This window comes from Streptomyces sp. NPDC003035, assembly GCF_042888285.1.
Classification (GTDB): Bacteria; Actinomycetota; Actinomycetes; order Streptomycetales; family Streptomycetaceae; genus Streptomyces.
Genome location: NZ_JBIAPJ010000010.1, coordinates 220,576 through 274,607, shown reverse-complemented (window position 1 = coordinate 274,607; position 54,032 = coordinate 220,576). Strand labels below are relative to the sequence as shown.

50 protein-coding genes and 1 pseudogene (1 of these 51 running past the window's edge) are annotated in these 54,032 nt (G+C 69.9%); 18 read left to right on the top strand and 33 right to left on the bottom strand.

Annotated features, from left to right (window positions below; translation table 11 throughout):
* Positions 1-100: pseudogene (locus tag ACFYV5_RS30205) on the top strand (IS481 family transposase); the annotation flags it as partial.
* Between the two features lie 200 nt (positions 101-300).
* Here ACFYV5_RS30205 and ACFYV5_RS30200 read toward each other — a convergent pair.
* The 13 genes from ACFYV5_RS30200 to ACFYV5_RS30140 all read right to left on the bottom strand — a co-directional run bounded on the left by ACFYV5_RS30200 (position 301) and on the right by ACFYV5_RS30140 (position 18,297).
* Entirely contained in the window at positions 301-1,233 is a 933-nt protein-coding gene (locus tag ACFYV5_RS30200) for a hypothetical protein (RefSeq protein ID WP_389173565.1), read from the bottom strand.
* Positions 1,234-1,473: 240 nt separating this feature from the next.
* Positions 1,474-2,544 carry a dipeptide ABC transporter ATP-binding protein gene (locus ACFYV5_RS30195; RefSeq protein ID WP_355105811.1) on the bottom strand — a complete coding sequence of 357 codons (1,071 nt, stop codon included), beginning with the start codon at positions 2,542-2,544 and terminating at the stop codon, positions 1,474-1,476.
* Complete coding sequence (locus ACFYV5_RS30190; RefSeq protein ID WP_355105809.1) at positions 2,537-3,520, bottom strand: ABC transporter ATP-binding protein; 984 nt, start codon at positions 3,518-3,520, stop codon at positions 2,537-2,539. Before ACFYV5_RS30190 ends, ACFYV5_RS30195 begins: the two co-directional genes overlap by 8 nt.
* A gap of 6 nt (positions 3,521-3,526) precedes the next feature.
* Positions 3,527-4,507 carry an ABC transporter permease gene (locus ACFYV5_RS30185; protein ID WP_389173562.1) on the bottom strand — a complete coding sequence of 327 codons (981 nt, stop codon included), beginning with the start codon at positions 4,505-4,507 and terminating at the stop codon, positions 3,527-3,529.
* Entirely contained in the window at positions 4,500-5,423 is a 924-nt protein-coding gene (locus ACFYV5_RS30180) for an ABC transporter permease (RefSeq protein ID WP_355105805.1), read from the bottom strand. The genes ACFYV5_RS30185 and ACFYV5_RS30180 overlap by 8 nt, the downstream gene beginning before the upstream one ends.
* A gap of 82 nt (positions 5,424-5,505) precedes the next feature.
* A complete protein-coding gene (locus ACFYV5_RS30175) occupies positions 5,506-7,134 on the bottom strand; it encodes an ABC transporter substrate-binding protein (protein WP_389173560.1) in 1,629 nt (542 codons plus the stop codon).
* Between the two features lie 151 nt (positions 7,135-7,285).
* Complete coding sequence (locus tag ACFYV5_RS30170) at positions 7,286-8,434, bottom strand: ABC transporter ATP-binding protein (RefSeq protein ID WP_389173558.1); 1,149 nt, start codon at positions 8,432-8,434, stop codon at positions 7,286-7,288.
* On the bottom strand, positions 8,427-9,485 hold the full coding sequence (locus ACFYV5_RS30165) for an ABC transporter ATP-binding protein (RefSeq protein ID WP_389173587.1): 1,059 nt from the start codon (positions 9,483-9,485) through the stop codon (positions 8,427-8,429). Before ACFYV5_RS30165 ends, ACFYV5_RS30170 begins: the two co-directional genes overlap by 8 nt.
* 23 nt (positions 9,486-9,508) lie before the next feature.
* On the bottom strand, positions 9,509-10,468 hold the full coding sequence (locus ACFYV5_RS30160) for an ABC transporter permease (RefSeq protein ID WP_389173556.1): 960 nt from the start codon (positions 10,466-10,468) through the stop codon (positions 9,509-9,511).
* The gene (locus tag ACFYV5_RS30155) at positions 10,461-11,393 is read right to left on the bottom strand and encodes an ABC transporter permease (protein WP_389173585.1); all 933 of its coding nucleotides are present in this window, start codon (positions 11,391-11,393) and stop codon (positions 10,461-10,463) included. Before ACFYV5_RS30155 ends, ACFYV5_RS30160 begins: the two co-directional genes overlap by 8 nt.
* Positions 11,394-11,579: 186 nt before the next feature.
* Positions 11,580-13,223 carry an ABC transporter substrate-binding protein gene (locus tag ACFYV5_RS30150; protein ID WP_355105795.1) on the bottom strand — a complete coding sequence of 548 codons (1,644 nt, stop codon included), beginning with the start codon at positions 13,221-13,223 and terminating at the stop codon, positions 11,580-11,582.
* Between the two features lie 398 nt (positions 13,224-13,621).
* The gene (gene typA / locus ACFYV5_RS30145; RefSeq protein ID WP_355105793.1) at positions 13,622-15,523 is read right to left on the bottom strand and encodes a translational GTPase TypA; all 1,902 of its coding nucleotides are present in this window, start codon (positions 15,521-15,523) and stop codon (positions 13,622-13,624) included.
* A 302-nt stretch (positions 15,524-15,825) separates the two neighbouring features.
* Positions 15,826-18,297 (bottom strand): ABC transporter family substrate-binding protein, encoded by a 2,472-nt coding sequence (locus ACFYV5_RS30140; protein WP_389173553.1) that lies wholly within the window; start codon positions 18,295-18,297, stop codon positions 15,826-15,828.
* Positions 18,298-18,557: 260 nt separating this feature from the next.
* Between ACFYV5_RS30140 and ACFYV5_RS30135 the strand changes: the two genes are divergently transcribed.
* From ACFYV5_RS30135 to ACFYV5_RS30120, 4 genes are read left to right on the top strand one after another with little or no spacing between them, the layout of a single operon-like run.
* Complete coding sequence (locus ACFYV5_RS30135; protein WP_389173551.1) at positions 18,558-18,806, top strand: hypothetical protein; 249 nt, start codon at positions 18,558-18,560, stop codon at positions 18,804-18,806.
* A 9-nt stretch (positions 18,807-18,815) separates the two neighbouring features.
* The gene (locus tag ACFYV5_RS30130) at positions 18,816-19,658 is read left to right on the top strand and encodes a hypothetical protein (RefSeq protein WP_389173549.1); all 843 of its coding nucleotides are present in this window, start codon (positions 18,816-18,818) and stop codon (positions 19,656-19,658) included.
* 1 nt (position 19,659) lies between these two features.
* The gene (locus tag ACFYV5_RS30125; RefSeq protein WP_355105785.1) at positions 19,660-21,558 is read left to right on the top strand and encodes a fumarate reductase/succinate dehydrogenase flavoprotein subunit; all 1,899 of its coding nucleotides are present in this window, start codon (positions 19,660-19,662) and stop codon (positions 21,556-21,558) included.
* The gene (locus ACFYV5_RS30120; protein WP_389173546.1) at positions 21,555-22,328 is read left to right on the top strand and encodes a succinate dehydrogenase/fumarate reductase iron-sulfur subunit; all 774 of its coding nucleotides are present in this window, start codon (positions 21,555-21,557) and stop codon (positions 22,326-22,328) included. The genes ACFYV5_RS30125 and ACFYV5_RS30120 overlap by 4 nt, the downstream gene beginning before the upstream one ends.
* Positions 22,329-22,383: 55 nt before the next feature.
* Here the strand turns inward: ACFYV5_RS30120 and ACFYV5_RS30115 are convergent, their stop codons facing one another.
* The gene (locus ACFYV5_RS30115) at positions 22,384-23,403 is read right to left on the bottom strand and encodes a hypothetical protein (protein ID WP_389173544.1); all 1,020 of its coding nucleotides are present in this window, start codon (positions 23,401-23,403) and stop codon (positions 22,384-22,386) included.
* A gap of 129 nt (positions 23,404-23,532) precedes the next feature.
* On the opposite strand from ACFYV5_RS30115, the gene ACFYV5_RS30110 reads away from it, so the two are divergent.
* Positions 23,533-25,659 (top strand): TPM domain-containing protein, encoded by a 2,127-nt coding sequence (locus tag ACFYV5_RS30110; RefSeq protein WP_389173542.1) that lies wholly within the window; start codon positions 23,533-23,535, stop codon positions 25,657-25,659.
* A 44-nt stretch (positions 25,660-25,703) separates the two neighbouring features.
* Positions 25,704-26,411, top strand: coding sequence for a PspA/IM30 family protein (locus ACFYV5_RS30105; RefSeq protein WP_389173540.1), 708 nt, complete (start codon positions 25,704-25,706; stop codon positions 26,409-26,411).
* 71 nt (positions 26,412-26,482) lie between these two features.
* On the opposite strand, the gene ACFYV5_RS30100 is transcribed toward ACFYV5_RS30105, so the two are convergent.
* From ACFYV5_RS30100 to ACFYV5_RS30080, 5 genes are all read right to left on the bottom strand, one after another.
* Positions 26,483-29,086, bottom strand: a complete 2,604-nt coding sequence (locus ACFYV5_RS30100) for a SpoIIE family protein phosphatase (protein ID WP_355105775.1) — start codon at positions 29,084-29,086, stop codon at positions 26,483-26,485.
* A 147-nt stretch (positions 29,087-29,233) separates the two neighbouring features.
* Positions 29,234-29,653, bottom strand: coding sequence for an ATP-binding protein (locus tag ACFYV5_RS30095; protein ID WP_389173538.1), 420 nt, complete (start codon positions 29,651-29,653; stop codon positions 29,234-29,236).
* A gap of 143 nt (positions 29,654-29,796) precedes the next feature.
* A complete protein-coding gene (locus ACFYV5_RS30090) occupies positions 29,797-30,240 on the bottom strand; it encodes a (deoxy)nucleoside triphosphate pyrophosphohydrolase (protein WP_355105771.1) in 444 nt (147 codons plus the stop codon).
* A gap of 32 nt (positions 30,241-30,272) precedes the next feature.
* Positions 30,273-30,452 carry an SPOR domain-containing protein gene (locus tag ACFYV5_RS30085; protein ID WP_355105769.1) on the bottom strand — a complete coding sequence of 60 codons (180 nt, stop codon included), beginning with the start codon at positions 30,450-30,452 and terminating at the stop codon, positions 30,273-30,275.
* 270 nt (positions 30,453-30,722) lie between these two features.
* Positions 30,723-31,475 (bottom strand): GntR family transcriptional regulator, encoded by a 753-nt coding sequence (locus tag ACFYV5_RS30080; RefSeq protein WP_389173535.1) that lies wholly within the window; start codon positions 31,473-31,475, stop codon positions 30,723-30,725.
* Between the two features lie 223 nt (positions 31,476-31,698).
* Here ACFYV5_RS30080 and ACFYV5_RS30075 point away from each other — a divergent pair, with 223 nt between their 5' ends.
* Positions 31,699-33,027, top strand: a complete 1,329-nt coding sequence (locus ACFYV5_RS30075) for a glycoside hydrolase family 18 protein (RefSeq protein ID WP_389173533.1) — start codon at positions 31,699-31,701, stop codon at positions 33,025-33,027.
* 53 nt (positions 33,028-33,080) lie between these two features.
* Here ACFYV5_RS30075 and ACFYV5_RS30070 read toward each other — a convergent pair whose 3' ends face one another.
* Together ACFYV5_RS30070 and ACFYV5_RS30065 are read right to left on the bottom strand one after the other, a co-directional pair.
* A complete protein-coding gene (locus tag ACFYV5_RS30070) occupies positions 33,081-34,190 on the bottom strand; it encodes a DUF4190 domain-containing protein (RefSeq protein WP_389173531.1) in 1,110 nt (369 codons plus the stop codon).
* Between the two features lie 262 nt (positions 34,191-34,452).
* Entirely contained in the window at positions 34,453-36,027 is a 1,575-nt protein-coding gene (locus ACFYV5_RS30065) for a S8 family peptidase (protein ID WP_355105761.1), read from the bottom strand.
* Between the two features lie 178 nt (positions 36,028-36,205).
* Here ACFYV5_RS30065 and ACFYV5_RS30060 point away from each other — a divergent pair, with 178 nt between their 5' ends.
* Positions 36,206-37,348 (top strand): threonine synthase, encoded by a 1,143-nt coding sequence (locus ACFYV5_RS30060; RefSeq protein WP_389173529.1) that lies wholly within the window; start codon positions 36,206-36,208, stop codon positions 37,346-37,348.
* On the opposite strand, the gene ACFYV5_RS30055 is transcribed toward ACFYV5_RS30060, so the two are convergent.
* Positions 37,320-37,802, bottom strand: a complete 483-nt coding sequence (locus ACFYV5_RS30055) for a cupin domain-containing protein (protein WP_389173527.1) — start codon at positions 37,800-37,802, stop codon at positions 37,320-37,322. The two genes, ACFYV5_RS30060 and ACFYV5_RS30055, sit on opposite strands and share 29 nt — an antisense overlap.
* 126 nt (positions 37,803-37,928) lie before the next feature.
* On the opposite strand from ACFYV5_RS30055, the gene ACFYV5_RS30050 reads away from it, so the two are divergent.
* Positions 37,929-38,357, top strand: a complete 429-nt coding sequence (locus ACFYV5_RS30050) for an ester cyclase (protein WP_389173525.1) — start codon at positions 37,929-37,931, stop codon at positions 38,355-38,357.
* A 255-nt stretch (positions 38,358-38,612) separates the two neighbouring features.
* On the opposite strand, the gene ACFYV5_RS30045 is transcribed toward ACFYV5_RS30050, so the two are convergent.
* From ACFYV5_RS30045 to ychF, 4 genes are all read right to left on the bottom strand, one after another.
* Positions 38,613-39,080, bottom strand: coding sequence for a DIP1984 family protein (locus tag ACFYV5_RS30045; RefSeq protein ID WP_355105755.1), 468 nt, complete (start codon positions 39,078-39,080; stop codon positions 38,613-38,615).
* A gap of 147 nt (positions 39,081-39,227) precedes the next feature.
* On the bottom strand, positions 39,228-39,482 hold the full coding sequence (locus tag ACFYV5_RS30040) for a Txe/YoeB family addiction module toxin (protein ID WP_389173522.1): 255 nt from the start codon (positions 39,480-39,482) through the stop codon (positions 39,228-39,230).
* A complete protein-coding gene (locus ACFYV5_RS30035; protein WP_389173520.1) occupies positions 39,479-39,760 on the bottom strand; it encodes a type II toxin-antitoxin system Phd/YefM family antitoxin in 282 nt (93 codons plus the stop codon). The genes ACFYV5_RS30040 and ACFYV5_RS30035 overlap by 4 nt, the downstream gene beginning before the upstream one ends.
* Before the next feature lie 196 nt (positions 39,761-39,956).
* Positions 39,957-41,045: a redox-regulated ATPase YchF gene (gene ychF / locus ACFYV5_RS30030; RefSeq protein WP_389173518.1), complete on the bottom strand. Its 1,089-nt coding sequence runs from the start codon at positions 41,043-41,045 to the stop codon at positions 39,957-39,959.
* A 174-nt stretch (positions 41,046-41,219) separates the two neighbouring features.
* On the opposite strand from ychF, the gene ACFYV5_RS30025 reads away from it, so the two are divergent.
* Positions 41,220-41,825 carry a DUF6542 domain-containing protein gene (locus tag ACFYV5_RS30025; RefSeq protein ID WP_389173516.1) on the top strand — a complete coding sequence of 202 codons (606 nt, stop codon included), beginning with the start codon at positions 41,220-41,222 and terminating at the stop codon, positions 41,823-41,825.
* Between the two features lie 72 nt (positions 41,826-41,897).
* Here ACFYV5_RS30025 and ppgK read toward each other — a convergent pair whose 3' ends face one another.
* Positions 41,898-42,641, bottom strand: a complete 744-nt coding sequence (gene ppgK / locus ACFYV5_RS30020; RefSeq protein WP_389173514.1) for a polyphosphate--glucose phosphotransferase — start codon at positions 42,639-42,641, stop codon at positions 41,898-41,900.
* Positions 42,642-42,685: 44 nt separating this feature from the next.
* Positions 42,686-43,711, bottom strand: coding sequence for a 4-hydroxy-3-methylbut-2-enyl diphosphate reductase (locus tag ACFYV5_RS30015; RefSeq protein WP_389173512.1), 1,026 nt, complete (start codon positions 43,709-43,711; stop codon positions 42,686-42,688).
* A 93-nt stretch (positions 43,712-43,804) separates the two neighbouring features.
* Between ACFYV5_RS30015 and ACFYV5_RS30010 the strand changes: the two genes are divergently transcribed.
* The 4 genes from ACFYV5_RS30010 (at position 43,805) to ACFYV5_RS29995 (ending at position 47,393) form a co-directional block, all read left to right on the top strand.
* Positions 43,805-45,148, top strand: coding sequence for an APC family permease (locus tag ACFYV5_RS30010; protein WP_389173510.1), 1,344 nt, complete (start codon positions 43,805-43,807; stop codon positions 45,146-45,148).
* Positions 45,149-45,211: 63 nt separating this feature from the next.
* The gene (xseA, locus tag ACFYV5_RS30005) at positions 45,212-46,432 is read left to right on the top strand and encodes an exodeoxyribonuclease VII large subunit (protein WP_389173508.1); all 1,221 of its coding nucleotides are present in this window, start codon (positions 45,212-45,214) and stop codon (positions 46,430-46,432) included.
* A gap of 10 nt (positions 46,433-46,442) precedes the next feature.
* A complete protein-coding gene (locus tag ACFYV5_RS30000; RefSeq protein WP_355105741.1) occupies positions 46,443-46,679 on the top strand; it encodes an exodeoxyribonuclease VII small subunit in 237 nt (78 codons plus the stop codon).
* A gap of 123 nt (positions 46,680-46,802) precedes the next feature.
* On the top strand, positions 46,803-47,393 hold the full coding sequence (locus ACFYV5_RS29995; protein ID WP_389173506.1) for a malonic semialdehyde reductase: 591 nt from the start codon (positions 46,803-46,805) through the stop codon (positions 47,391-47,393).
* Positions 47,394-47,464: 71 nt separating this feature from the next.
* Here ACFYV5_RS29995 and ACFYV5_RS29990 read toward each other — a convergent pair whose 3' ends face one another.
* Positions 47,465-47,980 (bottom strand): DUF4245 domain-containing protein, encoded by a 516-nt coding sequence (locus ACFYV5_RS29990; RefSeq protein WP_389173583.1) that lies wholly within the window; start codon positions 47,978-47,980, stop codon positions 47,465-47,467.
* 135 nt (positions 47,981-48,115) lie between these two features.
* On the opposite strand from ACFYV5_RS29990, the gene glpX reads away from it, so the two are divergent.
* Positions 48,116-49,147, top strand: coding sequence for a class II fructose-bisphosphatase (gene glpX, locus ACFYV5_RS29985; protein WP_158989935.1), 1,032 nt, complete (start codon positions 48,116-48,118; stop codon positions 49,145-49,147).
* A gap of 118 nt (positions 49,148-49,265) precedes the next feature.
* On the opposite strand, the gene ACFYV5_RS29980 is transcribed toward glpX, so the two are convergent.
* Together ACFYV5_RS29980 and ACFYV5_RS29975 are read right to left on the bottom strand one after the other, a co-directional pair.
* Positions 49,266-49,634, bottom strand: coding sequence for a WhiB family transcriptional regulator (locus tag ACFYV5_RS29980; RefSeq protein ID WP_355105734.1), 369 nt, complete (start codon positions 49,632-49,634; stop codon positions 49,266-49,268).
* 146 nt (positions 49,635-49,780) lie between these two features.
* Positions 49,781-50,479 (bottom strand): DUF1707 domain-containing protein, encoded by a 699-nt coding sequence (locus tag ACFYV5_RS29975; RefSeq protein ID WP_389173503.1) that lies wholly within the window; start codon positions 50,477-50,479, stop codon positions 49,781-49,783.
* A 244-nt stretch (positions 50,480-50,723) separates the two neighbouring features.
* On the opposite strand from ACFYV5_RS29975, the gene ACFYV5_RS29970 reads away from it, so the two are divergent.
* Positions 50,724-52,415 carry a fumarate hydratase gene (locus tag ACFYV5_RS29970; protein ID WP_389173501.1) on the top strand — a complete coding sequence of 564 codons (1,692 nt, stop codon included), beginning with the start codon at positions 50,724-50,726 and terminating at the stop codon, positions 52,413-52,415.
* 55 nt (positions 52,416-52,470) lie between these two features.
* On the opposite strand, the gene ACFYV5_RS29965 is transcribed toward ACFYV5_RS29970, so the two are convergent.
* On the bottom strand, positions 52,471-52,989 hold the full coding sequence (locus tag ACFYV5_RS29965) for a hypothetical protein (RefSeq protein ID WP_389173499.1): 519 nt from the start codon (positions 52,987-52,989) through the stop codon (positions 52,471-52,473).
* A gap of 163 nt (positions 52,990-53,152) precedes the next feature.
* Here ACFYV5_RS29965 and ACFYV5_RS29960 point away from each other — a divergent pair, with 163 nt between their 5' ends.
* Entirely contained in the window at positions 53,153-53,788 is a 636-nt protein-coding gene (locus ACFYV5_RS29960) for a lipoprotein (RefSeq protein ID WP_389173497.1), read from the top strand.
* A gap of 53 nt (positions 53,789-53,841) precedes the next feature.
* On the opposite strand, the gene ACFYV5_RS29955 is transcribed toward ACFYV5_RS29960, so the two are convergent.
* A protein-coding gene (locus tag ACFYV5_RS29955; protein ID WP_389173495.1) for a ricin-type beta-trefoil lectin domain protein crosses the window boundary here: on the bottom strand, positions 53,842-54,032 show its 3' portion. Its footprint extends 1,336 nt past the window's final position; 191 of the gene's 1,527 nt are visible here — the last part of the coding sequence; its start codon lies off the right edge, out of view; its stop codon occupies positions 53,842-53,844.

The following is a 54,032-nucleotide window of genomic DNA, read 5'->3' as shown; positions in this document are numbered from 1 at the left end:
AGACTTCCTCCACACCTACAACCACCACCGCTGCCACACCGCACTCGACGGACACCCGCCGATCAGCCGTGTCAACAACGTTGCAGGTCAATACAGCTAGGGGGTGTCTTGTCGATCAGGCCGGATCAGGGAGCGGGGTCTGGTGCCGTGTATCGCAAGGCGGAGGAGGGAGACAACGCGGTGGGGGTACCTCCCGTGCCCGGAGGGCTACGGGGGAGTTGGCGACCGACGACAACGCGGCGAGGCGCGGTGCCAGGGCACGCGAGCCCGGCAAGATCGGCAAGACACCCCCTAGGGCGTTCACCAGCCGGGCGGGCGCGGGTGGGGTGGTGGTGGGGGCAGGGCGGCCACCGGGTGGTGGCGGAGGGGCCGCGCGGGGGCGCCGGGGACGGCGAGCAGGACGAGCACGGTGGCCCCGGCGAGCAGGTCGTACACCGAGGTGGCGAGGGTCAGCCGGCCGACGGGCTCCAGCGCGCCGAAGTGCTCGACCTGGCCGAGTCGCGTCGCGAGGGCCACTCCGGCGACGCCCCAACCGGTCAGGAGGAGGCCGGCGAGCAGGCCGAGAGGCCGCGCGAGCGGGACGCGGGCGAAGGCGCTCGTGGCGGCCAGCAGGAGCAGTCCGGCGAGGACCACGTTGAGCCAGCCCGGTGGCACCGCCAGTGCGGGCAGAAGGAGCGAGCGCCCGCCGGTGAAGCGGTCGACCGTGAACTCGACGGGCAGCGTGGTGGCCCAGTGCACCTCCCAGGCGGCCCCGGCGAGACCGCCCACCGCGCACAGCACCCCGGCCGCCACGGCCGGCCCCGTGCGGGGGCGGGTCGGTAACTCCTCCGGGAACTCGGCGGGGCGGCGTCCGGCGGCCGCGGTGAGGACGAGCCCGGCGGCGAGGGCGAGGGTGACGAGGGTCGTGACCAGGGCGTCGACACCGGTGGCCCACAGACCGGGCAGCCGCAGCGCGAGCGTGATGGCCCCGGTGACGGCGAGCGCCGGGGCGACGCGGGGGGAGCGGAGCGCGGCGACGGCGGTGGCGACGCAGGCGAGGAGCAGGAGGGGGTCGACCAGCGAGGTGGCGGCCCTGCGGCGCAGCAGGAAGACGTGCTCCCCCGCCCAGTACCAGGCGAGTTCGGCCGGGGAGCCGAAGGCCGCGAGGTCCCGCAGGAGCCAGACGACGATGACGAGTGCGAGTGCGCCACAGAGCGCGGCGCCGGTGAGACGTGCCGGTCGAGTCGCTGTCACGGAGCCGATACTCACCGCTACCACGCGCCGAAACAAGCGGTTCCGCATATTCGGCGGGCACGGCGGGCACGGCGGCGCACGGCGGCCGGCCGGGACGACATGGCGCGTCCCGGCCGGCCTACGGCACCCGCACGGCCGTACGCTGTCGAGCTTGGCGCGTTCGTATATCGGACCGGGGTCGGTGAAGTTGCCTGCGCGTTAAGGAATATGACGGTGGTTCGCCCCCATGTGGGCCGGCTTCTATCCCAGCTCGTCCTCCGTCGGCACCACGTGCTTCTCCTCGGCGAAATGGCAGGCGGAGTCGTGCTTCGCCGGAGAGTCGGTGAGCCGGAACTCCGCGGGGACGGCCAGCGCGGGCACCTCCAGGGCGCAGCGCTCCTGCGCCTTCCAGCAGCGGGTGCGGAAGCGGCAGCCGGAGGGGATGTTGGCCGGGGAGGGCACGTCGCCGGTGAGGATGATGCGCTCGCGGTGGGCGCGGGCCTCGGGGTCGGGCACGGGGACCGCGGAGAGCAGCGCCTGGGTGTAGGGGTGGGTGGGGTGGTCGTAGATCTCGGCGTCGGTGCCGATCTCGACGATCCGGCCGAGGTACATGACGCCGACCCGGTCGGAGATGTGCCGCACGATCGACAGGTCGTGGGCGATGAAGACGTAACTGAGCGAGAACTCGCGCTGGAGGTTCTCCAGGAGGTTCACGACCTGGGCCTGGACGGAGACGTCGAGCGCCGAGACCGGCTCGTCGGCGACGATGATCTCCGGCTGGAGCGCCAGGCCGCGGGCGATGCCGATGCGCTGCCGCTGGCCGCCGGAGAACTGGTGCGGATAGCGGTTGATGTACTCGGGGTTGAGGCCCACGACGTCGAGCAGGTCCTGGACCTTCTTGCGGCGCGAGCCCTTGGGGGCGACCTCGGGGTGGATCTCGTACGGCTCTCCGATGATGTCGCCGACGGTCATCCGGGGATTGAGCGAGGTGTACGGGTCCTGGAACACCATCTGGATGTTGCGCCGGACCGCGCGCAGCGCCTTCGGGGACATCGTCGTGATGTCCTCGCCCTTGTACGAGATGGTGCCGGCCGTCGGGCGTTCCAGGTTGACCAGCATCTTCGCCACGGTCGACTTGCCGCAGCCGGACTCGCCCACGATGCCGAGGGTCTCGCCCGGTGCGAGGTCGAAGGAGACGCCGTCGACCGCCTTGACCGCACCGACCTGCTTCTTGAAGAGGACGCCCTGGGTCAGGGGGTAGTGCTTGTACAGGTCCCGGACCTGGAGGATCGCCTCCCGCTGGAGACTGGCCTCGCCGCGGGCCTCAACCATGGAGGCACTCCTTCCAGTAGTGGCAGGCGCTGCTGCGCGGGACCGGGGACTCGGTCACCTCGTAGAGCGGCGGTACGTCGGTGCGGCACCGGTCCTGGGCGAGGGGGCAGCGGGGGTTGAAGGCGCAGCCGGGCGGGATGGCGAGGAGGTTCGGGGGCAGCCCCTTGATCGCGTACAGCTGCGAGCCCTTCTGGTCCAGGCGCGGAATCGATTCGAGCAGGCCCTTGGTGTAGGGGTGGGCGGGTGCCTTGTAGATCTCGTGGACGGGCGCGTGCTCCACGATCCGGCCGGCGTACATCACGGCGATCTTGTCGGCGACGTCGGCGACGACGCCGAGGTCGTGGGTGATGAGGATGAGGCCCATGTCGAGTTCGCGCTGGAGCTCGGCGAGGAGGTCCATGACCTGGGCCTGGACCGTCACGTCGAGCGCGGTCGTCGGCTCGTCCGCGATGATCAGCTCGGGTTCGAGCGCGAGCGCCATCGCGATCATGATGCGCTGCCGCATGCCCCCGGAGAACTGGTGCGGATACTGCCCCACCCGTTCCCTGGCGGCCGGGATGCGGACCCGGTCCATCAGCTCGATCGCCTTGGTCCGCGCGTCCTTGCGGGACATCCCCTGGTGGACCTCGAACATCTCCCCGAGCTGTGCCCCGACGCTGAGCACCGGGTTCAGCGAGGAGAGCGCGTCCTGGAAGATCATCGCCATCTTCGCGCCGCGGACCTTGCGCCGCTCCTCCTCCTTGAGCTTGAGAAGGTCCTGCCCCTGGAAGAGGATCTCCCCGCCGGTGATCTTTCCGGGCGGCATGTCGAGGATGCCCATGACGGCCTGGGCGGTGACGGACTTGCCGGAGCCGGACTCGCCGAGCACGGCCAGCGTCTCGCCGGCGTCGACCGAGTAGCTGACCCCGTTGACGGCCTTGGCCACCCCGTCCCGGGTGTGGAACTCCACGTGCAGATCGCTCACTTCGAGCAGCATGGGCGCCTACCTCAGCTTCGGGTCGAGGGCGTCGCGCACCGCGTCGCCGAGCATGATGAACGCGAGCACGGTGACGGCGAGCGCGCCCGCCGGCCAGAGCAGCATGTGCGGGGCGTTGCGGATGTACGCCGAGGCCGAGGAGATGTCGATGCCCCAGGAGACGGTGGGCGGCTTGAGTCCGACGCCGAGGAAGGAGAGCGTCGCCTCCAGGGAGATGTATGTGCCGAGGGCGATGGTCGCGACGACGATGACCGGCGCCAGGGCGTTGGGCGCGATGTGGCGGAGCAGCATCCGGGAGTTGGAGGCACCGAGCGCGCGGGCCGCCTGCACGTAGTCGTTCTGCTTGGCGGTGATGACCGAGCCGCGGGCGATACGGGCGATCTGGGGCCAGCCGAGCAGCACCATGAAGCCGATCACCGGCCAGACGGTGTTGCTGGTGACGACCGACAGCAGGACCAGGCCGCCGAGGACGACCGGGATGGCGAAGAAGACGTCGGTGACCCGGGAGAGGATCGCGTCCCAGCCGCCGCCGAAGAAGCCGGCCAGGCCGCCGAGGACGCTGCCGAGGACGGAGACGCCGAGGGTGGCGAGGACGCCGACGGTCACGGAGGTCCGGGCGCCGTACACCGTACGCGTGTACACGTCGCAGCCCTGGCCGTTGAAGCCGAAGGGGTGACCGGGCTGCGAGCCCTCCTGGGCCTTGGAGAGGTCGCACTGGAGCGGGTCCCCGCTCGCGATCAGCGAGGGCCAGAGGGAGATGACCACCAGGAAGACGATGATCAGGCCCGAGACGATGAAGACCGGGTTGCGGCGCAGATCGTGCCAGGCGTCGGACCACAGCGAGCGGGGCTTGCCCGCGGGCCCGGTTCCCAGGGGGCCGCCAGGAGTCTTCTCCAGGGTCTCGCCCTCGCTCATCGCGAGGTCGGTCGCGCCGCCGGCGCCGGTCGGGGCGATCGCCGCCCCTTCGTCGTAGTTCGGCTCAGGCATAGCGGATCCTCGGGTCAAGGACGGCGTACAGGAGGTCGACGAGCAGGTTGGCGACCAGGAAGACCAGCACGAGGACGGTCACGAAGCCGACGACGGTCTGCGTGTTCTGCCGCACGATGCCCTGGTAGAGCTGGTAGCCGACGCCATGGATGTTGAAGATCCGCTCGGTGACGATCGCGCCGCCCATGAGCGCGCCGACGTCGGCGCCGATGAAGGTGACCACCGGGATGAGCGAGTTCCGCAGGAGGTGGCGGGTGATGACCCGGCGGCGCGGCAGGCCCTTGGCGACGGCGGTGCGGACGTAGTCGGCGCGCTTGTTCTCCGCGATGGAGGTGCGGGTGAGCCGGGTGACGTAGGCGAGGGAGACGGAGGCGAGCACGAGGCCGGGGACGATCAGCTCGCCGAAGGGGGCCTCGGGCGATACGGCCGGCTTGATCCAGCCCCACTTCACGCCGAGCAGCAGCTGGAGCAGCAGACCGGTGACGAAGGTCGGGACCGAGATGACGACCAGCGTGAGCAGCAGCACGGAGGTGTCGATGGGCCGGCCGCGGCGCAGGCCGGTCACGACGCCGAGGCTGATGCCGATGACGATCTCGAAGAGGATCGCGATGATGGTGAGCCGGATGGTGACCGGGAAGGCGCTTCCCATCAGCTCGGTGACCGGCTGGCCGTTGAAGGCCGTACCGAAGTCGCCGGTGAAGAGATTGCCCATGTAGATCAGGTATTGCTGCCAGACCGGCTTGTCGAGACCGAACTCCTTCTCCAGCTGGGCGGCGGTCGCCGGGTCGCAGGCGCGGTCGCCGCAGAGGCCGGCGATGGGGTCGCCCATCACGTTCACCATGAGGAAGATCAGCAGGGTGGCGCCGATGAAGACCGGGATCATCTGCAGCAGACGCCGGATCACATAACGTCCCATGAGGGGCTCCGGGGGTGTGGGGAAGTCGTACGGCCCGGCACGCGGGGGAACGCGGGGCCGGGCCGTACGCCGACGAGCTGCGTCAGCCGACCTTGATCTCGTTGTAGACCGGGACGCTGAACGGGTTGAGCGCCACGTTCGAGACGCGCTCGGAATAGCCCGCGCTGCCGTTCTGGTACCAGAGCGGGATCGCGCCCATGTCGTCGCGGAGGACTTCCTCGGCCCTCTGGAAGGTCTCGACGGCCTTCGTGATGTCGGACTCCGCGTTGGCCTGGTCGACGAGCTTGTCGAACTCCGGGTCGGTCCACTTGCCGTCGTTGGACGAGGCGTTGGTGTAGTAGAGCGGCTGGAGGAAGTTCTGGATGAGCGGGTAGTCCATCTGCCAGCCGGCGCGGAACGGGCCCGTCATCTTCTGGGTGGTGATCTGGTTGCGGAAGTCGGCGAAGGTGCCGATGGGGTTGCCGACGCAGGCGTTGTTGTCGCCGAGGGCGTTGTTGATGGAGTTGCAGACTGCGTCCACCCACTCCTTGTGGGAACCGGTGTCGGCGTTGTACGAGATCTTCATCGTGCCGCCGGGGATGCCGCCGCCCTCGGCGATCAGCTTCTTCGCCTCGGCGGCGTCGTACACGCAGAACTCTCCGCAGACGTCCTTGTAGCCGCCCTCCGCGCCGAGGACCGGGGAGGTCCAGTCCTTGGCCGGGGTGCGGGTCTTCTGGAAGATCGTCTCGGTGATCTGCTCACGGTTGATCGCTCGGGAGATGCCCTGCCGGAGCTTCTCCTGGCCCGGCTTGTTCCACGCGGGGTCGTAGAACGGGAAGGAGAGGGTCTGGATGATGCCGGCGGGCACGTTGATGTACCGGTCGCCGAGGTCCGCCGAGACGTTCTTGAGCTGGGAGGCGGGAACGTCGTCGACGAGGTCGAGGTTTCCGGCCGTCAGGTCGGTGTAGGCGGTGTTGTTGTCGGTGTAGACCTTGAGGGTCACACCGCCGTTCTGCGCCTTGTCGGTCCCGGGGTAGCCGTCCCAGCGCCTCAGCTCCATCTGCGAGCCCTTGGCGTACGAGCCGACGGTGTACGGGCCGTTGCCGACGGGCTTCGACAGCCAGCCGGCGTGGTCGTCGAAGAACGCCCGGGGCAGCGGGGCGAAGGCCGAGTAGCCGAGGGTGTCCGGCCACGTCGAGAACTTCTGGCTGAGCTTGACCGTGAAGGTCCTGTCGTCGACGACCTTGAGACCGGACATCGTCTCGGCGGTCGGCTCACCCTTCTCGGGGTGGACCTGCTCGTATCCCTCGATCTGGCCGAAGAAGAAGGCGTTCTTCTGGTTGTTCTTCAGATGGGCGCCGTAGTTCCAGGCGTCCACGAAGGACTTCGCGGTGACCTTCTCGCCGTTGGAGAAGGTCCAGCCGTTCCTGAGGGTGATGGTGAAGTTGGTCGAGTCCGTCGTCTCGATCTTCTCGGCGAGCATGTCCGTGGCCTCGCCGGTCTTCGGGTCGTACTGCTTGAGTCCCCGGAAGATCATGGACAGGACCTTGCCGCCCTGGACCTCGTTGGTGTTCGCGGGCTCCAGCGGGTTCTGCGGATCACCCCACGAGGAGCTCACGATCCCGTCGGCGCCACTACCACCGCCACCGTCGCCGCCACCGCCGCAGGCGGTCGCCATGAGGGCGACGGCGGCGGCCGAAGCGGCCCACTTGGCGTGCGTGGCTCCGCGCATCAGGTGCCTCCCGAGTGTCCTGAGGATGACTGAGAGACCCAATATCACCCGATTACGGGCGGTATGCACCTTCTCCACGCCCATACGGAGAACACGACGAGGGCGCCCGGACCGAACCGGTCCGGGCGCCCTCGTGCGGACAGCGGGGAGGCTACGCCGCGTGGATGACGTCCTTCTCCTCGGCGAAGTGGCACGCCGACTCGTGCGCGGCCGGGGTGTCCTGACCCTGGAAGCGCTCGGGGATCGCCAGGAGCGGGACCTCCGTGGAGCACTTCTCCTCGGCCTTCCAGCACCGGGTGCGGAAGCGGCAGCCCGACGGCGGGTTGGCCGGCGAGGGGACGTCACCGGTGAGGATGATCCGCTCGCGACCCTCACGGGCCTCCGGGTCGGGGACCGGGACCGCCGACAGCAGCGCCTGGGTGTAGGGGTGCGTCGGGTGGTCGTAGATCTGCGTGTCCGTACCGATCTCGGCCATCTTGCCGAGGTACATGACGCCGACCCGGTCGGAGATGTGCCGGACGATCGACAGGTCGTGCGCGATGAAGAGGTAGGAGAGGTTGAACTCGTCCTGCAGCTTCTCCATCAGGTTGATGACCTGCGCCTGGACGGAGACGTCCAGGGCCGAGACCGGCTCGTCGCAGATGATGATCTCCGGGTTGAGCGCGAGGCCTCGGGCGATGCCGATGCGCTGGCGCTGACCGCCGGAGAACTGGTGCGGGTAGCGGTTGATGTACTCGGGGTTCAGACCGACCACATCGAGCAGCTCCTGCACCTTGCGGCGCCGGTCGCCCTTCGGGGCCACCTCGGGGTGGATGTCGAAGGGCTCGCCGATGATGTCGCCCACCGTCATGCGGGGGTTCAGCGAGGTGTACGGGTCCTGGAACACCATCTGGATGTTCCGGCGGACGGCCTTCAGCGCGCGGCCGGACAGCTTGGTGATGTCCTGGCCCTTGTAGAAGACCTCGCCCGCGGTGGCCCGCTCCAGGGTCATCAGGAGCTTGGCGACCGTGGACTTGCCACAGCCGGACTCGCCGACGATGCCGAGGGTCTCGCCCTGGTAGAGGTCGAAGGAGATCCCGTCCACGGCCTTGACCGCGCCGACCTGCTTCTTGAACAGGATGCCCTGGGTCAGCGGGAAGTGCTTGACCAGGTTGCGCACCTGCAGGATCGGCTCACCGCGCTCGACCGGAGCCTCGATGGCGGCTACGGCCTCCGCCTCGGTGGCGGCGTCGACCGTTTCGACCTCGGTGACGTTCGGAGTCGCGTCCGCGGCCTCATCGTTCTTCTTGAGCTCAGCCATGGATCGTCTCCTTCCAGAAGTGGCAGGCGCTGCCGCGGCCGGGCAGCTCCGTGCCGTCCTGCTCGGCGACCGGCGCGAGCGCCGGGATCTCCGTGCGGCAGATGTCGTCGGCCTTCGGGCAGCGCGGGTTGAAGGCGCAGCCCGACGGGACCTTGAGCAGGTTGGGCGGCAGGCCCTTGATCGCGTACAGCTCCTGGCCCTTCTGGTCCAGGCGCGGGATCGAGTCGAGCAGACCCCGGGTGTACGGGTGGGCCGGGCGCTTGTACAGCTCGTGCACCGGGGCGGTCTCGACGATCCGGCCCGCGTACATGACCGCGATCTTGTCCGCGACGTCGGCGACGACGCCGAGGTCGTGCGTGATCAGGATCAGGCCCATGTTGTATTCGCGCTGGAGCTCCGCGAGGAGGTCCATGACCTGGGCCTGGACCGTCACGTCGAGCGCCGTGGTGGGCTCGTCCGCGATGATCAGGTCCGGCTCCAGGGCGAGCGCCATGGCGATCATGATGCGCTGGCGCATACCGCCGGAGAACTGGTGGGGGTAGTCGTTCACCCGCGCCGCGGCGGCCGGGATCTTGACCCTGTCCATCAGCTCGATGGCCTTGGCCTTGGCCTCCTTCTTGGAGAGGCCGTGGTGCACCCGGAACATCTCGCCGAGCTGGTAGCCGACGGTGAGGACCGGGTTGAGGGAGGACAGCGCGTCCTGGAAGATCATCGCGATCTTGCGGCCGCGGATCCTCCGGCGCTCCTCGTAGGACATCTTGAGCATGTCCTCGCCGCGGAAGAAGATCTCGCCCTGCGGGATCTTGCCGGGCGGCATGTCGAGGATGCCCATGATGGCCTGCGCGGTGACGGACTTGCCGGACCCGGACTCGCCGAGCACGGCGAGCGTCTCGCCGGCGTTCACGTTGTAGTTGACTCCGTTGACCGCCTTGGCCACACCGTCACGGGTGTGGAACTCCACGTGCAGGTCGCGGACTTCGAGCAGCGGACCGGTGTAGTCCTCGCCCTCGCGCGGAGCGGGGACGCTCGCGGTCTTGCCTGAGTTCTCGATGATGCTCACGTTTTACGCCCTCCTCAGCGCAGCTTGGGGTCGAGGGCGTTGCGTACGGCTTCGCCGAGCATGATGAACGCCAGAACGGTGATGCTCAGCATGATCGACGGGTACAGCAGGATGTGCTGCGCCGTACGGATCTGCTGAACGCCGGCGGAGACGTCGACACCCCACGAGATGGTCGGTGCGGACAGCCCCAGACCCAGGTAGGACAGGGTCGCCTCGGCCGAGATGTAGCCGCCGAGCGCGATGGTCGCGACGACGATCACCGGAGCCATGGCGTTCGGCAGGATGTGCCGGAACAGGATCCGGGTGGTGCCGGCGCCGAGAGCCTTCGCCGCGTGGACGTAGTCCGACTGCTTGACGGTGATCACGGCACCGCGCATGACGCGGGTGATCTGGGTCCAGCCGAGGAACGCGAGGGCGAAGACGACGACCCAGACGGTGCGCTCGGTGAAGGACTGCAGGACGACCATGGCGCCGAGCAGGAACGGGATGCCGAAGAAGATGTCGGTGATCCTGGACAGGATCGCGTCCAGGACCCCACCGAAGTAGCCGGCGAGCATGCCCATGATGCCGCCGATGACGGTGACGATCAGGGTGACGCAGATACCGACGATGACCGAGGCACGGGTGCCGTGGATCAGGCGGGCGTACACGGAGCGGCCCTGGCCGTCGTAGCCCAGCCACCCCTCGGAGCCGATCTTGCCCAGCTCGGGCTTGCCCAGGTAGTGGTTGACCAGGTCGCCCGCCGTGGGAGAGGCCCCCGTGAACCAGGTGGGGAACGCGGTGATGACCAGCAGGGCGACGATCAGCACCGCCGAGACGACGAAGTACGGATTGCGGCGCAGGTCCACCCAGGCATCGCCCCAGAGGCTGCGCGCCTTGTCCGACTTCTGCTTCTGCGGGGCCGGGGCTGCCGCGGAGGGCGGCGCGATGGCGTCCTCAACGGCGGCGGCTGCGGTCTTGGTCACGTCAGGCATAACGGATCCTCGGGTCCAGGACCGCGTACAGCAGGTCGATGAGCAGGCTGGTAGCGAGGTAGACGAGCACCAGGACGGTCACGAGGCCGACCAGCGTGGTGCCCTCGCGACGGATGATCGACTCGTAGATCAGGCCACCGACGCCCTTGATGTTGAAGATGCCTTCGGTGACGACCGCGCCGCCCATGAGGGCGCCGATGTCGGTGCCCAGGAAGGTGACGACCGGAATCATCGAGTTCCGCATCAGGTGGACACCGATGACGCGGCGCCTCGGGAGGCCCTTGGCGACGGCCGTACGCATGTAGTCGGCGCGCAGGTTCTCCGCCATCGACGTACGGGTGAGCCGGGCCACGTAGGCCAGCGAGAGACCACCGAGCACGATGGCGGGCGCGATCATCTCCGACAGCAGCTGGTCGTTGCTGACGTTCGGAGCGATCCACTCCAGCTCGAAGGCGAAGACCATCTTGATGATGAAGGCGAGGACGAAGACCGGCACCGAGATGATCAGCAGCGTGAAGATCAGAATCGCGTTGTCGGCCAGGCGGCCCGCGCGCAGACCGGCGATGACGCCGAGCGCGACGCCGAAGATCAGCTCGAACGCGAAGGCCAGAGCCGCGAGTTGCAGCGTGACCGGGAACGCATCGCCCAGGACTTCGGTGACCGGACGCCCGTTACGGATCTGGGTGCCGAAGTCGAAGTGCGCGATGATGTTCCACATGTAGTTGGCGTACTGCTGCAGGATCGGCTGATCCAGTCCCAGGTCTTGTCTGATCTTGGCCACGGTCGCCGGGTTGGCGGCCTTGTCGCCGAACAGACCCGCCACGGGGTCGCCGGGCAGGCTGTAGACCATGAGGAAGATCAGCAGGGTTGTCCCGATGAAAACCGGGATCATCTGGAGCAGTCGTCGTACGACATAGCGCCCCATCATGCCTCCGTTGAGATGTGACAGCCGCAGCGCTACGAGCCCTCCCTCGGCAACCGCGCCCCTGTGGGTGCGCGGATGTCGTGGAAGGGCCCCCCAGCCACTGCGTATCGCCGGTGCGAGGGGCCGGGCGGACGGTGTGTGCCCGTCGGCCCCTCGCCTTACGGCTTGCGGACTACGCTCGGGTGATTACTTCTTGTTGACCGTGATCTCTTCGAGAACCGGGTCGCCGTCCTGGAGGTAGCGGACGCCGTTCACGTTCTCGGAGTAGCCCGCGTTGACCTTGTAGTACCAGAGCGGGATGGAGGGCATCAGGTTGACGAGCTCCTTCTCCACCTCCTGGTATGCCTTCACCGACTCCTCGAGGGTGGCCGCGGAGTCGGCCGCCTTGATCTTCGCGTCGAGCGCCGGGTTGGAGAAGTCACCCTGGTTGCCGGACGCGCCCGTCTGGAACAGGTCACGGAGGAAGTTGGAGTTCACCGGGTAGTCGAGCGACCAGGCCGAGCGGTACATCGACTTGACCTGCTTCGCCTTGCGGGCCGCGAGGTCCGCCTGGAAGTCCGCCTTGCTGTCGCCGACGCACTTGACCTGCGTCGCCTGGGTGATGCTGTTGCAGACCGCGTCGACCCACTCCTTGTGGCCGCCGTCCGCGTTGAACTGGATGGTGATGGCGTTGCCGGGAACGCCGCCACCCTCCGCGATCAGCTGCTTGGCCTTGGCGGGGTCGAACTTGGTGACGTCGCCCGCGGCGTTCGGCTGGAAGCCGAGGACGCCCTTGGCGACCCAGCCGGTCGCCGGCTCACGCGTACCCTGCAGCACCGTCTTGGTGATGGTGGCGCGGTCGATCGCCATCGAGAGGCCCTGGATGACCTTCGGGTCGACCTTCTTGGGCTTCTTCCACTGGTCCGCGTAGAACGCGACCGCGATGGACTGGATCGCCGACTGGTCGGCGTCCACGGCGCGGTCACCGAGGTCCTGGTGGTAGACCGGGAGGTCCTTCGGGCCGACCTGACGGATGACGTCGAGGTTGCCGGACTTCAGGTCCTCGTAGGCGGGCTCGAGGCCGGTGTAGTTCTTGAAGATCACACCGCCGTTCTTCGCCTTGTTCTCGCCCTTGTACGCGTCGTAGCGCACGATCTTGATCTGCTTCTTGCGGTCCCACGACTCGAACTTGTAGGGACCGTTGCCGACGGGCTTCAGGCCGGCGGCGGCGGGGTCCTTGTAGAAGGACTCCGGCAGCGGCGAGAAGACCTCGTAGCCGAGCTTGTAGGCGAAGTACGGAACCGCGGCCTTGAGCTCGATGGTGAAGGTCGAGTCGTCGACGACCTTCAGACCGGTGAGCTTGTCGGCGGTGGGCTTGGCGCCCTCCTTCTCCGGCAGCAGGGCCTCGGAGCCCTTGATGTCGGAGAACCAGGACGCGTTGCCCTGCTTGTTGTCGACGTTGGCGGCCCAGTTCCACGCGTCCACGTAGGACTTGGCGGTCACCGGGGTGCCGTCGTGGAAGGTCCAGCCCTTCTTGAGCTTGACGGTCCAGAGCTTGCTGTCCGCGCTCTCGACCGACTCGGCGTTCACCATCGTGAGCTTGCCGTCGGCGGTGTAGTCCACCAGCTGCGAGAACAGGCCCGAGAGAACGATCGAGCCGTTGGACTCCATCGTGTCGGCCGGGTGCAGAAGCTTCTCCGGCTCGCCCACCTCGATCGAGAAGATCCCGTTCGGGTCAACTTGGCCCTTGGCGTCGTTGCCGCCGTCGCCCTTACCCCCGCCACAGGCGGTTGCTGCCAGGGCGACGACGATCGCGCCCACTACCCACTTGGCGCTCTTGGCACCGCGCATGGGTTCCTCCTCATGAGTCCACTTGTCACTACAAGAAGGGCACTTCGAGTTCGCCGACACCCCTGACGGCTATGCACTCAAGTGCCCCGAGTGTGCTCGTGAGTCGGCACTCCCCACAGTGCGTGACCCATTGACCCGAGCTCAATGGAGCCAACTATTAAGCACGTCAGGGCTGTAAACCACACTTAAGTGGTCTCGGTTTGACAACATCACCAGGGGCCTTGAGACCGAAATCCGGACAAAGCGATCACAGACAGACACCCGCGAAACGGACCGTTAACACACGTTCCGGAGAGCGACGGTCGATATGCGGACACCGGGGCCATGAAATGGATTTGACGAAAGGCCCGGACCCCCACAGTGACTGCGGGGGTCCGGGCCTTGTGTCTGAGCGTATGTCAGCCGTTCTTGGCGCGCGAGGCCGAGCGGCCGCGCTCCTTCTGGTCCAGGACGACCTTGCGGATGCGCACGGCCTCCGGGGTCACCTCGACGCACTCGTCGTCGCGGCAGAACTCCAGGGACTGCTCCAGGGACAACTTGCGCGGCGGGACGATCGCCTCGAAGGAGTCGGCGGAGGAGGAGCGCATGTTGGTGAGCTTCTTCTCCTTGGTGATGTTGACGTCCATGTCGTCGGCGCGGGAGTTCTCGCCGACGATCATGCCCTCGTACACCTCGGTGCCGGGGTCGACGAACAGCACGCCGCGCTCCTGCAGGTTGGTCATCGCGAAACCGGTGACCGCGCCGGCCCGGTCGGCGACCAGCGAGCCGTTGTTACGGGTGGTCAGGGTGCCGAACCACGGCTCGTGACCCTCGTGGATCGAGTGGGCGATGCCCGTACCGCGGGTGTTGGTCAGGAACTCCGTACGGAAGCCGATCAGGCCACGGGACGGAACGACGAACTCCATGCGGACCCAGCCGGAGCCGTGGTTGGACATGTTGTCCATGCGGCCCTTGCGGACACCCATGAGCTGCGTGACCGCGCCCATGTGCTCCTCGGGGACGTCGACCGTCAGACGCTCGACCGGCTCGTGCACCTTGCCGTCGACGATCTTCGTGACGACCTGCGGCTTGCCGATGGTGAGCTCGAAGCCCTCGCGGCGCATCTGCTCGACCAGGATGGCGAGCGCGAGCTCACCACGGCCCTGGACCTCCCAGGCGTCCGGCCGCTCGGTGTCGAGGACGCGGAGCGAGACGTTACCGATCAGCTCGCGGTCCAGGCGGTCCTTCACCTGGCGGGCGGTGACCTTGCGGTCCTTCACGGCGGACTTGGCGTCCGCGCCCTTGCCGGTTCCACCACGGCCGACGAGCGGCGAGGTGTTCGTGCCGATGGTCATCGAGATGGCGGGCTGGTCGACCGTGATCAGCGGCAGCGCGATCGGGTTCTCCGGGTCGGCCAGCGTCTCACCGATCATGATGTCGGGGATACCGGCGACGGCGCAGATGTCACCGGGGCCGGCGACCTCGGCCGGCTTGCGGGTGAGCGCCTCGGTCATCATCAGCTCGGTGATGCGGACGTTGGAGATCGTGCCGTCCCGCTTGATCCACGCGACCGTCTGGCCCTTGCGCAGCTCGCCCTGCTCGACGCGGAGCAGCGCGATACGGCCGAGGAAGTTGTCGGCGTCGAGGTTGGTGACGTGCGCCTGGAGCGGCGCCTCCTCGTCGTACACCGGGGCGGGGACGTGCTCGAGGATCGTGGAGAAGAACGGCTCCAGGTTGGTGGAGTCCGCCGGGACCGTGCCGTCCTCCGGCTTGGTCAGCGAGGCGACGCCGTCACGGCCGCACGCGTAGACGATCGGGAACTCGATCTGGTCCTCGTCCGCGTCCAGGTCGAGGAAGAGGTCGTAGGTCTCGTTGACGACCTCGTCGATCCGAGAGTCCGGACGGTCGGTCTTGTTGATGCAGAGGATGACGGGCAGGCGCTGCTGGAGCGCCTTGCGGAGCACGAACCGAGTCTGCGGAAGCGGGCCCTCGGAGGCGTCGACGAGAAGGACGACCGCGTCCACCATCGACAGACCGCGCTCGACCTCGCCACCGAAGTCGGCGTGACCGGGGGTGTCGATGATGTTGATCGTGATCGGGGCCCCGCCGTCCTTGGGGTGATACTTCACCGCCGTGTTCTTGGCGAGGATCGTGATGCCCTTCTCACGCTCCAGGTCGTTCGAGTCCATCATGCGGTCGTCGAGGTGCTGGTGGGCGGCGAAGGCACCGGCCTGCTTGAGCATGGCGTCGACGATGGTCGTCTTGCCATGGTCGACGTGGGCGACGATGGCGACGTTACGGATGTCGTGGCGCGTGGGCATGGGTGCTTGCGCTTCTCTCGGATCGTGGGATGCGGCGTCAGTTCCTCTTACGCCCGCCGGGCGGACGCGCCACGGCTATGTCCTATGGTACGGGGCCGCCGTGCAAGGGGCTTCCCCGCCCGGATTCGAGAGGGTCTACTGGGAGGTTTGGGGGCCTCGGTGGTGCGGTGCACTGGGGGTGAGGAGGGGCACTGAGCGTGCGGAACCGGCCGGGTCAAGGGGCCGGACGTGATCCTGCCCGCCGGGGTGGCCGGCGGGCAAGGAACTTGAGCTGCATCTGAGGTTGTGACCTGCACTTTCAGCTATTCGCTCGTGTTGCGCTCCGCACCCTTGGTGGATTCGGGCTTCTTGAACCCGATGTCCTGATAGCGCGGCGCCGCGAAGCCCCAGGCGCCCGCGTTCACCACCTCGGGCTTGACCGCGACCAGCTGGGGGCGCTGGTAGAGAGGAATCGATCCGGCAGCGGCCCAGATCCTGGCGTCGGCCTGACGGACCAGGTCGCGGGCCTCCTTCTCGTCGAGCGTCGCGACCGCCTGGTCGAACAGCTGGTCGATGCGGTCCGTACCGACCCGGGCATAGTTCTGCTCGACCAGGAGAGAGCCGTCCGAGGCCGGCTCGGGCTTGGCGAAGATCGGCCGGGCGTCGGTCGCGGGGAACGCGGTCGCGGGCCAGGAGTAGAGGGCCAGGTCGTAGTCGCCGGAGGCGATGTGGTCCTTGAAGAAGCTCTCGTCCGCGACCTTGGTGACCTCGGTGCGGATGCCGACGACGTCGAGCATCTGCACGATCTTGTCGCCGACCGTCCGGAGCGACTCGGAGCCGGGGCCCGAGGGCAGGACGAAGCGCAGGCTGAGCGCCTTGCCGTCCTTGCCCAGGGCCTGACCGGCGGCCGCGGGCACGGCGGGGGCGGCGGTGCCGCGCGGGGCGTAGGCACCCGCGACGCCCTTGTCGGGCCTGGCCGGGTTCTGCGCCTTGGCCTCGGTCGTGGTGCCGCCCTCGGCGTCGGTGGCGGTGCCGGTGGCGGGGGCCGTGTCCAGCAGGGCGGCCTGGCGGAGCACCGCCACCGTCTGCAGGGCCGCGCCGGACGCGGGGGCGAGGACGTTGGTGCCGTTCTCGGGGCCTGCGGCGCCGATCATGGGCTCGGCCACCTTGCCGTCGTCGCGGGCGGCCGTGCCCCCGGGCTTGTCGTCGCCGACGATGTAGAGGCCGTCGTCGGAGGGGGCGTCGGGCTTCTTGGCGCCCGGCTTCTCGTTGCTGTCCTTCTTCTCGGCCTTCTTCCCCTCCTCGCCCTTCTCGCCCTTGTCTCCCTTCGTCTGCGCCTCGCTGCCGGCCTTCGTCCCGGCCGGCTTCCTCGCCGCGCCGCCCGGTACCCAGCCCGCGTCCGCGAGCAGCGCCCGCGCCTCCTCGGTGTCCTGGTCGCCGAGGGCGTCGCTGCTGTCCGCGTACGCCGCCTGCCCGGCCAGGGCCAGATGGCTGCCGGGCGGGTCGGCGGGCAGCCCCAGCGGCTTGAGTACGGATTCGGCCAGTTCCCGGCGGTCGAGTGCGCGGGCCACCGCCCGGCGTACCCGCTCGTCGGCGAGCGGTCCGGACTCGCCGTTCAGCGAGAGCTGCGTGTACGCGGGCTCCAGCGACTTGCGCACGACGAACTTCCCGAGCGCCCGCTGCTCGGCGGCGTACCGCTCGATGGCCTGCTGGTTCTTCGTTCGGGCGGCCTGGACGACCTCCGCCTTCTCCTCGTCGGAGCCGTAGGCCAGCGCCCAGGACTTCAGGGCCGCCGAAGGGGTGATCGCGGCGCCGGGGCCGTGCGCGAGCGCCTGCCCGCCGCCCTGCCCGCCGCTCTTCCCACCGCTCTTTTCGGCCTGGGCGTCCCGTACCGCGAGCGCGATGCGGTCCGCCGCCGCCCGGTCGATCTCGGCCAGGTCGAGCTTTCCGGCGGCCAGCGCGGCGACGCGGTCGGCGCGGGGCACGGCCCTCAGGACGATCCGGTCGAGCTTGGCGGGCTGGCCCCACCAGCGGGGGTTGCGGACGAGCGTGACGGTGCCCGCCTCGCGGTCGGTCGTCTTGAGCTGGAACGGACCGCCGGTCGACTTGAGGGTGGTGCGCGCGCCGTCGTTGAAGCCGGCCGGGGACCCCATCACCTCCTTCGGGTAGAGGGGGGTGAAGAGGGACTGCCAGTCGGCGTACGGCTTGCCGTAGGTGACCCGTACCTCCAGGTCGTTCTTGCCGCGCTCGATCTTCTCGATCCGCTCGTAGCCGGAGTTGCGGGCGGTCCAGTACGCGGTGTCCCGGCCGCTCAGGGCCCGCCACTGCGCGACGAAGTCGGGGGCGCCGATCTCCCGGCCGTCGCTCCACACCGCCTGCTGGTTGAGCTTGTAGAGGACGACCTGCTTCGGCTCCGTCTCGACCACCTGCGCGGACTCCAGATAGTCCGCGTTGCGCCGGGGCCGGCCACGCTCGTCCAGGGTGTAGAGGGAGGGGAGCACGGCCCCGGCGATGCGCGAGGTGCTGTTGTCGGCGTCGGCCTGGAAGGCGTTGAGCGTGGTGGGCATCGCGTCCATGGCCCAGTTCAGCGTGCCGCCGTCGGCCACCCGGTCGCGCGCGGCGGGCGCGTGGTCCGGGGCGGCTGCCGGGGCCTGGTCGGCTCCGTCGCCGGAGCTGCAGCCGGCCAGGACCGAGACCGCGAGCATCGCGCTGGTGAGGGTGGCGACGGAACGGAGCGTGCGGGAGCGGGGGCTCCTGGAGCATGTCCTCCCGCGAGGGGCGCCGACCTGGGACATGACTTGTACCCCTTCGTCCAGTTTTATGGCATTTGGCGATGATCACACCTATTGCTCATACACTGAAAAGGACGGAGCGGATCCGGCGACGGCGACACGGCGGCGGGGCGGAGAAATCCCACCCGTGCGGCCCAATCGCCGGGCGGCGCGGTTCTCCGGACGAGTGGAATCCCGTACACATGGCTTCACAAGCGGGGTGTGACGCGCGACACTCTCAGGCCCGTGTTCGCCACCCGCAATCGCGGAAGTGAGGGCAATTCATGTCCCTTCAGGAGGATGTGGCGGCAGTCAAGCGCTGCCTCGACGACCTGGTCCGCACGGTCGGACAGCTGGAACGCAGCATCGCGGCGGAGCGGGGCACCGCCTCGCCGCTCTCCCCCGACCGGCCCGCCAGGCCCACCCCGCCCGAGAACGTCGTGACGATCCCCGACACGCCGTACGAAGGCGGACTGTGGGGCTCCGACACGGACGACGAGGGCCTGGGAGCACGCGACCGGCACGCGCCCTAGGAGACCTCGTTGGCCACAGGAACCGAACCGCCCTCCACCGGAGCCGGAAGGGGAGTGCCCGCCACCGGGGTGCACTCCCCCTCCCGTGCGGCCATCGCCCCCCGCCACCTACGGACCGACCGCTGGTGGCTGGCGCCCGCCGCCACCGCGGCCGGACTGCTCGCCTTCATCGTCTACTCCACCTGGCGGGCCTTCGCCAACAGCGACTACTACGCCGCTCCCTATGTCTCGCCGTTCTACTCGCCCTGCCTGGCGGAGAACTGCGTCCCGATGAAGGACGGCCCCAACTGGGAGATCTTCGGCAGCTGGTGGGGCCTCTCTCCCGCCCTGCTGATCCTGGTCTTCCCGCTCGGCTTCCGACTGACCTGTTACTACTACCGCAAGGCGTACTACCGCGGCTTCTGGGCCTCTCCCCCGGCCTGCGCGGTCGCCGAACCGCACACGGCGTACACCGGTGAGACCCGCTTCCCGCTGATCCTGCAGAACCTCCACCGGTACTTCTTCTACGCCGCGCTCCCGGTCGCCGCGATTCTCACGTACGACACCGTGCTGACCTTCCGGGACGCCTCGTACGCCTGGGGCCACGCGGGCCTGGGGACCGTGATCTTCCTGGTCAACATCGTGCTGATCTGGGCGTACACCCTGTCCTGCCACTCCTGCCGGCACATCGTCGGCGGGCGGCTGCGGCACTTCTCCCGGCATCCGGTGCGCTACCGCCTGTGGAGCCTGGTGGGGAAGCTGAATGCCCGTCACATGCTGCTGGCATGGACCTCGTTGATCTCGGTCGCGCTCTGCGATCTGTACGTGTACCTGCTCGCCACCGGAACCTTCGACGACCCGAGGATCTTCTGACATGGCTCAAGTGGAACGCGGGCAGTGGGACGTGGTCGTGGTCGGCGCCGGGGGCGCCGGGCTGCGGGCCGCGATCGAGGCGCGCGAGCGGGGCGCCCGTACGGCCGTGATCTGCAAGTCTCTCTTCGGCAAGGCCCATACGGTGATGGCCGAGGGCGGCATCGCCGCCTCCATGGCCAACGCCAACCCGCACGACAGCTGGCAGATCCACTTCCGCGACACCATGCGCGGCGGGAAGTTCCTCAACCAGTGGCGGATGGCCGAGCTGCACGCGCGCGAGGCTCCGGACCGGGTCTGGGAGCTGGAGACCTGGGGCGCCCTCTTCGACCGTACGGCCGACGGCCGGATCTCCCAGCGCAACTTCGGCGGGCACGAGTACCCGCGGCTCGCGCACGTCGGCGACCGGACCGGCCTGGAGCTGATCCGCACGCTCCAGCAGAAGACCGTCGCGCTCCAGCAGGAGGACTTCCGGGAGAGCGGGGACTACGAGTCACGACTGAAGGTCTTCCAGGAGTGCACGGTCACCCGGATCCTGAAGGACGGATCGGGGCGGGTGAGCGGGGTCTTCTGCTACGAGCGGGAGACCGGGCGCTTCTTCGTCCTGGAGGCGCCGGCCGTGGTCCTCGCGACCGGCGGGATCGGCAAGTCCTTCAAGGTGACCTCCAACTCGTGGGAGTACACCGGCGACGGCCACGCGCTGGCGCTGCTCGCGGGCGCGCCGCTGGTGAACATGGAGTTCGTGCAGTTCCATCCGACCGGGATGGTCTGGCCGCCGTCCGTGAAGGGGATCCTGGTCACGGAGTCCGTGCGCGGCGACGGGGGCGTGCTGCGCAACTCCGACGGCAAGCGGTTCATGTTCGACTACGTGCCCGACGTCTTCAAGGAGAAGTACGCGCAGACGGAGGAGGAGGGCGACCGCTGGTACGAGGACCCGGACAACAACCGGCGCCCGCCCGAACTGCTGCCGCGCGACGAGGTGGCGCGGGCGATCAACTCGGAGGTGAAGGCCGGGCGGGGCTCGCCGCACGGCGGGGTCTTCCTCGACGTGTCGACACGGATGCCGGCGGAGGTGATCAAGCGGCGCCTGCCCTCGATGTACCACCAGTTCAAGGAGCTGGCGGACGTCGACATCACGGCGGAGGCGATGGAGGTCGGGCCGACCTGTCATTACGTGATGGGCGGCGTCGCGGTCGAATCGGACACGGCCGCGACGCTCGGCGTTCCGGGGCTCTTCGCGGCCGGTGAGGTCGCGGGCGGGATGCACGGCTCCAACCGGCTGGGCGGCAACTCGCTCTCCGACCTGCTCGTCTTCGGGCGACGGGCGGGCCGGCACGCGGCGGAGTACGCGGCCGAGTGCGCGACCGCTGCCGGCCGGCCGGTGGTCTCGGAGGCGGGGGTCGAGACGGCGGCCGCGGAGGCGCTGGCTCCGTTCGGCGCGGCGCAGGAAGCGTCCGCCGAGAACCCGTACACCCTTCACCAGGAGCTCCAGCAGACGATGAACGACCTCGTCGGCATCATCCGGCGGGAGGGCGAGATGGCCGAGGCCCTGGAGCGTATCGCCGAGCTGCGGGTCCGGGCGCGGCGAGCCGGGGTGGAGGGGCACCGGCAGTTCAATCCCGGCTGGCACCTCGCGCTCGACCTGCGGAACATGCTGCTGGTGAGCGAGTGCGTGGCGCGGGCGGCGCTGGAGCGGACCGAGAGCCGGGGCGGGCACACGCGGGAGGACTATCCGTCGATGGAGCGGGCGTGGCGGCCGGTGAACCTGCTCTGTCACCCCACGGAGGACGGCGGGATCGCGTTGGAGCGGACCCGCACGGAACCGATCCGCCCGGACCTGCTCGCGCTGTTCGAGAAGGAGGAACTGGCCAAGTACCTCGCCGAGGAGGAGCTGTACGAGTGAGTACCTATGACGCGCACTTCAAGGTGTGGCGGGGCGACATCGACGGCGGGGACCTGACGGACTTCACGGTCGAGGTGAACGACGGCGAGGTGGTCCTCGACATCATCCACCGGTTGCAGGCCACACAGGCCCCCGATCTCGCCGTGCGCTGGAACTGCAAGGCGGGCAAGTGCGGCTCGTGCTCGGCCGAGATCAACGGCCGGCCGCGCCTGTTGTGCATGACCCGGATGTCGACCTTCGAACGGTCGGAGACCGTCACGGTGACCCCGCTGCGCGCCTTCCCGGTCGTACGCGACCTGGTGACGGACGTGTCCTTCAACTACGCGAAGGCGCGGGAGGTCCCGGCCTTCGTCCCGCCGGAGGGGGTCGCGCCGGGCGAGTACCGGATGCGGCAGATGGACGTGGAGCGCTCGCAGGAGTTCCGCAAGTGCATCGAGTGCTTCCTGTGCCAGGACACCTGTCATGTGGTGCGGGACCACGAGGAGAACAAGACGGCGTTCGCCGGTCCGCGCTTCCTCATGCGGGTGGCGGAGCTGGACATGCACCCGCTGGACGCCGCCGCGGAGGCGGGCCTCGACCGGAAGCGGACCGCTCAGGAGGACCACGGGCTCGGGTACTGCAACATCACGAAGTGCTGTACGGAGGTGTGCCCGGAGAACATCAAGATCACCGACAACGCGCTGATCCCGCTGAAGGAGCGGGCCGTGGACCGGAAGTACGACCCGCTGGTGTGGCTGGGGAACAAGATCCGCAGGCGGCCGGGGGCCTAGTACCCGACCGCCGCGCGCGTCAGTGCCGGTCCACGCGTCAGTGCCGGTCCACGCGTCAGTGCCAGTCCGCGCGGTAGGACGCCCAGTCCCCTTCCTTCGCGGCGAAGTCGACGTAGAGCGCGACGCCGAACCGTTCGCGGTCGTGGTCCGTGCGCCCCAGGCCAAGGCGGACGCCGCGGATCGCGGCCGCGACCGTCTCCGCCGAGTCGTGGTGGCCGAGGTCGTCCTCGTGGAAGAACGGCAGGCCCATGAGCAGGTCGGTGTCCTCGGGCGTGACCTCGAGGGCGAGGCTCGTCTGCTGGGCGACATAGCCGCCGTACAGACTCTCCAGCGGCATCCAGGTGTCGTACGACATGACGGCGATCTGGTCGACGCGGCGGGCGACCTGTCCGAAGAACTCCTGCGACCACCACTTCCCGCGGCCGGTGACGGCACTGTTCACCGAGTGCGCGGCCGGCAGCGGGTCGATCTGGTGGGCGGCGACGGAGAGCGGGACCTTACGGGCCCGGGTCAGCTCGCCCAGGTCGTCGAGCAGCGAGAGGTAGTTCGCGTCGTCCGAGAGCAGAGGCTCCAGGTCGAAGTGGACCCCGTCGAAGCCGGCGTCGAGGATCTGCCGGGCCGATCCGACCACGGCCGCGCGCGAGGCCGCGTTCTCCAGGTGCAGGCCGTCGGGGCCCTCGGTGGCCAGGATGTCGCCCAGCCACGCGTGCACCCGTATGCCGGGCATGGTCCGGTGCACGCTCTCGATCAGCCAGGCCGCACGCGGGTAGCGGGCCGCGGGAAGGGTGCCGTCGTGCTCCAGCGGACCGGCGTGGACGTAGAGGTCGCGTATGCCCGTCCCCTTGATCCGGGTGGCGAAGGCCGCGAGGTCGGCGTCCTTCTTCCGTCCGTCCACCCACGCGTGGCCCAGCCAGATGGCGTCCTTGCCGCGGGACTGCGTCCCCTCGCGCAGGTCGCCGGCGTAGTTGATCCGCAGCGCGAGCGCGCTGCCGGCCGGCGGTGCCACCAGGAGCAGGACGAGGCCGAGGACGACCCAGCGTCCCCGCCGCCACCAGCCGCGTACGCGTCCGTTCACCCGAACTCCCCCGATCGTCGACGTCGTGATCACCACCCTAGAGGCGGCTACTGACAGTGACGCTCGGGACCGGGAAACGGTTTCCGCCCGGTCGCGAGTGCGCAGACCGGGACATAGCCTCCCCATGTGATGCGAAGAGCCACCCGAATCCTCCTCGCGGTGCTGGTGGCGGCGTGGTGGCTGGTCGTGCCCGCCGTGTCCGACGCCCGCGCCGACGACCCCGTCGTCCTGTCCCGCGAAGGGCAGATCACCGACAGGGTGGGGACGCTGGGGGACCGCCGCGCCGCGGTCACCCAGGCCCTGGACCGGCTCTACGACGACCGGCGGGTCCAGCTCTTCGTCGTGTACGTACGGGACTTCTCCGGGCGTCCGGCCCAGAGCTGGGCCGACGCGACCGCCGACCGCAACGGTCTCGGCGTCGACGACGTCCTGCTCGCGGTCGCCACGCACGACCGGCAGTACGGGTACTCGGCGGACCCCGACTCCCGCTTCACCCAGGCCCAGCTCGACGACGTGGCACAGACCGCGATCGAGCCCGCGCTGCGCCAGAACGACTGGGCCGGGGCCGCGATCGGCGCGGCGAACGGCTTCGGCGCCGTACTCGCCGGACAGCCCGTGCCGACCCCCTCCATCACACCGGGCGCCGCCGACCCGGGCGGCACGGCGGACGGGGACGGGGAGGATTCGGGGGCGGATCTGGTCCTTCCGGTTGTCCTCGTCGGCGGGGCGGGGGCCGTCGCCGCGTACGTCTGGACCAAGCGCCGTCGGCGGACCGGGGCGGAGAGCGGCCCGACGCCGCAGGGTGAGCCAGGCTGGGGCGGGCCCGGCGGGAGCGCGCCGAGGAAGCCGGCGCAGATCCCGCTGGACACGTTGGACGGGCAGGCCCGGCAGGCGTTGGTGGCCACCGACGACGCCGTCCGTACGAGCCAGGAGGAGCTCGGATTCGCCGCTGCCCAGTTCGGCGATGACGCGGTGAAGCCGTTCACGGAGGCGGTGGCGTTCGCGAAGGCGGAGCTGACGGCCGCGTTCCGGCTGCGGCAGAAGCTCGACGACGCGTTCCCGGAGGACGACGCGACCCGGCGTTCGATGCTGGAGGAGATTCTCGGGCGCTGCGACCAGGCGAACGCGCGCCTCGACGCGGAGTCCGAGGACTTCGACCGGCTGCGGGCCCTGGAGCGCACCGCCCCGGAGGCGCTGGCCACCGCGGAAGCCGCGTTCCGCGAGCAGACGGGGCGGGTCGTCACGGCGGAGGCGGCGCTGGTCGCGATGCGGGAGCGGTACGCCGAGTCGGCGGCCTCCCCCGTCGCGAGCGACGCCGAGCAGGCCAAGGACCGGCTGGTGTTCGCGACGACCCATCTGAACCAGGCCCGGCAGGCGGTCGACGCCGGCGACAACGGCGTCGCCGCGGTCCACATCCGGGCCGCCGAGGGAGCCGTCGACCAGGCGGCGCGGCTCAGCGAGGCCGTGGACCGGCGGGCCCGGGAACTCGCGGAGGCCGTGGGAAAGCTGCCGACCGCGCTGGCCGAGACCGAGGCCGACCTCGCCGATGCCCGGGGGCTGCTCCGGGGCACCGCCGAGGGGGTGCCGACCGCCGACCTCCAGGGCCGTATCGCCCGGGCGGAGACCGTCGTCGCCGACGTCCGGCGCACGGTGGAGGCGGGCCGCTACGACCCGATCGACGCGCTGCGCCGCATCGAGCGGGCCGACGCGGCACTCGACGAAGCGCTGGAGGGCGCCCGGGAGCGCGAGTCGGGGACGCGACGCGCCCGTGCGCTCCTCGATCAGGCGATGCTGACCGCCCGTTCCGCGATCGGGGCGGCCGCCGACTACATCACGACACACCGCGGGGCGGTCGCGGCCGAGGCCCGTACACGGCTGGCCGAGGCCCAGCGCCGACTGGGGAAGGCCGAGGCGCTCGCGGCCGCCGAGGATCCGCAGGCCGCCCTCGCCGAGGCCCAGCAGGCGGACGCGCTGGCCCGGCTGGCGCAGGACCTCGCCGAGCAGGACGTCCGCACGTATGGGAACCCGAACGGCTTGGGCGGTGTATCAGGAGTAGGAGGTGGCGGCGGCGGGCTCGGCGGTGCGGTGCTCGGCGGCATCATCCTCGGCGGACTGTTCGGCGGAGGTTCCGGAGGGGGTTTCGGTGGTGGCGGTTTGGGGGGCGGAGGGTTCGGCGGTGGAGGTTTCGGCGGCGGGCCCGGCAGATTCGGCGGCGGGGGCACCCGCGGCCGGCTGGGGGGCGGCGGCCGTTTCTGACCGTGCCGACCATGTCACGCTCATCGCGTTCAAGGAGAACAGGCATGACCAAGCAGACGATCCTGGGCCGTGTCGCCCAGCTGGCGAAGGCCAACATCAACGCCCTGCTCGACCAGGCCGAGGACCCGCAGAAGATGCTGGACCAGCTGATCCGCGACTACACGGGCAACATCGCGGAGGCCGAGGAGGCGGTGGCGGCGACGATCGGCAATCTCCGGTTGATGGAGCAGGACCACCAGGAGGACGTCGCCGCGGCGAAGGAGTGGGGCGAGAAGGCCCTGGCCGCGAGCAGGAAGGCGGACGCGCTGCGGGCGGGCGGCCGGGCGGCGGACGCGGACCGGTTCGACAACCTGGCGAAGGTCGCGCTGGGACGCCAGCTCCAGTCGGAGAAGGAGGCGAGGACTGCCGAGCCGACGATCGCCTCGCAGACCGAGGTGGTGGAGAAGCTCAAGAGCGGCCTCGTGCAGATGAAGAGCAAGCTGAGCGAGCTCCAGGCGAAGCGGGACGAGCTGGTGGCGCGGGCCACGTCGGCGCAGGCGCAGAACCGGATGATGGACGCGGTGAAGAACATCGACGTCCTGGACCCGACGAGCGAGCTGAGCCGGTTCGAGGACAAGGTGCGGCGCGAGGAGGCGAGGGCGATGGGCAAGCAGGAGCTGGCCGCGTCCTCGTTGGACGCCCAGTTCGAGCAGCTGGACGCCCTCGGCGACAGCGCGGAGATCGAGGCCCGGCTCGCGGCGCTCAAGGGCTAGCGCGCGTTCCATGGGCCCTGGCCCTCGTACCGGCCCTGTCCGGATGGGCGTGCGGGGTGCTGCGGTGCTGGTCAGAACATGCTCAGCAGCTGCTCCACGGTCGGCTCCGCCGCGCCCTCGCCGTCCGGCAGGGGCAGTTCGAACCAGACGGTCTTGCCGCGGGGCGTGCGGCGGGAGCCCCAGGCGGCGCTGAGGAGTCCGACCAGCTGCAGTCCGCGCCCGCCCTCGTCGGTGTCCTTGGCCCGGCGACGCCGCGGCTGGACCAGGCCGGCGTCCCAGACCTCGCAGACCAGGGTGCGGTCGCGCAGCAGCCGCAGCCGGATCTCGCCCTCGCCGTAGCGCAGGGCGTTGGTGACCAGCTCGCTGACGAGCAGTTCGACGGTGTCCACCAGCGCTTCGAGGCCCCAGGCGGTGAGCTGGGCCCGGGCCAGTTCGCGGGCCCGGCCGACCGAACGGGGTTCTCTCGGCAGCCGCCAGTCCCCCACCGCGTCACAGGGCAGTCCCTGGATACGGGCCATGAGGAGGGCGATGTCGTCCTCACCGTGCCCGGTGTCGAGGGTGGTCAGGACCCCGTCGCAGACGTCCTCGAGGGGGCGCGCCGCGTCGGTGAGCGCGCTGCGGAAGGCGCTCAGACCCTCGTCGAGGGGATGGTCGCGGGACTCCACGAGTCCGTCGGTGTAGAGGGCGAGCAGCGAACCCTCCGGCAGTTCGACCTCCACCTCCTCGAAGGGCTCGCCGCCGACGCCGAGGGGCATCCCCGGGGGCACGTCGAGCAGCAGGGCCTTCTCACCGGGTTCGACGAGGACCGGCGGCAGATGGCCGGCGTTGGCGAAGGTGCAGCGCCGGGTGACGGGGTCGTAGACGGCGTAGACGCAGGTGGCGAGATAGACCTCGGAGAGTTCAGGTCCGCGCGCCATGTGGGCGCGGGCGCTCTGCTGGGCTCCGGCGGGGGCGCCCAGGCCCCGGGCGATCTCGTCGAGGTGGGAGAGGACCTCGGCGGGTTCGAGGTCGAGCTGGGCCAGGGTGCGGACGGCGGTGCGCAGCTCGCCCATGGCCACGGCGGCGCGCAGACCGCGCCCCATGACGTCGCCGATGACGAGCGCGGTGCGGTGGCCGGGGAGTTCGATGACGTCGAACCAGTCGCCGCCGACCTCGGTGGCCGTGGTGCCGGGGAGGTAGCGACAGGCGATGTCCAGGCCGGCGGCCTCGGGGTCGCCGGGCGGGAGCAGGCTGCGCTGCAGAATCAGGGCCCGTTCGTGCTCGCGGCGGTAGAGGCGGGCGTTGTCGATGCAGACCGCCGCGCGGGCGGCCAGTTCGACGGCGAGGGCGCGGTCCCGCTCCCCGAAGGGCTCGCTGCCCTTGGCGCGGGAGAACTGCACCAGGCCGACGACGGTGTCGTGGGCGACCATCGGCACCACGAGGGTGGAGTGGACGAGGCTGCCGTCGCCGCCCGGCACCGAGCGCGCCCGCCGGGTGCGCAGGGCTCCGGCGCAGGGCGAGTTGAAGGGATAGCGGTGGACGGAGCCGACCTCGACGGGCCCCGTGGCGCAACCGTTGGCGTCCGCCCCGGTGCTGTCGGTCGCCTCGGAGGTCCTGAGCGGGGTGTTCGAGACGGCGCTGGCGAAGGCGACCCGGCGCAGTTCGGCGCTGCCCGCTCCGTAGCCCACGTCGTGGGAGTTGCCCCATCGGCCGGGCGGGGCCTCGTCCCCGGTGAGCAGGCCCTGGTAGAGGTCGACGGAGGCGAGGTCACAGAAGCCGGGGACGGCGACGTCGAGGAGTTCGCGGGCGGTGGCCTCCAGGTCGAGGGAGTTGCCGATGCGGGCGCCCGCCTCGTTGAGGAGGGCCAGATTGCGGCGGGCGTTCGCCGCCTCGCGGGCGGCGTTGTGGCGGCGGGTCACGTCGATGCCGAGCCCGGCCACACCGACGGGCCGTCCGGAGCCGCCGTGCACGCGGTAGAGGTTGATCGACCAGTGGCGCCGGTCGTTGGAACCCGGGGGCGCTCCGACGATCTGGAGGTCGGTGACGGCCTCGCCGGTCTCCAGGACCCGCTGGAGCGCGGCGGTCATCCGCTCCGCCTCGGGGCGCGAGAGGTAGTCGTGGACGGTACGGCCCCGGTGGTCGTCGGCGCGGCCGCCGAAGACGGCGGCGAAGCGCTGGTTGGCCCGCTTCACGGTGAGGTCGGTGTCGAAGAGCAGGAAACCGAAGGGCGATTGGCCGAAAATGGCCTGCGAGGCGGCGAGGTCGGTCTCGATGTGCCGCAGGGCCCGGACATCGACGACGATGCACAGCGCGGCCCGCTCACCCGAGGGCGTCTCGCTCGGCATGACGTACATCTCGGCGATTCCGTCGGGGCGGTTCTCCCCCCGGGTCTGCCCCCGGCTCTGCCCCGGAATACGGAAGGGGACGAGGCCCGTCCACTCCTTGCCGTCGAGGATCTCGGCGACCCGGCGCCGGCCGCGCTCCCGCAGGTCGGGCGGCATGAACGCCTCGACGGGGTCCTTGCCCATCGCCTCTTCGGCGGGCACGCCGAAGAGCTCCACGGCCCGGCGGCTCCATTGGTCGACGAGCCCGTCGGGCCCTATCGAGAAGGAGGCGACCCGGATGTAGTCATAGATCGAGCCGGGCGGGCTGCTCTGCCACACGACGCCGCTCGCCGACTCAGGTATCTCGCTCACGCGACCGTCCCCTCCAGCTCACCGCACCGGACCGGCCATGCCCGCAGTATTCAGCACTACGGCCCCCGACGGCACAACGTTCACGATCACAGGGTGGTCTCGTTCATTTCCGGCCGAGCCCCCCGTGATCGTCGTCCCTCCCGTCTTCTAACCAGGCAGAGCCAGCTCGAACCACACGGTCTTGCCCGTCCTGCCCTTGCGGGTGCCCCAGCGACGGGCAGAACAGGCCACGAGCTGGAGCCCGCGACCGCCTTCGTCGTCGGGGCCGGCGGCGCGTTCGGTGGGCGGATCCGGAAGCGGATCGGAGACTTCCACGAGAAGGGCGGGGCGGTGGGCGCTGTCACCCCCGTCCGGCAGGAGGTGGACGAGCCGGACGCCGATCGGGCCCGAGGCGTAGCGCAGGGAGTTGGTCACCAGCTCGCTCACCAGCAGGACGGTGACGTCACCGACCGCCGAGTCGATCCGCCAGGCCCGGAGCGTGTCGCGCACCACGTGACGCGCCGTCCGCACGGCGTTGGCCTCCGCCGGGAAGTTCCACTCGGCGCAGTCGCCTTCGGTGTCGATCACGCCCGATCACTTCCCCAGCCCATCACCAGAAGGAAGGCCCACGTCCTATTTCGGGGGGTTAATCAGCACATACCCGATATTCGGGGTGAGATATCGCGGAGGGTGGACCAGGGGGCGCACGGTGGCACGAACGGCGTAGAGCCTCAGCCGCGCACTCCGTCCGCCGGGACGGCCGGCAGCCGCAGCGCGGCCTCGGCGACGGCGGGCCGGTCCTGGTCGAGCCAGTCGACGGAGTCCAGCTCCTCGCGGGCCAACCAGCGGAGCTCGTCGTGGTCCTGCAGCGGGCGCGGTTCGCCGGAGAGCAGCCGAGCGGTCCACACCTGGAGTACGTAACCGGGCTTCAGCGGCCACTCGCCGGGGATGCGCTCCCCGGGCTCGGTCTCGACACCGAGCTCCTCGCGGAGTTCCCGGACCAGGGCCTGCTCGGCACTCTCCCCCGGCTCCAGCTTGCCGCCGGGCAGCTCCCACCGGCCCGCGAGCTCGGCGGGGGCGCTGCGGCGCGCGGCCAGCAGACGCCCCCGGTCGTACACGGCTCCGGCGACCACGACCACATGGTCGGCCATGTGGTCGGCACGGCGATCTGTCATGGTCCGGAGCTTAAGGGTTCAGGACGCGGGGGTCAGACCGCGGCCTGGCTGATGCGCTCGATCCAGTAGAGCTGCTTGTGTCCGCGGTCGTCGAGACTGTCGGCGACCTTCTGCGCCTCGTCCTTCGTGGCGTACCGCCCGACGCGATAGCGGTTGCCGTTGTCGTCCTGGCGTATGACCAGCCAGGGCAGGACAGGGCCACTGTCGGTCATCGGGCTGCTCCCTCCGCCGGTCCGGTCGTCTCTAAGGATCTCCCTGAAATGGCAATCCGCATATGCCCGACCTTACGCCTGACCTTTACACAGCGGATACGGGTTTTCACAAAGAGGTACGGATCCGGCCGGGAACCGTCGAAGGGAGGCCGAAGATCGGGCCTTGCTCACCGCCTCTCGGCCACCACCGCCCCGGTCACCGTGGCCACAGTCGCCGTACCCACAGCCACCGAGGCCGCGGTCACGCAGCCCCGGTCACCGCGACCATGGTCACCGCACCGGAAGGTGGTACGCGATCCGGTAGCGGTCGGCCGGGACGACGACGTCGGCCGTCTCCACGGCACGCCCCGAGGCGTAGTAGGTGCGCTCGACGACCATCACCACGTGGCCCGGTACCCCGCCGAGCGCCAGGAGCTCCTCCGCCAGCCCCGGGCGCGCGCCGACCTCCTCCACCACGTTGTCGACGACCACGTCGATCGCCGCCATCCGCTCGACGACCCCGCAACCGCCCAGGGGCCCCTCCTCGGGAAGCATCACGGGCGTCCGGCCGGTCACCGCGAGGGGCTCCCAGGAGGTGGAGAGCATCATCGGCTCGCCCGCGTCCCGGTACACGTACCGGGTGCGCATCACCCGCTCCCCCGGCTCGATGCCGAGCCGCGTGGCCACGACGGCGCTCGCCTGCTCCTGCTCGCTGCTGGATTCCCAGGTGCCCCGCGCACCGTCGGCCGCCTGCTCCTGCCGGAAGGGGTTGGCACCGGACGGCGGCCGGTATCCCGAGCGGGCGATCCGGCGCGGCACCGGCCGCTCTCGCACATACGTCCCCGAGCCCGAGCGGCCCTCGACGAGCCCCTCGGCCATGAGCACCTTGCGGGCCTCCAGCGCCACGGTGTCCGAGACCCCGTACTCCTCGCGGATGCGCGCCTGCGAGGGGAGTCGGGTATGCGGCGGCAGCGAGCCGTTGGCGATCTTCTCCCGGAGATCGCTCGCCACACGCAGATAGGCGGGCTGCTCACCGAACGTCACTGGACACTCCCCTCAGGTTGACGGACAGCTACAGAGTGACAACCCTCGGTGTCGGCCGCAAGCATGGGCCAAAGTTTCACTCGAAGTGATGATTTGCCTTTACGCCTGCGTTTACCGCGGGTATAGCGGTCCATCGCCCCCAGAGCCTTGACCTCAATGGTCCAGACCAATACTTTCCTGTCAGCACCGCTCCCTTCCGGCACACGCACAGGAAACGAGCCCCATGCGTCGACGAACCCTTTCCCGGCTGGCGATCGCCGCCCTCTCCCTCGGCCTCGTGGCCACCCTCGCGCCCTCGGCGGGCGCCGAGAGCGGCCGCACCGACAGCCGTCCGTCGTACAAGCGCGTCGGCTACTTCACCCAATGGGGCGTCTACGGACGGAACTTCCAGGTCAAGGACCTGGAGACCAGCGGGACAGCGGCCAAACTCAGCCACATCAACTACGCCTTCGGCAACGTCAGTTCCGAAGGCAGGTGCTTCACCGGCAACATCCCCGGCGAGGCGGACGCCTGGGCCGACTACGTCCGCCCGCTCGACGCGGCCGGCTCGGTGGACGGCGTCGCCGACACGGCCGACCAGCCACTCGCCGGCAACTTCAACCAGCTGCGCGAGCTCAAGGCCAAGCACCCCGGCCTCAAGGTCATGATCTCGCTGGGCGGTTGGAGCTGGTCCACCCACTTCTCCGACGCGGCCCGCACCCCCGCCTCGCGCAAGGCATTCGTCTCCTCCTGCATCGATCTCTACATCAAGGGCAACCTGCCCGCCGACGGCGCCCGCGGCGGCGCGGGAGCCGCCGCGGGTCTCTTCGACGGCATCGACCTCGACTGGGAGTGGCCCGGGTCGGCCGGCGACGCCGACACGGTCTTCCGCCCGGAGGACAAGCAGAACTTCACCGCGCTCGTACGGGAGTTCCGCACCCAGCTCGACGCGTACGCCAAGACTCACAAGAAGCCCAAGCACTACGAGCTGACCGCCTTCGTCCCCACCGCTCCCGCCAAGATCGACGCGGGCTTCGAGGTCCGGAAGATCATGCGCGACCTGGACTTCGTCAATCTCCAGGGGTACGACTTCCACGGCTCCTGGGAGTCCACCACCGCCCAGCAGTCCGCGCTCTTCGCCACGAACGACTTCAGCGTCGACCAGACCGTGAACGACTGGCTGCGGCGCGGCGCGCCCGCCCGCAAGCTCGTGGTGGGCATGCCGTTCTACGGCCAGGGCTGGACGGGCGTCACGGGCGGCGGCGACGGCCTCGGCCGCCCGGCGACCGGCCCCGCCCCGGCCACCTGGGCTAACGGCTACGAGGACTACAAGGCGCTCAGGAAGCTCGCGGACTCGGGCTCGTACACCGTCCACCGCGACCGGAGGAACGGCCACGCCTGGCTGTTCGACGGGACGACGCTGTGGACGTACGACGACCCGCAGGTGCTGCGCACCAAGTCGGCGTACGTCCGGGCCAAGGGGCTCGGCGGCGCGATGTTCTGGTCGCTGGACGGGGACACCCCCGACGGCGAGCTGATCACGGCGGTCGACGGGGTCCTCGGCCGCCGGTAGTCCGCACCCGGCGGGGTCGGGTCTCCCCAGGAGACCCGGCTCCGCCGTCGAGTTCAGGCGGACTCGCCGTCCTCCGTGGGAGGGGCGAGTCCCAGGGCCGCCCGGGCGTCCGCGCCGAGGTCCTCGGGCAGGGCATCGAAGGCCGGATCGTACGTCTCCCAGTAGGCGTCCGCGTCCGCGGACGTGCCCAGCTCGTCCCACTTCCCGGCGGCCGCGTCGAGCTCCTTGACCAGCTCGGCGACCGGCTTCGCCGACGCACCGGGCCACTGGTGGCTCTTGAGCCCCTTGCTCGCCTGCACGATCGCCGTGTGGACCCGCGCCGCCCACGCCTTGTTGGCCGCGAAGTCCTCGTCCGCGTCCTCGTCCGGCTCCTCGAAGACGGCGTTCTCGACGCGGTTGAGGTTCTGCAGGTAGTGCAGCTGGTCGGCGTCCAGGGTGGTCGCGTCCGCCCGCAGGGAGCCCTTGAGCGGCTCGCCGTCGTCGACGGCGAGCGCGCAGGTCACGGTGCGGTCGCCGGTGCGCCAGCTCTGCCGGCTCGGGATGTAGTAGTAGTCCCACACATGCTCGGGGATGGCCCAGTTGTCCATCGCGTACGTGCTGCTGATCTCCGCGCAGCGCTCCTCCGCGAGCCGGTCGATCGCGTCCTCGCCCGGCCACGCGTCGAAGCCGGTGACCTGGAAGCCACCGACGACCTCGCCGTCATGGGGCTTCGCGCAGTCGACGATCTCGACGTCCGTGGTGGACGACTCCAGCGTGCCGTCGACCGCGAAGCACTCACCCTTGCGCAGAGAGAACGCGGACTTCGAGCGTGCCGCCTCGTCCATGCCCTCCTTGAAGCCCTTCCACGCCTCGCCGAATCCGCCGGTGGCCAGCCCGACGACCATCAGAAGACAGCTGATCGAGGACAGGACGATGCCCGCGACGGCGAGTCCCTTGCCGGTCTGGTTCTTCTTCCTGATCTGTGGGAGGGCTATCAGACCGAAGATCAGGCCGAGGGGCGGAAGACAGCAGACGATGCCGGAGACGAGCGAGGCGATGGCCAGACCGTTGGTGGTGGGTGCAGGCGTGCCGTACGGGCCGGCGCCGGGGCCCGCACCGGGGCCGTAGGGCGCGTACGGACCGTAGGGGCCGGGGTTGTACGGAGATCCGGCCTGCGGCCCCATCGGGCCGGACGGTCCGGGGGCGGGCCACCCCTGCCGGGGCGACTGAGGTTCCTGGGGCGGCTGGGAGGGCTCCACGAGTACGGTGCTCCTGTGCGGGCGGGGCTGCGACAGCTGGTACGAACATGCGAACGGGCGCGCGCATCGTACCGAGGCGGCGTGCATGGGTGAGGGGCGGCCGCCCGCCGGCGACCGCCCCTCACTCACACGTCATCGTTCAGACCCACTGAGCCTCAGAACTGCAGGGTCTCAGAACTGCAGGGCCTCAGAACTGCAGGGCCCAGGAGTCGATCTTGCCGGTGTCGTAGTTCGCGTTGTCGCTGACCCGCAGCTTCCACGTGCCGTTCGCGACCTCGGAGGAGGCGTTGACCGTGTACGTGGTGTTGATGTTGTCCGCGCTGCCGCCGGTGCCGTAGCCCTTCAGCGTGTACGCCGTGCCGTCGGGGGCGATGAGCTGGACCTGGAGGTCACCGATGTAGGTGTGAACTATGTTCACAGGCACCTGGAGGGCGGACGGCGCGTTGCCGGTGACGCCGCTGACGGTGACCGGGGACTCGACGGTCGCGTTGTCGGCGATCGCGTAGTCGGCGGTGTTCTCGAACCGCTTGCCGGGAGGCGGGGTGGTGCCGCCGCCACCGACGAAGAGCAGCTTGTTCGGGGAGCCGGTGCCGGGGCTGGTCACGACGTTCGGGGTGGCGGCGGTGGTCAGCGCCGTCGACACCTGGGCCGGGGTGGCCGTCGGGTTGTCGGCGAGGTAGACCGCGGCCGCGCCGGCGACGTGCGGCGTGGCCATCGACGTACCGGAGATGGTGTTGGTGGCGCTGTCGCTGCTGTTCCACGCCGAGGTGATGGAGGAGCCCGGGGCGAAGAGGTCCAGCACGCTGCCATAGTTGGAGAAGCTGGAGCGGGCGTCGGTGTTGGTCGTGGAGCCGACCGTGATGGCCTCGGAGACCCGCGCCGGCGAGTAGTTGGACGCGTTGGAGTTGTCGTTGCCCGCCGCGACGGCGTACGTGACGCCCGAGGCGATCGAGTTGCGCACGGCCGTGTCGAGGGCCGAGTCGATGCCGCCGCCGAGGCTCATGTTGGCGACGGCCGGCTTCACGGCGTTGCGGGTGACCCAGTCGATGCCGGCGACGACCTGCGCGGTCGTGCCGGAGCCCTGGTTGTTGAGCACACGGACGCCGACGATCTTCGCCTTCTTGGCCACGCCGTAGGCGGAGCCGGCGACGGTGCCGGCGACATGCGTGCCGTGGCCGTGGCCGTCCTGCGCGACGTTGTCGTTGTCGATGGCGTCATAGCCGTTGAAGGCCCGGCCGCCGAAGTCGCTGTGGGAGATCCGTACACCGGTGTCGATGACGTACGCCGTCACGCCCTGACCCGCGGTGTCCGGGTAGGTGTAGCTCTGGTTCAGCGGGAGGGCCCGCTGGTCGACCCGGTCCAGGCCCCAGGACGGCGGGGAGGGCTGCGTGCCGCTGACCGTGAAGACGCGGTTCTGCACGACGGACTCGACCGCGGGGTCGGCGGCGAGCTTCTTCGCCTGCGCCTCCGAGAGCTCGACGTTGTAGCCGTTGAGCGCGGAGGTGTACGTCTTCTTGATCGTCGCGCCGTGCTTGGCCGCGACCGCCCGGCCCTTCGAAGTCTCCGCCGGCGCGGACTCCTTGAGGGTGACGATGTAGCTGCCCGCGATCGTCCCGGGGGCTCCGGCGTTCTGGATGACGCCTTCCGCGGCGGCCTCGGCCGCGGTGGCCGGGAGGGCGGAGACGGTGCCGAGAGCGAGGGCGGCGACGGCTATGGCGCTGGCGGCGACGAGTCTGCGCCGCGAGTCACGCATCACTGACATGTGAGGGATCCTCCTCATAGGTGGTGCGCTGCTGTGGGGGAACGGCAGGGACATGTCAAGCAGACGTGAAGTGTCCACGCCGTTTCGAACGTCTGGCTGCCGAGCGAAAGATTGACGGATCCATAGGAATCACACAAGGCCTCCGAGCGCCCCGACACACGCCCGCCACACCGCTGCCATGCTGACGACCATGACCGCCTACGTCTGCCCCCGGTGCCGTGTCCACGCCCCCGCCGACGCCCTCACCTGGTGTTGTCCGCAGTGCCGAGGCCCCTGGGACCTGGAGTTCACCAGCGCGCCGGTGTCACTGGAGTCCCTTGCGTCACGCGTGAATTCCTTGTGGCGTTACGAGGAAGCGCTGCCGCTGGCGACCGAGATCCCGCATGTGACGCTCGGCGAGGGCCGCACTCCCCTGGTCCCGCTCACGGATGTGGTTTCGGCCAAACTCGACTTCCTCATGCCGACATTGTCCTTCAAGGACCGCGGCGCGGTCATGCTCGCCGAGCTCGCCCGGCGCCTCGCGCAGGGCGGCGGCCTTCGCCGCGTCCTCGCCGACAGCAGCGGGAACGCGGGCACGGCCGTCGCGGCGTACTGCGCGCGGGCCGGCCTCGACTGCGTGATCTACGTACCGGACGGCACGTCCCCGAAGAAACTGGAGCAGATCCGCGCGCACGGCGCGCGGCTGACCGTCGTCCCCGGCGACCGCGAGGCCACGGCGCGGGCGGCGCGCGACGCCGCCGACGAGCCCGGCACGTTCTACGCCTCGCACGTGTACAACCCGCACTTCCTGCACGGTACGAAGACGTACGTGTACGAGCTCTGGGAGGAACTCGGCGGCCGGCTCCCGGACACGCTCGTGGTCCCGGTGGGCAACGGCACCCTGCTCCTGGGCGCCGCGCTGGCCGTCGAGGAGCTGTACGGCCACGGGCTCGTCGACACACGCCCCGCCCTGGTCGCCGTCCAGGCGGAGGCGGTGTCCCCGCTGGCCGCCGCGTTCCACGCCGGCGCGGAGGAGCTGACGGAACCGGCGCCCGTACGCCCCACCCTCGCGGAGGGCATCGCGATCCCGAACCCGCCCCGGGCACGGCAGATCCTGGGGGCGGTCCGCGGGACGGGCGGGACGTTCCTCACGGTGACGGAGGATCAGATCCACGCGGCGCAGCTGGATCTGGCGCGGCAGGGGCTCTTCGTGGAGTCGACGGGCGTGGCCTGCTGGGCCGCCGTACGCGCGGCAGCTCCGCGCCCGGGGCTGACAGTCGTACCGCTGTGTGGGGCGGGCGCGAAGACGGGCCTCAGTCCGTCCAGTACGTATCGTGCGTGAGGAAGAACTCGGCCCGCTCGTCGTCGGTCATCCGCGCGACCGCTCCCACCTTCTCGAAGTACTCCTCGCGGGGCGCGCCCGGCGCGAAGAGCATGAGCATCGAGGCCGGCGCGTCGGAGTCGTTGCGGAAGGCGTGCAGCCCGCCGGTCGGGACGTAGAGGAAGTCGCCCTTCTCGGCGTCGATCCACTGGGCGCCGTCGTAGAGGCGGACGGTTCCGTCGAGGATGAAGAAGGTCTCCGAGATCGTCTTGTGGAAGTGGGTGGAGGGGCCACCGGCCTTGGCGGTCATGTCGACCCGGTAGAGCCCGAACTCACCTCCGGTGGAAGCGGTGGTGGCCAGATAGTGCGTCTGGGTGCCGTTGGCGACGGTGAGGTCGGCGGGCGTGCCGGCGGGGCGGAAGGCGGCGCTGATCTCACCCTTCTCGCCGTGGTAGCGGGGTCGGGGGTAGGACATGGGGGACCTCTCCGTTCATCGATGTCATGTGTGTCGTCTCTGTCGCCTCCAACAGTCGATCATGGTTCGTCGGTGAGAAAATAGGAAAACCAGAGATCACCCGGCTCCGCATCACGGAGGTGGATCATGGGAGAGGCACGCACGGTCATGGACCGGCTCACCGAGGCGGTGACCACGAGTCACGATCTGAAGGCGGTGGCCGACCTCTACGCCGAGGACGCCGTCGCGATCACCCCGGACGCGGGCGAGGTACGGGGACGCGAGGCGATCGTCGAGTACTGGCGGACGATGACCGAAGCGCTACCGCAGGCCACGTTCACCTCTGAGCGCTCGTACGAGATCGGTGACACGGCGATCGACGAGGGCTTCTACAGCGGGACGAACACGGGCCCGATCCTGATGCCCACCGGGGAGACACTGCCGCCGACGGGCAAGGACGTCCGCATCCGTGGGGTGGACTTCGCGACGGTCCAGGACGGCCGCATCGTGAGCTACCGGCTGTACTTCGACCAGATGGAGTTCCTGGACCAGCTCGGCCTGCTGCCGGATGCCTGAAGAGCCGTTCGCGGGCCGACCGCCGGCTCGATGATGTGGAGATCCCCGATCCCGCCCTCACCGTCGCGGATCTGCACATGGTGGTGAACTGTGCGCTGTGCACCATCTCGTGTGCGCCGTGCTGAGCTGCTGTGTGATTCGGGGAATCGAACCCCAGCGCTGCTCTCCACGCACCAAGAGGGACCGGATGAACCGCCGGCCCGCGGCTTGTGCACGCCTCCGCGGCGACTACCTGCTCCACATCGAGCGCTTCGCTCAGTCCAGCAGATCGACCTCCCAGTTCGACCGCTGGATCAGTACGTCGACCTCACGGATCTCGCGGGCCAGGACATCGGCCCGGGCGCGCAGCTCCGCGACCGGGAGCGCCGAGAGCATCTTGAGCTCGGACCGGAGCTGCCGGACCCTGCCCTGATCGCGACCGGCCGCGGCGTCGGCCGCCGCGGTGATCACAGCATGACGCAACCGCAGGACGTCCCGCCGCGCCAGGGCGTCCGTCAGGGTCCCGCCGCCGTCGACGACCGCCTGGGCGTTGGTCCGGTTGATCCGCCGGATCAACGCCTCGAGCTCGTCCAGCACCTCCCCGGCCTCACCCAGCAGAGCCGCCGCGTCCTCCGCGGGCGTCTCCCCCTCCTGATACCGCGCATTGCCGACCACCCGCGCACGCAACTGCTCCACCCTGCGCGCGGCATCCGCCCGCAGCGCCAGCGCCTCGGCAAGCTTCAAGGGTCCGTACCTCCATCGCGATCCGTGGCTGCATTATGCCGACATTCGTCGCCCCCACTCGCGGAGGACCTCGACCGAGAAAACCGAGGCTTCAAGCAGGTCATCCCAGTGCGGAAGAGGCATCCCAGCACACCGAACACTCACCGATCAGTAGTGATACCGGGCGGCGAGGATGACGATCTCCTTGTCCGTCACCAGATAGACGAGGCGGTGCTCGTCGTCGATCCGTCGCGACCAGGCCCCAGGCAGGTGATACTTCAGCGGCTCCGGCTTGCCGATGCCGGTGAAGGGGTCACGCCTGACGTCCTCGACGAGCTTGTTGATCCGGGCGAGCATCTTGCGGTCGTTCTTAAGCCAGGACGTGTAGTCCTCCCAGCCCTGGTCCTCGAAGACAAGCCTCACGCGGCACCCGCACCTGCGTCCGCTGACTCGGGATCGATCAGCTCACGCTCCGACACGTTGATGTGCGACAGGGCGTTCTCGTACGCCTTGAGCAGTCGCCGGGCGTTCGCCGGCGAGCGCAGCAGGTAGGAGCCCTCGCGCAGCGCCGCGTAGTCTTCGGCCGAGACAAGCACGGCGTTGCCGTGCTTGGAGACGATCTCGATGGCCTCATGGTTCTCGTTGACCTTCTTGATCAACGGAAACAGTTCCTTGCGGGCTTCACTCGCCGTTATCGACATGACCCGGCCCTCCCATCAAGTGGTACCTAATAACGTACCACTCTTGGTGCCATCCGAGAGGGGAAACGGCTGATGGACGATCAGCTAACCCAGCACGCATCCAGCACGGGAAAAGGCTAGGGGCCCACATCCGGAGAGATGGACCCCTTCTGGCCTGCATATTTGCCACGTCAGCGACGTGGTGTTATTTCATCGATCAGACGTTGAAGCGGAACTCCACCACGTCGCCGTCCTGCATCACGTACTCCTTGCCCTCCATGCGGGCCTTGCCCGCCGCGCGGGCTTCCGCGACCGAGCCCGTTTCGACGAGGTCGGCGAACGAGATGACCTCGGCCTTGATGAAGCCCTTCTGGAAGTCGGTGTGGATCACACCGGCCGCCTCCGGGGCCGTCGCGCCCTTCTTGATCGTCCAGGCGCGGGATTCCTTCGGGCCGGCCGTCAGGTACGTCTGGAGGCCCAGGGTGTCGAAGCCGACGCGGGCCAGGGTCGCGAGGCCCGGCTCCTCCGCGCCCACCGACTGGAGGAGCTCCATGGCGTCCTCCTCGTCCAGTTCGGCGAGGTCCTGCTCCAGCTTGGCGTTGAGGAAGATCGCCTCCGCCGGGGCGACCAGCGCGCGCTGCTCGTCCTTGAAGGCGTCGTCGGTCAGCTCGTCCTCGTCCACGTTGAAGACGTAGAGGAACGGCTTCGTGGTCAGCAGGTGCAGGTCGTGCAGGAGCTCGGCCTTCTCGGAGCCCTGGAGGATGCCCCGCGAGAAGAGCGTGTCGCCCCGCTCCAGGATCTCCTTGGCCGCCTCGACCGCCGCGACCTTGGGTGCCACGTCCTTCTTGATGCGGGCTTCCTTCGCCAGCCGCGGCAGGACCTTCTCGATCGTCTGCAGGTCGGCGAGGATCAGCTCGGTGTTGATCGTCTCGATGTCGTCCTTCGGCGAGACCTTGCCGTCGACGTGCACGACGTTCTCGTCCTTGAACGCGCGGATGACCTGGCAGATCGCGTCCGACTCGCGGATGTTCGCCAGGAACTTGTTGCCCAGGCCCTCACCCTCGCTCGCGCCGCGCACGATGCCCGCGATGTCCACGAAGTCGACCGTCGCCGGGAGCACCCGCTGCGAGCTGAAGATCTCCGCCAGCTTCGTCAGACGCGCGTCGGGGACACCGACGACGCCGACGTTCGGCTCGATCGTGGCGAAGGGGTAGTTGGCCGCCAGGACGTCGTTCTTGGTCAGGGCGTTGAACAGGGTCGACTTGCCGACATTCGGCAGACCGACGATTCCGATCGTGAGCGACACGGTGGCGACTTCCTGGAGTACGGATGGGGGGTGCGGTGGGTGGGCCGATCCCCCAGTTTACGGGGGGTCCGAACCGGCCTGCGACGCCGACCTTCGGCCGTTCTCGACGGCAACGTCACCCAAAGGGCGTGTCCTGGCCCGGTCCCCCGCCCCTTCCCGACCTACGTTGGTGTAGTGGAGCAGCACAGGACAAGTCAGCCTCAAGGCCGCCGACGGCCGCAAACGCCCCTCACGCCGCCCGGCGCGCTCGTGGAGGGCGCCGCCGTCTACCGGGTCGCCGCGCGTCCGGGCCGCCCCGGCAGCGGCCGGATCGAGCGGGCCGTGCCCGGAGGGCGGCCCGTGCCGCCCGTCGTCCTCGCCCTGCGGCGGTTGCCCAATCCCAGGCTCACCGGCCTCGGCGCCGGGCTCTTCGCCTCCGCCACCATGCTGGTGCTCGGCGTTCTCGACCAGCTGATCCTCGACGGCTCGCCGCTCGCGTTCGGCCTGCTGTTCCTGCCGGTCAGTGCCCTGACCGCGCTCTGGGTCCGCACCGCCGACCTCGTCACCGCCCCGATCAGCGTGCCCATCGCCTTCGCGGTCGGTGTGGTGCCGATCTCGGGCGGCAGCGGGGGCTTCGGCGGGCAGGCGATGGCCGTCGTCACCGCCCTCGCCGTGCACGCCGGGTGGCTCTACGGCGGCACCCTCGTCGCCGGTCTGATCACCTGCGTCCGGAAGGTACGGGACATGGGGCGCCGCCAGCGCGTCGTCGCCCGCGCGCCCCAGAAGGTCCGCCGCCCGTAGCCTCGGGGGCCGTCGCCTCGGAGGCCGCGACCGCCAAGAGCGCGCCGCCGAAACCGCGAAGGACGTCGCCGCTCAGCGCGCCCGCGCCGCCATCGCCGCGCCCACGATCCCCGCGTTGTTCTGCAGCTCCGCCGGGACGATCTCCGCCCTGATTCCCTCGATCAGCGGCAGGAACCTGTCCGCCTTGCGGCTCACTCCTCCGCCGATGATGAACAGCTCGGGCGAGAACAGCATCTCCACATGTGCCAGGTACTTCTGCACCCGCCGCGTCGCCCAGTGCTCCCAGCTGAGGCCCTCGTCCTCCTTGGCCTTCGACGAGGCCCGCGTCTCCGCGTCGTGGCCCTTCAGCTCCAGGTGGCCCAGCTCCGTGTTCGGCACGAGCCGGCCGTCCACGAAGACCGCCGAGCCGATGCCCGTACCGAGCGTCAGCAGGATGACCGTGCCCTTGCGGCCCCTGCCCGCGCCGAAGGTCATCTCGGCCACGCCGGCCGCGTCCGCGTCGTTCAGGACCGTCACCGGGAGCCCGCCAAGGCGTTCGCCGATCAGTCTGCCGGCGTCGACGCCGATCCAGGCCTTGTCGACGTTCGCGGCGGTACGGATCGTGGAGCCGGTGACGACACCGGGGAAGGTCACCCCGACCGGGCCGGACCAGCCGAAGTTCTCCACGACCTCCATGACGCAGCCCGCCACACCGTCGGGTGTGGCGGGCTCGGGGGTCAGCACTTTGTGGCGGGGCTCGGCCAGCGCTCCGCGCTCCAGGTCCACAGGAGCGCCCTTGATGCCCGAGCCGCCGATGTCCACTCCGAAGACGTTCATGGACTCCACCGTACGGGCAGACGCCGACAGTTACTCCTCGACCACTACTCGACGAGCTTCGCGGCCTCGGCGCGCAGGTCCTTGTTCCGGAGCTCCTTGGGGAGCGAGAAGGTGAGCGACTCGTCGGCCGTCTTCACGATCTCCACGTCCATGTAGCCACGCTCGGAGAGCCACTCCAGGACCTCCTGGACGAGGACGTCCGGGACCGAGGCGCCCGACGACAGGCCGACGGAGGTGACGCCCTCCAGCCATGCCTCGTCGATCTCGCTCGCGAAGTCGACGAGGTACGCGGCGGGAACGCCGGCCTGCTTGGCGACCTCGACCATGCGGATCGAGTTCGAGGAGTTCTTCGAGCCGACGACGATCACAAGCTCGGCCTGGCCGGCGAGTTCCTTGATGGCCAGCTGCCGGTTCTGGGTGGCGTAACAGATGTCGTCGGACGGCGGGGAGATCAGCTGCGGGAACTTCTCCTTCAGCGCGTCCACCGTCTCCATCGTCTCGTCGACCGAGAGCGTGGTCTGGGAGAGCCAGACGACCCTCGACGGGTCGCGGACCTCGACCTTGGACACGTCCTCGGGTCCGTCGACGAGCTGGATGTGGTCGGGGGCCTCGCCGGAGGTGCCGATGACCTCCTCGTGGCCCTCGTGGCCGATCAGGAGGATGTCGAAGTCCTCGTTGGCGAACCGGACGGCCTCCTTGTGCACCTTCGTGACCAGGGGGCAGGTCGCGTCGATGGTCTTGAGGCGGCCCTCGCGGGCCTCCTCGTGCACGCTCGGAGCCACGCCGTGCGCGGAGAACATCACGATGTTGCCCGGCGGCACCTCGGTCGCCTGGTCGACGAAGACGGCGCCCTTCCGCTCCAGGGTCTGGACGACGTACTTGTTGTGGACGATCTCGTGCCGTACGTAGATCGGCGCCCCGTACTGCTCCAGGGCCTTCTCCACGGCGATCACGGCACGGTCCACGCCCGCGCAGTAGCCGCGGGGAGCGGCGAGCAGGACACGCTTCGGGCGGTTCGTCGTGGTCGCGGTCTCGGGCGTCGACGCGGGCGTAGCAGTCATGCGTCCCATCGTAAGGCCGCGTGATCCGGCGCCGGGCTACGGCGGCGGGCTACGGCCGCGTCGGTCCGGCGGGTGATCGACATCGTGGCCGAGACTGGGCGCATGGCCGAGGAAGCACAGGTGGCAGCGCACACCGGACTGCGACGGACCCTCGGGTTCCGCGACCTTGTCGTCTACGGGCTGCTCTTCATCGCGCCCATGGCCCCCGTCGGCGTCTTCGGCACCCTGGACGCGAAGTCGCACGGTGCGGTGGCGCTCGTCTACCTGGTCGCCACCGTGGCGATGGCATTCACCGCATTCAGCTATGCCCAGATGGTGCGCGTCGCCCCGCTGGCGGGTTCGGTCTTCACGTACGCGCGCAAGGGCCTGGGCGAGGGGCCGGGGTTCATCGCGGGATGGATGGCGATGCTCGACTACCTGCTGATCCCGGCCGTGGCCTACCTCTTCTCGGGCATCGCGATGGAGGCGCTGGTTCCGGAGGTGGACCGGTGGGTGTGGACGGCGCTCGCGGTGGTCGTCACGACGCTGCTCAATCTCTGGGGGGTACGGGCGGCGGCGCGGGTCGGCTTCGCGGTGCTCGCCATGGAGATCGTGGTGCTGCTGGTCTTCGTGGTGTCGGCGGTGGTCGTTCTCGTACGGGACGGGGCGCGGCGCGACTGGTGGTCGCCGCTGACCGGGGACGGGTCGATCTCGGCGGCGGCCGTGGTGGGCGCGGTGTCGGTGGCCGTGCTGTCGTACCTGGGCTTCGACGCGATCGTCTCGTTCGCGGAGGAGGTGACCGGGGGCTCGGCGAAGGTCGCGCGGGCGGTGCTGTTCTGCCTGGCGCTCGCGGGCGTGCTGTTCGTGGCGCAGACGTATCTGGTGGTGCTTCTCGAACCGCTCTCCTCAGCGGAGCTGGCGGCGGATCCGGCGAAGCAGGGGTCGGCCTTCTACGACGCGGTGGACGCGTCGGTGGGGACCTGGCTGCACGATCTGGTGGCGGTGTCGAAGGCGATCGGCGCGGCGTTCGCGGCCCTGGCGGGGCAGGCGGCGGCGGGCCGGCTGCTCTTCGCCATGGCCCGGGACCGGCGGTTGCCGCGCCCGCTGGCCCGTACGGACTCGGGGGTGCCGCGGGTGGCGCTGCTGATCGCGGCGGCGGTGACCATGGTGGCGGCGGTGTGGGCGGCGCAGCGGGACGACGGTCTCGACCATCTGGTGTCGGTGGTCGACATCGGGGCGCTGACGGCCTTCGTCCTGCTGCACGCGAGCGTGGTGGGGTGGTTCGCGGTACGCCGGATGGAGGGGCCGCCGCACTGGCTGCGGCACGTGGTGGTGCCGGTGGTGGGGGCGGTGATCCTGGTGGCGGTGATCGTGGAGGCGGCGGTGTCGGCGCAGGTGGTGGGGGTGGTCTGGCTGGGGGTGGGCCTGGTCGTCCTCGCGGTCCAGGGAGCGGCCCGCCCGGCGTGAGCCGCGGACACGACGTGTGACGCCCCCTCTTCCCCTGTCGGACCCCGCCACTACGCTCGGCGCATGGGTCTCACTACGTCCGCCGAAGCGCCGCTGCCCGTCGGGGAGGTCTCCCGGCTGATCGGGGGCTGGATCGACCGCCTGGGTGCCGTGTGGGTCGAGGGGCAGATCACGCAGTTGTCGCGACGACCGGGGGCCGGGGTCGTCTTTCTGACGCTGCGGGATCCCTCGTACGACATCTCCATCGGCGTGACCTGCTTCCGTCAGGTCTTCGACGCCGTCGCCGACGTCGTCTCCGAGGGTGCCCGGGTCGTCGTGCACGCCAAGCCCGAGTGGTACGCGCCGCGTGGGCAGCTGTCGCTGCGGGCGGTGGAGATCAAGCCGGTCGGCATCGGGGAGCTGCTGGCCCGTCTGGAGCAGCTGAAGCGGAGCCTGGGCGCCGAGGGGCTGTTCGCGCTCGACCGCAAGAAGCCCCTGCCGTTCCTCCCCCAGCTCGTCGGCCTGGTCGTCGGCCGTGCCTCCGCCGCCGAGCGGGACGTCCTGGAGAACGCGCGGCGCCGCTGGCCCGCCGTCCGCTTCGAGGTGCGCAACGTCGCCGTGCAGGGAGTGAAGGCGGTGCCGCAGGTCGTCCAGGCGGTGAAGGAGCTCGACGCGCACGAGGGGGTGGACGTGATCATCGTGGCGCGCGGCGGCGGCAGTGTGGAGGACCTGCTGCCGTTCTCGGACGAGCAGCTGATCCGGGCGGTCGCCGACTGCCGTACGCCGGTGGTCTCCGCGATCGGTCACGAGCCGGACTCCCCGCTGCTCGACCTCGTCGCGGACCTGCGCGCCTCCACGCCGACCGACGCCGCCAAGAAGGTCGTACCGGACGTCGGCGAGGAGCTGGACCGGGTGCGGGGTCTGCGGGACCGGGCGCTGCGGACCGTGCGGGGGCTGCTCGACCGGGAGGAGCGCGGGCTCGCGCACGCGCTGGCGCGGCCGGTGATGGAGCATCCGCAGCGGATGGTCGAGCAGCGCGAGGACGAGCTGGACGCGCTGCTCGCGCGCAGCCGGCGGACGCTGGGGCATCTGCTCGACCGGGCGGACTCGGAGCTGTCGCACACCCGGGCGCGGGTCCGGGCGCTGTCGCCCGCGGCGACGATGGAGCGGGGGTACGCGGTGCTCCAGCGGGCGGACGGATCGGTCGTGCGCTCTCCGGAGGAGGTCGCGGTGGACGAGGAGCTGCGGGCCAGGGTCGCGGCGGGCGAGTTCGCGGTGCGGCGCGTTGTCGGACCCGGCGCATAGGGTGGTTCTCATGGCAGCCACCACGGAAGAGGCGCTCGGATACGAGCAGGCACGCGACGAGCTGATCGAGGTCGTTCGGCGTCTGGAGACGGGCGGGACGACCCTGGAGGAGTCGCTCGCGCTCTGGGAGCGTGGCGAGGAATTGGCCAAGGTCTGCCGGCGTTGGCTGGAGGGCGCACGGGCCCGTCTCGACGCCGCGGTCTCCGCTTCGGAGGCCGACGAGGCGGCGGACCCGGACGCCGAGTAGCGGCTCGAAAAACCGCACGGTGTGAAGCGGATCACTATCCGGCTAGATTAGTTGAAAGTTAACCAATCTTCGTCATACGGTGAGGACATCGCTCGACCCCCTTGCAGTCCGGAAGGTACGCAGATGTCCCTCGCTCTTGACCCCGCCGCCCAGGACCTCCTTTTCCGTGAGGCCCGTACCGCCAACAGCTTCACCGACGAGCCGGTGACCGACGAGCAGGTGCAGGCGATCTACGACCTGGTCAAGTACGGGCCGACCGCGTTCAACCAGTCGCCCCTGCGCATCACCCTGGTCCGCTCCCCCGAGGCCCGCGAGCGCCTGGTCAAGCACATGGCCGAGGGCAACCAGCCGAAGACCGCCGCCGCCCCGCTGGTCGCGATCCTCTCCGCCGACAACGAGTTCCACGAGGAGCTCCCGGCCCTGCTCCCGCACTTCCCGCAGGCCAAGGACATGTTCTTCGCCGAGCGCCCAGTCCGCGAGGGCTCCGCCCTGCTGAACGCCGCCCTCCAGGCCGCCTACTTCATCGTCGGCGTCCGCGCCGCCGGCCTCGCCGCCGGCCCGATGACCGGTGTCGACTTCGCCGGGCTCCAGAAGGAGTTCCTGGACGACGACCACACCCCGCTCATGGTCGTCAACATCGGCAAGCCGGGCGAGGACGCCTGGTTCCCCCGCTCTCCGCGTCTGGCCTTCGACGAGGTCGTCACCACCGTCTGAGCCCCGTCCGCCGACGTAGGACACGCGAAGAACCCCCGGACTCCACGAGTCCGGGGGTTCTTCGCGTGTCCCTACGCCTTCTGCGACCGCAGCGCGCCCGCCATCTCGGCCAACCGCTCGAACGAGGCCGTCCCGGTCACCACCGTCGTGGCACCGCCGTCCGTGCGGACCAGGGCGTCGTACTTCGGCCCCTCCCAGCGCTGCCAGACCTGACCGGCGACCGTCTGGGTCTTCCCGGAGTTCTTGGCCTGCTGGGTGACGTCGGGGATGTAGTGCTTCGGCTCCGCCGTCGACTGGTGGACCGCCACGTACTGGGTGTCCGGGTCGAGGAAGCCCAGCTGCCAGGCGTCGTCCTGCTCGCGCTTGTACGAGACCACGGTCGCCTTCCAGCCCTCACCGAGCCCCTCGGGGGCCAGCACCGGATACGGCGCCGCCCGCTGTGCCGTGAGGAGCTCGACCCGGTAGTCCTTCGCCTGGACCGGGTTCGCGTCCTCGTCGTGCGGGATGAAGAGATACATCACGCCCGCGGCGACCATGATCACCGCGAGGGACTGGAACATCCCGCGTACCGTCTGCCTGCCTCGCATACCTGCCACGCCCCCATGGTCGCATCATGGTGTTGTGCTCATACGTGGGCCCCTCTGCTCAATTTGTCGACGTACCGATAGAGTCGCCCCACCCTCTTTATCTACGGCCGTCGCCGTACAGAAAGGTGCGCTCCGATGACCGAGCATCATCTGCCGTCCGAGCTCGAGGTCTCCCCCGAGGCCCCCGACCGCAACCTCGCCCTGGAGCTGGTGCGCGTCACCGAGGCCGCCGCCATGGCCGCCGGCCGCTGGGTCGGCCGCGGCGACAAGATCGGCGCGGACGGCGCGGCGGTCAACGCCATGCGGACACTCGTCTCCACCGTCTCGATGAACGGCGTCGTCGTCATCGGCGAGGGCGAGAAGGACGAAGCCCCCATGCTCTACAACGGGGAGCGCATCGGCGACGGGACCGGCGCCGAGGTGGACATCGCGGTCGACCCGATCGACGGCACCACCCTCAACGCCAAGGGCATGCCGAACGCGATCGCCGTCCTGGCCGCCGCCGACCGCGGCACCATGTTCGACCCGTCCGCGGTCTTCTACATGGACAAGCTCGTCACCGGCCCCGAGGCCGCCGACTTCGTCGACATCAACGCCCCCGTCTCGGTCAACATCCGCCGGGTCGCCAAGGCCAAGAACATGTCCCCCGAGGACGTCACGGTCGTCATCCTGGACCGCCCGCGCCACGAGGGCATCGTCAAGGAGATCCGCGAGACCGGCGCCCGGATCAAGTTCATCTCGGACGGCGATGTCGCCGGCTCGATCATGGCCGTCCGCGAGGGCACCGGCGTCGACCTGCTCCTCGGCATCGGCGGCACGCCCGAGGGCATCATCTCGGCCTGCGCCATCAAGTGCCTCGGCGGTGTCATCCAGGGCAAGCTGTGGCCGAAGGACGACGCCGAGCGGCAGAAGGCGCTCGACGCGGGCCACGACCTGGACCGCGTGCTCTCCACGAACGACCTGGTCAGCGGCGAGAACGTGTTCTTCGTCGCCACCGGCATCACGGACGGCGAGCTGCTGCGCGGCGTCCGCTACCGCTCGGAGACCGCGACCACGTCGTCGCTGGTGATGCGCTCGAAGTCCGGCACGATCCGGCAGATCGACTCCACGCACCGGCTGTCCAAGCTGCGCGCGTACAGCAAGATCGACTTCGACCGGGCGAAGTAGGCCGAAGCAGGCCGGCAGGCCGAAGCAGGTCCGGAACCGGTACCGACAGCGGTACGAAGAGGGGCGCCCCCCTGTGCGGTGGGGGCGCCCCTTCCCGTACGGCCGGCGATCGGAGCCGTCAGCCCGCCGCGGCGATCTGGTCCGCAGCCGCCTTCCTCAGCTCCACCTCGCGCCGCCGTCGCCGGGCGAGCACGACACGGCGCTCGGCCGCGGTGAGCCCGCCCCACACGCCGTACGGCTCCGGCTGGAGCAGCGCATGCTCCCGGCACTCGACCATGACCGGACAGCGGGCGCAGACCCGCTTGGCGGCCTCCTCACGCGACAGCCGGGCGGCCGTCGGCTCCTTGGAGGGGGCGAAGAACAGCCCGGCCTCGTCCCGGCGGCACACCGCCTCCGTGTGCCAGGGGCCGGCCTCGTCCTCCCGCGCGGGAGCGCGCTGGGACGGCACGGCAGCGACCTGGAGGGGCTGATGCGGCGGATGCAGCACGGTCTACTCCTGACGACGGCTTCGCGAGCGAGAGACGATGCACCAGCCTTACCCGCTGTGCGTGCGCCTATGCACTGCGTGCGGCCGAGTTCCGGAGTGCGGAGCCTCAGGGGCGGATTCCGGTCACCCGCCGCCCGCGTGACCGGTCAGTGGCCGAGGTGCTTGCGCAGGTGGTTCTGCAGGTCGGTGATCCACTTGCCGCGCTTGGGCTTCGCCTCGACGTTGCCGAAGATCGAGTAGCCGTTGATCACGACGACCGGGGCCTGCGGGTCCGCGGCCTCCAGGGTCACGACCTCGAAGTTGCCGAAGATGCCGGAGCCGTTCCCGCGCAGGCTGATGTTCTCCGGGACGCGCACCTCGACATTGCCGAAGATCGACGTGGCGTTGACGGTGGTCAGCCGCTGGGCGAACAGCGCCTCGGTCAGGTCGATCTCGATGTTGCCGAAGAGCGCGAAGGCGTTGGTCCTGCGGCCCACCCGCCAGCGGCCCTTGCGGGTGGAGCTGGAGAAGACGGCGACCAGGTTGTCGGCGGGACCCGAGGTGTCCTCGGGGCCGTACGCGTACGCCTGCTCGGGCTCCCGGCGGGCGCCCGCCCCTGCGGGGAGGTCGCGGACGATCGGCTCCAGCTCGCCGACGGTCTTGGCGCGATAGACGGCGTCGAGGCGCTCGGAGTGCTCCTCGGCGTCGATCCGGCCCTCGGCCAGCGCGTCCCGCAGGATGTCCGCGATCCGGTCCCGGTCCGCGTCCGAGGCGCGCAGGGAGTCCCCCGGAGCGGCGGGAGCCGACGGGGCGGGAGCGGGCTCGGCGGGGGCGACCGGCTTCTGGGGCTGCTTTTCGAGGTCCACGACGCCAGCGTAGCGAAACGCGATAGATCGCGACTAGGGGGCGCGGCCGAGAGTCGCCACTCGCGGCCACTCGTCGTCGCACGGTCCGATCGACGCCTCCCGGCAAACACTCCACACCGGCGCGGTCCCGGTCCGTAGTGAGCCTTACCTCACAGGATCGGGGCGGCGCCCGCGTTCTACGCTGGAGGGCGCGCCGCCAATGGAGGTGGCGCTGCTGTCTGCCGAGTGAGGAATGGCCGCCGTCATGCCCCCTGTTTCCCGCCCCCCCGGCCCTGCGTTCGCGTACTCCGAACTGCTCCCCCTGGGAGAGGACACCACGCCCTACCGCCTGGTGACCGCCGAAGGCGTCTCCACCTTCGAGGCCGACGGCCGTACGTTCCTCAAGGTCGAGCCGGAGGCGCTGCGGCAGCTCGCCGCCGAGGCGATCCACGACATCCAGCACTACCTGCGCCCGGCCCACCTGGCCCAGCTGCGCCGGATCATCGACGACCCGGAGGCGTCGAGCAACGACAAGTTCGTCGCGCTCGACCTCCTCAAGAACGCGAACATCGCCGCGGCGGGCGTCCTGCCCATGTGCCAGGACACCGGCACGGCGATCGTCATGGGCAAGCGCGGCCAGAACGTGCTGACCCGGGGCAAGGACGAGGAAGCCCTGTCCAAGGGCATCTTCGACGCGTACACCAAGCTCAACCTGCGCTACTCGCAGATGGCCCCGCTGACCATGTGGGAGGAGAAGAACACCGGCTCGAACCTGCCCGCGCAGATCGAGCTGTACGCGACCGACGGCGGCGCGTACAAGTTCCTCTTCATGGCCAAGGGCGGCGGCTCCGCCAACAAGTCCTTCCTCTACCAGGAGACGAAGGCCGTCCTCAACGAGGCGAGCATGATGACGTTCCTGGAGGAGAAGATCCGTTCGCTCGGCACGGCCGCCTGCCCGCCGTACCACCTGGCGATCGTCGTCGGCGGCACGTCGGCCGAGTTCGCGCTGAAGACCGCGAAGTACGCCTCCGCGCACTACCTGGACGAGCTGCCGACCGAGGGCTCCGAGCTCGGCCACGGCTTCCGGGACAAGGAGCTGGAGGAGAAGGTCTTCGAGCTGACGCAGAAGATCGGCATCGGCGCGCAGTTCGGCGGCAAGTACTTCTGCCACGACGTCCGCGTGGTCCGCCTGCCGCGCCACGGCGCCTCCCTGCCCGTCGCCATCGCCGTGTCCTGCTCGGCGGACCGTCAGGCCGTCGCGAAGATCACCGCCGAGGGCGTCTTCCTGGAGCAGCTGGAGACCGACCCGGCGCGCTTCCTGCCGGAGACGACGGACGAGCACCTCTCCACGGACGGTGACGTCGTGAAGATCGACCTGAACCAGCCGATGGACGACATCCTCGCCGAGCTGACGAAGTACCCGGTCAAGACCCGTCTCTCGCTGACCGGTCCGCTGGTCGTGGCCCGTGACATCGCGCACGCGAAGATCAAGGAACGCCTCGACGCGGGCGAGGAGATGCCGCAGTACCTGAAGGACCACCCGGTCTACTACGCCGGTCCGGCGAAGACCCCGGAGGGGTACGCCTCCGGTTCCTTCGGCCCGACGACGGCCGGCCGCATGGACTCGTACGTCGAGCAGTTCCAGGCCGCGGGCGGCTCGAAGGTCATGCTGGCCAAGGGCAACCGCTCGAAGCAGGTCACGGACGCGTGCGGCAGCCACGGCGGCTTCTACCTGGGATCGATCGGCGGCCCGGCGGCGCGCCTCGCGCAGGACTGCATCAAGAAGGTCGAGGTCGTCGAGTACGAGGAGCTCGGCATGGAGGCCGTCTGGAAGATCGAGGTCGAGGACTTCCCGGCGTTCATCGTCGTGGACGACAAGGGCAACGACTTCTTCCAGAACCCGGCCCCCGAGCCGACCTTCACCCACATCCCGGTCCGCGGTCCGGGCCTGGGCTGATCTTGATCCCTCGCAGGCCGGAGGGGCCCCGGTCCGGGGCCCCTCCGGCCTGCGGTCAGTTGGTGACGCGGAACTCCAGGCGCTCGTGGTCCCCGTCCGGGGTCGAGCGGACAAAGCCGCGCGCGTCCTTGAAGTCGCCGGTTCCGCCGGTGATGGCGATGTCGAACGCGGCCGGCTGCTGGTTCGACGAGGTGAACGCCATCAGCGCCTGACCCGTCAGCTGTCCGGCGCGCTCGCCGGTCAGGACGAAGGTGCCGACACAGTGCAGGTCACCGCCCGCCGACCCGGCGCGCACCACCGTGCAGGTCACACCGTCCCGGCCGGCCTTCTCGCCGCCCTTGGTGCGGTAGAGGTCGCTGGCGAAGCTGACGTCGTCCCCCACCTCGGGTGGCTGATCGGTCTGACCGCTCCCACCGGACGGGACCTCCTTGGCATAGAGAGTGAAGACGGTCTCGGCGGCGGGAACGGCGGGAGCGGCGGAAACGGGGAACGGGGCGCTGAGGGCGACGGCTGCGGCCACACAGGCGCCGAGTGCACCGATTCTCCTGAAGCTGCGGGGGTACGCGGTCGGCATGTCCTGCCTCCTGGGCGTGGGACTGGGTGTCGGAACTCCCCCCTTCGGCAACCCTTTCGGATCGTCTTCATTGTCGGACGGTCGCCCACGGCCCGCTCGGTGACCGGTCCCTTCGGGCGACGCGCCGGTAGAGGGCCAGGTCACCCTGGATACGCTGGCGCGCATGAGACATCACCTACGGGTACGGACCCTGGCACCGGCCCTCGCCGCGCTGACGGCGGCCGGGCTGCTGGGCGGCTGCGCCGCCGACCCCGTGCCGCCGCATGTGGCCGAGGACTCCGCCGCGCGGCCCACGGCCGCCCCCAAGGCCGCCGCCAGGGCCTCCCTCGGCGCCCCTGGCACCGCCTGCCCGCTCCCGGTCTCCTTCGACCTCGCCGCGCGGTGGAAGCCGAAGGCCGTCCAGGCCACCGACGACGAGGTCTTCGCCGCGCTCGGCAAGCAGGGACCGGCCACGATGGTCTGCGAGATCGACGCGAAGCCGGCCGGCAACATCGGCTATCTGCGGGTCTGGAGCGCGGGCAAGGGCGAGGCCCGTACGGCGCTCGAAGGGTTCGTGAAGGCCGAGGAGAACACCTCGAAGGTCGTCTACAAGGAGACGAAGGCGGGTGCGCTGCCCGCCACCGAGGTGACGTACACGGTCCACAACGAGATCATGGAGGAGTCCAAGGAGGAGCGGGCGTTCGCCGTCTCCACCCCGAAGGGGGTCGTGATCGTCCACCTCGGAGGGCTCGACACGCAGGAGCACCGGGAGATGCTCCCGGCGTACGAACTGGCCCGCTCCAGCGTGACGTCGCTCTGAGCCGAGCCGTGGCCCCCGCCCCGTATCGGGGGCCACGGTTCGGTCGGTTCGATCTAGGCGAACTTCTGGTTCGCCGAGCCGTCGCAGCTCCGCAGCCGCAGCGGTTCCTTCGCCGCCGCCTGGGTCAGGCAGAGCCCGGTCGCGGCCGCCGGACGGATCGTGGACCCGTCCCGTACGAACTTCTGGTTCGCCGCGCCCGAGCAGTTCCAGATGATCAGCGCCGTGCCCGCCTGGTACTTCGCGC

Excerpts from the sequence above, each read along its gene's own strand:
- ACFYV5_RS30195 (WP_355105811.1), bottom strand. The coding sequence starts at position 2,544 with ATGGTTGAGGCCCGCGGCGAGGCCAGTCTCCAGCGGGAGGCGATCCTC.
- ACFYV5_RS30190 (WP_355105809.1), bottom strand. The coding sequence starts at position 3,520 with ATGCTGCTCGAAGTGAGCGATCTGCACGTGGAGTTCCACACCCGGGAC.
- ACFYV5_RS30185 (WP_389173562.1), bottom strand. The coding sequence starts at position 4,507 with ATGCCTGAGCCGAACTACGACGAAGGGGCGGCGATCGCCCCGACCGGC.
- ACFYV5_RS30180 (WP_355105805.1), bottom strand. The coding sequence starts at position 5,423 with ATGGGACGTTATGTGATCCGGCGTCTGCTGCAGATGATCCCGGTCTTC.
- ACFYV5_RS30175 (WP_389173560.1), bottom strand. The coding sequence starts at position 7,134 with ATGCGCGGAGCCACGCACGCCAAGTGGGCCGCTTCGGCCGCCGCCGTC.
- ACFYV5_RS30170 (WP_389173558.1), bottom strand. The coding sequence starts at position 8,434 with ATGGCTGAGCTCAAGAAGAACGATGAGGCCGCGGACGCGACTCCGAAC.
- ACFYV5_RS30160 (WP_389173556.1), bottom strand. The coding sequence starts at position 10,468 with ATGCCTGACGTGACCAAGACCGCAGCCGCCGCCGTTGAGGACGCCATC.
- ACFYV5_RS30155 (WP_389173585.1), bottom strand. The coding sequence starts at position 11,393 with ATGGGGCGCTATGTCGTACGACGACTGCTCCAGATGATCCCGGTTTTC.
- ACFYV5_RS30150 (WP_355105795.1), bottom strand. The coding sequence starts at position 13,223 with ATGCGCGGTGCCAAGAGCGCCAAGTGGGTAGTGGGCGCGATCGTCGTC.
- typA (WP_355105793.1), bottom strand. The coding sequence starts at position 15,523 with ATGCCCACGCGCCACGACATCCGTAACGTCGCCATCGTCGCCCACGTC.
- ACFYV5_RS30140 (WP_389173553.1), bottom strand. The coding sequence starts at position 18,297 with ATGTCCCAGGTCGGCGCCCCTCGCGGGAGGACATGCTCCAGGAGCCCC.
- ACFYV5_RS30135 (WP_389173551.1), top strand. The coding sequence starts at position 18,558 with ATGTCCCTTCAGGAGGATGTGGCGGCAGTCAAGCGCTGCCTCGACGAC.
- ACFYV5_RS30125 (WP_355105785.1), top strand. The coding sequence starts at position 19,660 with ATGGCTCAAGTGGAACGCGGGCAGTGGGACGTGGTCGTGGTCGGCGCC.
- ACFYV5_RS30110 (WP_389173542.1), top strand. The coding sequence starts at position 23,533 with ATGCGAAGAGCCACCCGAATCCTCCTCGCGGTGCTGGTGGCGGCGTGG.
- ACFYV5_RS30105 (WP_389173540.1), top strand. The coding sequence starts at position 25,704 with ATGACCAAGCAGACGATCCTGGGCCGTGTCGCCCAGCTGGCGAAGGCC.
- ACFYV5_RS30090 (WP_355105771.1), bottom strand. The coding sequence starts at position 30,240 with ATGACAGATCGCCGTGCCGACCACATGGCCGACCATGTGGTCGTGGTC.
- ACFYV5_RS30085 (WP_355105769.1), bottom strand. The coding sequence starts at position 30,452 with ATGACCGACAGTGGCCCTGTCCTGCCCTGGCTGGTCATACGCCAGGAC.
- ACFYV5_RS30075 (WP_389173533.1), top strand. The coding sequence starts at position 31,699 with ATGCGTCGACGAACCCTTTCCCGGCTGGCGATCGCCGCCCTCTCCCTC.
- ACFYV5_RS30070 (WP_389173531.1), bottom strand. The coding sequence starts at position 34,190 with ATGGGGCCGCAGGCCGGATCTCCGTACAACCCCGGCCCCTACGGTCCG.
- ACFYV5_RS30065 (WP_355105761.1), bottom strand. The coding sequence starts at position 36,027 with ATGTCAGTGATGCGTGACTCGCGGCGCAGACTCGTCGCCGCCAGCGCC.
- ACFYV5_RS30060 (WP_389173529.1), top strand. The coding sequence starts at position 36,206 with ATGCTGACGACCATGACCGCCTACGTCTGCCCCCGGTGCCGTGTCCAC.
- ACFYV5_RS30055 (WP_389173527.1), bottom strand. The coding sequence starts at position 37,802 with ATGTCCTACCCCCGACCCCGCTACCACGGCGAGAAGGGTGAGATCAGC.
- ACFYV5_RS30050 (WP_389173525.1), top strand. The coding sequence starts at position 37,929 with ATGGGAGAGGCACGCACGGTCATGGACCGGCTCACCGAGGCGGTGACC.
- ACFYV5_RS30035 (WP_389173520.1), bottom strand. The coding sequence starts at position 39,760 with ATGTCGATAACGGCGAGTGAAGCCCGCAAGGAACTGTTTCCGTTGATC.
- ppgK (WP_389173514.1), bottom strand. The coding sequence starts at position 42,641 with ATGAACGTCTTCGGAGTGGACATCGGCGGCTCGGGCATCAAGGGCGCT.
- ACFYV5_RS30015 (WP_389173512.1), bottom strand. The coding sequence starts at position 43,711 with ATGGGACGCATGACTGCTACGCCCGCGTCGACGCCCGAGACCGCGACC.
- ACFYV5_RS30010 (WP_389173510.1), top strand. The coding sequence starts at position 43,805 with ATGGCCGAGGAAGCACAGGTGGCAGCGCACACCGGACTGCGACGGACC.
- xseA (WP_389173508.1), top strand. The coding sequence starts at position 45,212 with ATGGGTCTCACTACGTCCGCCGAAGCGCCGCTGCCCGTCGGGGAGGTC.
- ACFYV5_RS30000 (WP_355105741.1), top strand. The coding sequence starts at position 46,443 with ATGGCAGCCACCACGGAAGAGGCGCTCGGATACGAGCAGGCACGCGAC.
- ACFYV5_RS29995 (WP_389173506.1), top strand. The coding sequence starts at position 46,803 with ATGTCCCTCGCTCTTGACCCCGCCGCCCAGGACCTCCTTTTCCGTGAG.
- ACFYV5_RS29990 (WP_389173583.1), bottom strand. The coding sequence starts at position 47,980 with ATGCGAGGCAGGCAGACGGTACGCGGGATGTTCCAGTCCCTCGCGGTG.
- glpX (WP_158989935.1), top strand. The coding sequence starts at position 48,116 with ATGACCGAGCATCATCTGCCGTCCGAGCTCGAGGTCTCCCCCGAGGCC.
- ACFYV5_RS29970 (WP_389173501.1), top strand. The coding sequence starts at position 50,724 with ATGCCCCCTGTTTCCCGCCCCCCCGGCCCTGCGTTCGCGTACTCCGAA.
- ACFYV5_RS29965 (WP_389173499.1), bottom strand. The coding sequence starts at position 52,989 with ATGCCGACCGCGTACCCCCGCAGCTTCAGGAGAATCGGTGCACTCGGC.
- ACFYV5_RS29960 (WP_389173497.1), top strand. The coding sequence starts at position 53,153 with ATGAGACATCACCTACGGGTACGGACCCTGGCACCGGCCCTCGCCGCG.